This is a genomic window from Microbacterium sp. 22242, assembly GCF_052045495.1.
In the GTDB taxonomy this organism is placed as follows: Bacteria; Actinomycetota; Actinomycetes; order Actinomycetales; family Microbacteriaceae; genus Microbacterium.
This window is the reverse complement of the sequence record NZ_JBQEOZ010000020.1, coordinates 1-47,483: the sequence shown is the minus strand read 5'-3', so window position 1 is coordinate 47,483 and position 47,483 is coordinate 1. Positions and strand designations below refer to the sequence as shown.

Here is a 47,483-nt window from a genome sequence, read left to right as displayed (position 1 = left end):
GTGACGCCGCCGAATCCGTTGGTGGCGGGGCCGGTGGATACGACGAGTCCGTTGCAGGGGACGTTCTTGTTGGAGGATGGGGAGGCGCTGGTCTCGGCGATCAAGTCGGGGGACTGGGTTGCGGGCGGGTTCGCGGCGTTCAGTGCGGTGATGGACACGGTGGCGGCGGTCTCGGATCCGTTGGGGTCGTTGATCGCGGCGGGTCTGGGCTGGTTGATGGAGCATCTGCAGCCGTTGAAGGGCTGGCTGAATGATCTGACCGGGGATTCGGGTGCGGTGGCGGGGTTCGCGCAGACGTGGACGAATGTGGGGGCGCAGTTGCGGCGGTCGGCGTCGGATCTGTCGACGGTGCTGGGGGATCTGGACGCGGCGGATGGTGCGGCGGTGCGGGCGTATCTGGTGTTTCAGCGGGATGTGGTGAAGCATCTGCAGGGTGCGGCGTCGTGGGCGGATGGCATGGCGGCGGGGATGCAGATGGCGTCGACGATCGTGCAGGTGGTGCATGATCTGGTGCGGGATTCTTTGGCGCAGTTGGTGGGGTCGCTGATCTCGTATGCGGCGGAGTTGGTGTTCAGTCTGGGGTTGGCGACGCCGTTGGTGATCGAGCAGGCGTCGACGCGGGTGTCGGCGTTGGCGGCGAAGTTCTCGAAGAAGATCCCGGATCTGGTGGCGGCGATCCGCAAGCTGGGTGAGCTGGTCGAGAAGCTGAAGGCGTTGTTCAAGCGGTTCGGCGACACCGCGGACCGCCTCCTCCACGGAGGCAAGGGAGTTCCCGACCACACCGGCCTCCCGAAGCCGGGCGTGCCGGGCAAAGCGCCGGATCTCCCCGATTTCAAGGATCTCGACGCGAAGTATCGGGACCCGATCACCGGCGAGATCCCGCCGGACAAGCTCGACGCGTGGGCCAAGGAAGTTTCGGACCGATATCCGAACCTCAGTCCGGACGAGGTGAAGGGCGTGTACGACTACACGACCAACCCCGGGTACTCGGAGATGAACCCGTATCTCCGTGGTTATGGAGACACCCCGGCCGACGTCCCTGGACTGGAGACGAGGATCAACCACGCCACGGATGGCATCTCGCACCTTCCCGCACAACCCGGCGTGACATCCCGGGGCGTGACCATGAGCGACGACTTCCTCAATTCCTTCCAGGTCGGACAGCACTGGAAGGACGACGGTTTCATGAGCAGTTCGACCAACCCGTCGGTCGCCGAGAGCTTCGCGTCGAGCGCGGCGGCCGAGGGAAAGACTCCCGGTATCATCACGATCCATGGGCAGAGCCCCGTGGACGTCTCTTCCATCTCGCGGTACCAGAACGAGGCCGAGCTGCTGTTCCAGCGGGGGACCCCCTTCGAAGTCGTGAGCAAGTGGCAGGATCCGGCGGGAGTCTGGCGGATCGATCTCAGGGAGAAATGACGCTTGCCCACCGGGCGCGAAGCGTCGGCCGCCGCGGGGCGGTCGCAGAAGACGTCACGTGGAGATGCTTAGAGTTGTCACGAGCCCGTTCAGGACGGGGGAAGGAAGTTTTCGATGGATCTTGAAGGTCTTATCGCGTCGTTGGAGCGGCTTCCTGTCGTGCCAGGGCTCGTTTGGCGCGGGGCACGCGTCAGTGCAGGTTCACCCCTGACGTTGGCCGGCCCGTTGGCGGTGAGTCGCGACCTCCGCGTCGCCTCGGAGAACCTCACGACGCCCGTGGTCTACGCGATCCAGAGCGTCGCCGCCCATGATCTCGGAAGCTTCGGCGCGCATCCGGCGGAAGAGGAAGCGGTCCTGCTGCCGCCATCGACCTTGGTGCCCGCTGGCGCTCCCTACAGTGCCGGGGCGCTGACCGTGCAGCCTTTCATCGAGCTCCGGCAGGGGTTCGCCACGCCTTCGGCGCCGACGGTCGAGCAGATCACCGCCGCCGTCTCCACGGTGGGCGCGCTGCCTGCTGTGTCGATCTCCCGGCCGGGACGTTTCGTCGACGCATAGGAGGTCTCCCAAGGATTGCGTGACCCGCGCGGTCGGGGGCGAGGATAGACAGATGAGGATCTCTCCAGACGGCCCCACGCCGACCGAGCTGTGGGACGGAGTGGTTGCCCAGTTCGACCGGATCAATCCCGGGCAGAGCATCGCCAAGGTACTCCACGAGCGCAGTGTCGAGGATGCGCGTCGTGCCTTCCTCGCGCGGACCCGGGAATCGTTCCTCGCTGTCGGCCGGGAGTGGGAGCTTCTCGGCGACACCGCTGTCTTCGGCGATGAGATCGGCGTCCGCTTCGGGCCCGGCACGGTCCAGGTGATGCGAGCGGGAGAAGTGCTCGTAGCGGGTGCGCAGACTTCGGACTGGGCAGCCCTCGTGCTGGCGTTCCTGGGGGAACGACGATGGGGCGTCGCGTGGGCGGACGCGATCCGCCGCCGCGAGCCGGCGCTGCATCTGCCCATCGACCACATCGACGCCAGCGACGCGCTGGGCGAACCTATCCAGCCGCTGCAGATCGCGGGTCCGTGCCGGTGGGTGATCTTTCGCACGGATACGACGCCGCTGTGCTGGGCCATCTCGCAGCCCGTCGCGGAACTCGCGGCGTCAGCGCTGGAACTGGGGGCGCCCGCGTTGCGCGCGATGGCGGGAGCGTGGCCCGAGCCTCCGTCCGAGCTCTCACCGCCGTCGGGCGCGGTTCCTCTGGCGCGCTTTCCCGCACCCCGAGTCGGGATCGAGGGGGCGTGGTGGCTTTCGCAGACGACGCCGTTCCGAGGATTGTTCTGGCGGGGCGGTCATTCGGCGCCGAAAGCCACGACGTTCCCGCGCTTGCGGGCGGTGTCGACCGATGTGCGGGTGGCGACGGAGAACTTCACCGTGCCGTTCGTCTCCGCGTTCCTGACGGGAGCCGCGCGCGACGCCCGGTATCGTTCCCGGTTCCCGGAGAACCAGGAGTTCGCGCTGCTCCCCGACGCGCAGTTCATCGCGCAGGGCGAGCCGGTCGACGTGGGAGGGATCCGTGTCGCCGTGTTCGCGGACACAGCGGAGGAGACCCGGCCCGCGATGACGGTGCGGGAGGTGCTGGACGAGGTGCGGCGGGCGCAGAGCGCGCCGCCCATCGCGGTGTCGAAGCCGCGCTGGTTCGTCGACGGGCGAAGCGATCCGCAAGCGGGATGAGCTGGTCGAGAAACGGAAGGCGCTGGTCAAGCTTGTGAAGGGGTTCATCGATGGATCGTGAGAAGCTGACGATCTCAGCTGTGGCCGCGTATCTCGGGGCGCATCCGATGACGACGGCGAATTGGTTCGGACCGACAGGGCGGACTGAATCGTCGACGTGGATCGCCGAGGACGGGACCGGTTGGCGTGTGTGGGACACGGACGAGAAGGGCGTTGAGATGGACGACATGACTTTGCGGACGGAGTCGGAGTCTGAGGCGCTGGAAGCCTTCTTGGCACGGGCGGAATGGCATCGGCGGGCTGCCGCGAGCGCGGTCAACCCGAATCCGCCCGGGCAGGCGGCGGGCAGAGTATGAGCCCTCTGAGGTCCTGGGCGAACAAGACCGGTCGCGTCGCCGCGCCGGGCGTCGGGCTCACGCTCCGTTGACGATCGGCGTCGGGCGGGCCCGGGCGGTGCTAGGACGGAAGGTCAGCGGCCGGCGTCGGCCAGATGCCGCGCGGAGTGGCTGAGCACCTTCACCATCACGCCTTTGCGGCGCAACGTGGCGACGGTGCGCGTCTCCTCGTCGATGTCGCGACCGAGCGCGTGGATGTTGGCGACCACGAGCACGTCGCCGGCGCGCAGCGTGTCGATGAGCCGGGCGATGCGGTCCGTCCAGCTCTCCAGGATGTCGGGCGCCGGATGGCGGAAGCCCTCGATCGGCACGCCGAAGCGGGTGAGATCGTCGCGCTGCTGCACGACCGACGGCATTCCCTCGCGGGCGACGACCAGGCCGACCAGGCGGGATCCGTCCGGGCGGGCCGACCACCAGTCCCGGTTCTGCTGCAGTTCGGTGAAGCACTTCGGGCACTCCGCGGCCGCGTGCGGGAGGTGCAGCGGGCTGGTCAGCGCGGTGTCGAGAGCTCCGTCCGCCAGCGACGCATCGTCGTGATCGTGCGTTGTCGCTTCCATGCGGTCGGCCTCCTCTCGCCGCAACCATTCTGCCCTGTTCCGCCTATCAAGCGGGCACGGATCCAGGATCCGCGGATCCTGGCCGATCGCGCCGCGCCCCGGCGACCCCGCGATACGCTCGCAGCACACCCCTGAACATCGAGGAGCACCGTCATGCCCGCCGTCGCCGCCTATGCCGCGCCCAGTGAGGGCGCACCCCTCGCACCGACCACGATCGAGCGCCGCGAGCCCGGCCCGCTCGACGTCGTGATCGACATCGCCTACGCCGGCATCTGTCACTCCGACATCCACACGGTGCGCGGCGAATGGGGGCGCCAGCACTACCCGCTCGCGCCGGGGCACGAGATCGCGGGCACCGTCGCCGCTGTGGGCTCGGAGGTGACGCGGTTCGCGATCGGCGACCGCGTCGGCGTGGGGTGTCTTGTGAACTCGTGCGGCGTCTGCGCGGCGTGCGTGCGCGGCGAGGAGCAGTACTGCGCCGGCGGAGCCGTCGGCACGTACGGCGCGACCGACCGCGACGGCACGATCACCCAGGGCGGCTACTCGCGCCAGGTCGTCGTCACCGAGGCGTTCGTACTGCGGATCCCGGACGCGATCCCGCTCGATCGCGCCGCCCCGCTGCTGTGCGCGGGCATCACCACCTACTCCCCGCTGCGGCACTGGAAGGTCGGCCCCGGCACCCGCGTCGCGATCGTGGGCCTGGGCGGACTCGGGCACATGGCCGTGCAGCTCGCGCACGCGCTGGGCGCCGAGGTCACCGTGCTCTCGCAGTCGCTGCGCAAGAAGGACGAGGGGCTGCGGCTCGGCGCCGATCGGTATCTCGCAACGGCGGATCCGGAGACGTTCTCGGCGAACCGCGGCGGCTTTGACATGATCCTGAACACGGTCAGCGCGCCCATCCCGCTGGACGGGTACCTGGGCCTGCTCGACACGAACGGCACGCTCGTCTGCGTGGGCGCGCCGCCGGAGCCGATGCCGCTGCGCACCGGTGCGCTGATCGGCGGGCGGCGCTCGATCGCCGGATCCGCGATCGGCGGGATCGCGGAGACCCAGGAGATGCTCGACTTCTGCGCCGAGCACGGCATCGCCGCGGAGATCGAGCTGATCGACGCCTCGGCCATCAACGACGCCTACGAGCGCGTGCTCGCCTCGGACGTGAGGTTCCGCTTCGTGATCGACGTCGCGACGATCTGACGGTCCGTTCGCCGGTTCCTGAGCGGCCTTCGTCTCGTCGCATCGCTTCGTGCTCAGGAACCGTGCGGCGAGACGGAGGGCTCCTCACCCGGAGCCGCGCTCGGGCTCAGATCAGCCCGAGGGCACGGACCGCGTCGCGCTCCTCGACGAGCTCGGCGATCGAGCGGTTCATACGCTCGCGCGCCCAGTCGTCCGGTTCCAGGCCATCGACGATCCGCCACTCGCCGTCGACCGCGCGGACCGGGAACGAGCTGATCAGGCCCTCCGGCACGTCGTACTCGCCGTGCGAGACGACGGCGGCGCTGGTGCGGCGCTCGCCGGTGCCCAGCGCCCAGTCGCGCACGTGATCGATCGTCGCCGAGGCGGCGGACGCGACGGAGGAGGATCCGCGGACCTGGATGATCTCCGCGCCGCGCTTGGCGACCCGCGGGATGAACGTCGCATCGAGCCAGGCGCGCACGTCCCCGGTCTGCTCGGCGAGGGCCTCCGTCACGGAGCGGCCGCCGACGGTGGCGTGTGCGACGTCGGGGAACTGCGTGGCCGAGTGGTTGCCCCAGATCGTGACGCCGGCGATGTCGGCCACGGGCGCATCGAGCGCCGCCGCGAGCTGACCTCGGGCGCGGTTCTCGTCGAGCCGCGTGAGCGCGCTGAACCGCTCAGCCGGCACGCCGTCGGCCGCGGCCGCAGCGATGAGCGCGTTCGTGTTCGCGGGATTCCCGACCACGGTCACTCGTATGCCGGCTGCGGCATGTTCTGCGATCGCGGATCCCTGCGGTCCGAAGATCGACCCGTTGGCAGCGAGCAGGTCGCCGCGCTCCATGCCGGGACCGCGCGGCCGGGCGCCGACGAGCAGGGCGTGGTCGGCGCCGTCGAAGCCCACCGCGGGATCGTCGGTCACCTCGACGTACTCGAGCAGGCCGAACGCGCCGTCCTGCAGCTCGAGGGCCGCGCCTTCCGCCGCGCCGATGCCGGCCGGGATCTCCAGCAGCCGGAGCCGCACCTTCTCGTCGGGGCCGAGCATGTCGCCGGCCGCGATCCGGAACAGCAGCGCATAGCCGATCTGACCTCCCGCGCCGGTGACGGTCACCGTGGTGCTCATGTCGACTCCTTCCGGGGCATCCGTGTGCGTCGCACGGTTCGAGCCTATGCCTCGCCTCCGGCGCGCGGACCGTGGAAAACTGTGGTGATGACCTTCAATCCGGACGCGGACGTCTCAGACAACAACGTGCAGCGCCGCGGCCGCGGGCGCACCGTGGCGATCGCCGGCGGCGGAGTCGCCGGCCTCGGCGCGGTCGTGGTGCTGCTGATCAGCGCGTTCACCGGGGTCGACCTCACCGGGCTGCTCGGCGGCGGCACGGATCAGGGTCAGCCGCAGAGCACCGGATCCTCGGAAGGCGGCGTGCAGAACTGCAGCACGGGAAGCGATGCGAACAAGGACGTGGACTGCCGGGTGGCGGCCACCTCGCTCGTGCTGAACCAGTACTGGACGAAGCACGTCAAGGGCTACGTCGCGCCGCAGCAGGTCAGCGTCGACGGCGCGACCTCGACCCCCTGCGGCACCGCATCCAACGATGTCGGGCCGTTCTACTGCCCGCCGGATCAGACCGTGTACATCGATCCCACGTTCTTCGCCCTGCTGCATCAGCAGTTCGGCGCCGAGGCCGGTGACCTCGCCCAGGTGTACGTCGTCGCGCACGAGTACGGCCATCACATCCAGAACCTCGTCGGCACGATGGAGAAGTACCCGAACAACGGCACAGGGCCGGCGAGCAACGGGGTGCGCACCGAGCTCCAGGCCGATTGCTACGCCGGCGCGTTCATCGCCGACATGGCGGCGCAGAAGGACAAGAACGGCAACCCGTACATGAAGAAGCCGACGCAGGCGCAGATCGCGGATGCGCTGGACGCCGCGGCGGCGGTCGGCGACGACCACATCCAGCAGCAGTCGGGCGGCCAGACCAACCCGGAGACCTGGACCCACGGATCCAGCGACCAGCGCAAGCACTGGTTCACCAACGGCTACCAGAGCGGCCTGGGCCAGTGCGACACGTTCTCGGTGGCGACGCCCTAGGAGGCTAGGCGCGCATGGCCTGCGCGAGCGTGCGGAGCAGCGCGAGCACGCCGCCGCGGGCACGATACCGGGTCAGCCCCTCGCTCACCTCGGCCGCCGTGCGCGACGACACGAACCACGGCGGCTTCGGGAGGATCGTGAAGCGTCCGCCGTCGCGGACGACCGAGGCCGAGCGCGGGAACGGGCGGAACGGCCCGCGGGTGACGGAGCGCTCCACGTCCGCGAGCAGCAGGGCGTTGTGCACCACGCCGATGCCGCTGCCGACGTCGGCGATCGTGTTGCCGGGGAACGCGCCCCAGGTGAGGGTCGGGGTGATGAAGCCGAACGCGGTCCAGGCGTTGATCGCGATGGACCCGTAGCGCAGCGCCGTGATGGCGCGCTCGAAGCCGCCGCCGAGCAGCGCCTCGGTGGCCGGATCGATCAGCAGGTTCGCGCCGAGCGTGCCCTGCAGCCTCTCGTTCGCGTGCGCGACCGCCGCGTCCAGGAACTCCTGACCGGTGCCGGGGAACTCCTCGACGCCGAGCACGGGCGCGAAGTACTCGGTGTTCTCGAGCGCCGTCGCGTCGTCGCCGTCGCCGTCGCCGATCTCGACGAGCAGGCGATCCGCGAGCACGAGAGCGTCCGGGTAGGCCTCGGACGCCTGCGCCATCCGCTCGGCGGAGCGCGGGTACCAGACCGGGCGCTCCGGAGCGAGGGCGTAGGCGCGCCGCAGCTCGGCGAGGAACTGGTCCTTCTGCGCCCAGTCGCTCGACAGGATCACCACCTGGCCGGCGATGCAGTTGTGTCCGGCGTTCTGCAGGCGCATGGTCGCGACGTGCTCGGCCTGGAAGCGGAGGTCCTCCGCGCTCCACTCGCCGGGGACGACGATGATCGGCGAGACACCGCCGAGCTCCGCCGTGATCGGCTTGGTCAGGAGAGGGCGGTTCTCGCGCCTGCGGGTCTTCGCCTCGTCGGCCTCCGCACCTGAGCCCGTCGAAGGGCCCCACACGATCGCGTCGAAAGTGGGGGCGGATCCGGTGATGTGCACGTGCGCGAACGCATCGTGGGCGGTCAGGAACGCGCCGACCTCGGGTCCGCCGCGGACGATGCGCAGGAAGCCGGGCGCGATGAGCGGGGCGAGGGCGCGCTGGAACACCGGCACCAGCGCGTCCTGCGTGGGGTTGACCTTCAGCAACACGACGCGGTTGTGCGCCAGCAGCTCGTACAGCACGTCGAGCACCGGGATGGAGGTGATGTTGCCGGCCCCGAGCACGAGGCCGATCCCGCCGTCCGGTCCCTGCGCTTCGACGGGCTCCGGAGCCAGTCGGGCAGCGGCCCGTCTACGCTGCGCGAGCCCGACGCGCGCCCTGGCGTCGCCGGGGGTCACGCCGGGGGTGAGCCACACCTCGCCGGTGAAGCCCGAGAGCAGCAGCCTGTCGATCCCGGTCAGCGGGAACGCGTGCACCCGGGTCTGCCCGCTTCGGGTGCGGTCGATCCGCACGCCGTCGAGGGGGTTCCCGCCCTGGGCGATGCGGTCCAGCGTCTCGAGGTACGCGTCCACCGCGCCGAGAGTCGCGTACGGGCCGCTCAGCCACTCCTCGCCCCGCAGCGGATGGTCGTCGGAAAGCTGCTTCGACCGGGCGGCGGTGCGCGCCCACTCCCGTGCGCTCGCCGCGACGGTGCGGCGCACTCCGCGCAGCAGCGTCACCCGCTGCCCGACCGTGAGCGCGGACCAGGCGGCGGAGCCCTTCCGGAGCGCGGAGATCGCGGCCTCGATCGGCGCGCTGACGTCTTCGGCGAGGGTCTCAGGCATCGGCATCTCCTTCGGCGCGGTCGATTTCAGACTACGCGCTCGGGGGAACCGCCAAGGGGCCAGGCGTGCTGGTCAGATCAGCGAGAGCTCGCGGAGCTTCGCCTCGACGTCGGCGTTCGACGGCTCCACGTGATGCGAGGCGTCCGGGTAGACCACGACGGGGATGTTGGTGCGGCCGGAGATCTCCTTGGCCACGTCGGCGGCGGACGGGTCCTCGACCAGGTCGACGTAGGCGTACTCGATGCCGAGCTCGTCGAGCTGCCTCTTGGTGCGGATGCAGTCGCGGCACCAGTCGGCGCCGAACACGGTGATGGTGTCAGAAGCGGGGGTCGTCATGCTTCCAGGGTACGGCGGATTTCCGGGGCGGGATCCGTGTCCACGGCGGTCCCGTTCACCGCTCGGCAACCCGGGAGCGGCAGGATCCCTACGGGAAACGCGCAGGTAGCGCAAGGGTTCCTGTGGGAGCATGTGGGGCAAGGACGTCTAGAGGAGGGGCATGGACGACATGTCTTCGGCCGCGATAACGGTCCCCGGAGCGACGGTGATCGTGCCGACGTTCAACGAACGCGACAACATCGCCGAGCTCGTCTCCCGGGTCTCCGACGCACTGGCCGGCCGCGACATCGAGATCCTCTTCGTCGACGACAGCAGCGACGACACCCCCCAGGTGATCCGCACGATCGCGAGCGACGCGCCCGTCCCGGTGCGCGTCCTGCACCGCGACAAGCCCGAGGGCGGCCTCGGCGGTGCGGTGGTCGAGGGCATCCGCGACGCCCGCTACGACGTGTGCATCGTGATGGACGGCGACCTCCAGCACCCGCCGGAGCTGCTGCCCGAGATGATCGACCGCTATGAGGACGGCGACACCGACGTGGTCGTCGCCTCCCGCTATGTCGGCGGCGGCGACAGCCGCGGCCTGGCCGGCGCGGTCCGTGTGGGAGTCTCGCGCGGTGCGACGACCCTCACCAAGGCCATGTTCCCGATCCGGCTGTCCGGGGCCTCGGACCCGATGACCGGCTTCTTCCTCGTCGACCGGCGCGCGGTCGATCCGTCAGCGCTGCGCCCGAACGGGTTCAAGATCCTGCTCGAGATCCTGGTGCGCTCCGACGTGCGGATCTCCGAGGTGCCGATGCAGTTCGGCGAGCGGCTGCACGGCGAGTCGAAGGCGTCGTTCCGGCAGGGACTGGCCTTCCTCAAGCATCTTGCACGGCTGCGCTTCGGCAAGATGTCGCTGTTCGCGATCATCGGCGCGGTCGGCGCCCTGGCGAACCTGGTCATCATGTGGGCGCTCACGCACGTGGGCATGGAGTACATCTGGGCGGCGATCATCGCGGCCGAGGTGACCATCGTCGGGAACTTCATCCTGCAGGAGCGCTACGTCTTCAACGACATGCGCGACGAGGCCTCGACCATCGGAGTCCGCTTCGCGCAGTCGTTCACGTTCAACAACGTCGAAGCGGCGCTGCGCATCCCGATCCTCGCGCTCATGGTCGAGGGCTGGCACATCTCCAGCATCCTCGCCGCGGCGATCTCGCTGGTCGTCGCGTTCTTCGTGCGCTTCCTGTTCCACTCGCTGGTGGTCTACGCACCGCGACGCTCCGTGCGCGTCACGCGCAGTGCCGAAGAGCGCGCCCGCGGTGGTCGCCTCGAGGCGGAGGCCGCCGGAGCCGAGTGATCCGGAGCGGTCAGCCGATGTTGTTCTTCAGGCTGTCCACCGTGTCGCCGTAGTTGATCCGGATCACCGGCAGCTCGAGCTTGGGCGTTCCGAGCTGCACGTAGCCGTACTCGATCGTCCGGGCCAGCAGGAACCCGGCCTTGGTCACGCCCTCCTCCGCGGTCGCGTTGTAGTGGCCGTACGGGTAGGCGATGACCTCTTTGACGCCGAGGATCTGCGCCGACTTCTCCAGGTCGGCGGCGACCTCGTCGGCGGAGAGGTTGACCATGAGCCCCTTGCCGTTGGCGCCTGCGCGGTGCATGTCGTTGGTGTGCGAGCGCTGCAGCACGTACGGCGACGGCGACGGCGCCTGACGGGCGCTCGTGATCACGAACGAGGTGGTCAGGAGCTTGTTCTCGGTGACGACGGGGACCGCGAGCTGCAGCCAGGTCGGGTCGGCGTCGTCGTCGGTGATGATCACCGAGTGCTTGGGCAGGAAGAGCTTGCCGTCGATGAAGGCGTTCAGCTCGTCCCAGGTCGGCAGGTAGAACTTCTGCGCGGCCACGTACGCCATCTGCGCTTTGAAGTCCTCGATGTAGACGTAGTTGTTGCGCAGCCAGTTGTCCTCGCCGCCGGGCTTGGTCGTGAACTGGTGATACATCAGGATCGGGATCTTCGCGGCCGTCGCGGAGTTCTGTTCCGGCGTCGTCCACGCCGCGTGCAGGGTGCGCCGGTGGTCGGTGCAGCCGACCAGCTGCGATCCGTTCACCCGGTCGGTCTGCGTCTGGGCCTGCGCCAGCTCGGGGGTCGGATACCAGCCGGCGAACACGAACCCCGCACGCTCGGGGATCGGCAGCCCGGTGAACAGCACGCCCTCGGTCTGCAGCATCGGGGCCTGGGCGATCCCGTCGCCCTGGAACGACACCGCGCATGCCGTGGCCGGGTCGGGAGCGTTCTTCAGCAGGGCCTGCTCTGCCGTGAGCGGTGTGGGCCGCGGTGTCGGAGCCTGACTGGTCGGCACGGCCTGCGGCGCGGGTTTACCGAGCCACGCATGCACGGCGGTCGTCGTCACCACCCCCACGAGCGCGATCGCGAGCACGGCGATGATCGCCACCGTGATGCGACGGCGCCGGATCACGGCACGCGAGGGCTTTCGCGGGCGCGACGATGCGGGGGAGCCTCCGGACATGACCCCGAGTGTAGGGGATCGGCGTGACCGGCGAGTGTAGGGGATCGGCGTGACCGGCCCGGGACCGTCGACCCCTCCCGATCCCCCTCAGAGAAGCCAGCCGCGGTCCTCCGCGATGCGCGCGGCGTCGGCCCTGGTGCGCGCCTCGAGCTTCTGCATCGCCGAGGACAGGTGGTTCCTGGTCGTCCCCTCGGACAGGTGCAGGGATCGCGCCACGTCCGCGATGGTCCCGCCGCCGCGCGCCGCCGAGAGCACCTCGGCCTCGCGCGGAGTCAGCGGGGAGGGCCCAGCGGTGAGGGCGTCGGTTGCGAGGGCCGCGTCGATCACGGTCTCACCGCGCCTGACGCGACGGACGACGTCGGCCAGTTCCGAGGCCGGGGTGTCCTTGACCACATAGCCGGACACGCCGGCCGCGAGGGCCCGGGAGAGATACCCGGCCCGGCCGAAGGTCGTCACGATCACGATCCGCACCCCGGGGTGGGCGGCGTGCACCTGCGCGGCGGCGGTGAGGCCGTCGATCCCGGGCATCTCCACGTCGAGCAGCGCGATGTCGGGCCGGTGCTCGGCGACGGCAGCGAGCACCTCGTCGCCGCGGCCGACCTGGGCGATCACGACGAGATCGTCCTCCAGTCCGAGCAAGGTCGCCAGCGCCCCGCGCACGAGGGCCTGGTCGTCGGCGAGGAGGATCCGGATCCTGCCGTCCTCCGTCGTCATGCCGTGACCTCCAGGAGGAATCCGCCGTGGCGGGATCGGCCGATCCGCAGGGCGCCCCCGGCATCGGCGGCGCGCTCGGCGAGACCGTGCAGACCGGTTCCGGGGCGGCTGTCGGCGTCCGGCGTGCGGGCGGGGCCGGTGCCGTCGTCCTCGATCGTGATGCGGTCGGGCGCGAGCGTCACCCAGCAGTTCGTCGCGCCTGCGTGCCGGATCACGTTCGTGACGGCCTCGCGCAGCGCCCAGCCGAACAGCTCGCGGTTGCGCTCGGGCACCTCGTCGGTGGTCGTCGGCAGATGCGCGGCGATCCCGGCGGCCGGCAGCAGCGTGCGCAGCGAGGCGAGCTCGCTCGCGACCCGCACCTGCCGGTAACCCGACACCACGGCGCGCATGTCGCCGAGCGTGGCGCGGGCGAGGGACTGCACCTCGTGGATCTCGACCGCCGCGGCGGCCGGATCCCGGTCGGCGAGCTTCGCGGCCAGATCCGCCTTCAGCGCGATCGCGGACAGCGAGTGCCCGAGGATGTCGTGCATGTCGCGGGCGACGCGGTTGCGCTCCTCCTCGACCGCGACGACCGCGAGTTCCTCCTGGGCGCGGCGCAGCTGCGCCAGCGTCTGCAGGTTGCGCGTGAAGGCCGCCATCAGGGTGCCGATGGACAGGATGATGAGCGGCATCGTCCACGGCGGGGTGCTCGTGGGTTCCAGGGCGCCGTCCACGAGGTTGATCACGAGGGCCGTGGCCGACACCGCGACCACGGCGATCATCGCCCGTCCGCTGCCGCCCAGGCAGAGTGCGGCCGAGACCCCGACGTAGGTCCAGAGGCCGGACAGGTCGGGCCCGAGCACGAGGAGGAACGGCAGCGACAGCAGCAGGAGCCCCGCGGGCGGCGTCCAGCGCCACGGGCCCGGCAGCGCCATGGAGATCGGGAAGGAGACCGTGAACAGCGCGCCGTAGACGATCACCGCGAGGCCCCAGAACCAGGATCCGGGGGCGGGGACCTGGGTGAGGATCGGCCCCAGGATGAAGCCGACGATGAACAGCTGGCTGGTCAGCGCACCCGGATACCAGCGCCTGGCGCCGGGGGCGCCGAGGACGAGCCGCAGCCGCGTCCAGCCGGTGGTGCCCTCCAGCGGCGGCGCGTCGAGGAAGCCGCCTTCGCCGATGCCGAAGCGCCCGACGAAGCCGAACCGGCGCTCGCGCCGGGCGGGGCGTGCGGCCGGAGCCGACACGCCCTGCTCGGCGCGGGTGCTGTCCGTCACGTCAGACGCGCTTGGTGTCGCGGCGGAACATCATCACCGCGAGCCCCGTGAAGACGAGGAACCAGACGATCAGGTTCAGCGCCGACCAGCCGTCGGGGGCGACGCCGATGATCGCCGACTGGGACAGGTTGGCGATGCCCCACAGCGGGGTGAACTTGGCCGCCGTCTGCACGGCGTCCGGCATGAGCGCGAGCGGCACGAACAGGCCGCCCATGAAGCTCAGGATCGGCAGGATCGGCCCGAGGTAGCGCATCGCGTTCTGAGCCGGGAACGCGTAGCCGACGGCGAGCCCGAGGCTGGTCAGCATCAGCGAGCTGAGCCATGCGAGCAGGCCGGCGAGGATCAGGTTGCCGAGAGGCGCGGTGATCCCGAGCGCGGCGCCGACGATGAGCGTCACCAGCACGGCGATGCCGCCGAGGGCCATGCCGCAGACCACCTTGACCAGGATGTACACGACCGGGTTCAGCGGGGTGAGGCGCAGCTGGCGGCTCCAGCCCTGGGCGCGCTCGGAGGCGACCGAGACGCCGGTCATCGTGCTGGCGACCATGGCGCCGTACACGGCCATCGAGATCATGATCGGCACGGCAGCGGACATGCCGCCCTGGCTGACCGGGACGCTCGTGATCGCCGCGTTCTTGTTCGGCAGGCCGATCATGACGAGCATCGCGATCGGGAAGATCAGCGTGAACACGACGACGCTGGAGTTGCGGAACAGGCGCTTCAGCTCGACGCCGAGGAAGGTGAGGCTGAACCCGCCCATCGCGGGCACGCGGCGGGAGCTCGGGTCGATCCGGTCCAGCCGGTCGGTGATGGCGGTCATGGTCATTCCCCTTCCCTGTCGTCGCGGTCGTCGTCGCCGGTGAGGCGGAGGAACGCCTGCTCCAGGTTCTGACTGGTGATGGTGACGTCGCGCGCCGACGTGCGGGTCAGCAGGTGGCGCGCCACGGCGTCGGAGTCGTTCGCGCGGATGATGATCCGGGGGCCGCGGACCTCGACCGAGTCGACGCCCTCCAGCGCCGCGATCTCGCGCTGCGCCGAGGGATCCTGGCCGTCCCACTCCGCCTCGATCGTGCGGCCGGAGGCCATCGCCTTGATCTCGGCGGTGGTGCCGTCGGCGACGATGCGCCCCTTGCGGATCAGGACGATCCGGTCCGCGTACTGGTCGGCCTCCTCGAGGTAGTGCGTCGCGAAGAGCACCGTGCGGCCGCGCTGCGCATCGGCGTGGATCGCCTGCCAGAACGAGTGCCGCCCCTCGACGTCCATGCCGGTCGTCGGCTCGTCCAGGACGATGAGGCCCGGATCCGAAACCAGCGCCATCGCGAACCGCAGCCGCTGCTGCTGGCCGCCCGAGCACTTCTGCACCTTGCGATCGGCGATCTCGGCGATGCCGGCCCGCTCGAGCGCCGCGTCGATGCTCGTGGTGTGCGCGAACAGCGAGGCGGTGAGCTTCATCGTGTCGCGCACGCTGATGTCGCTGAGCAGGCCGCCGGTCTGCATGACGGCCGAGACGAGCCCGCGGCTGATCGCCTGGCGGGGCGTGAGGCCGAACAGCGACACCTCGCCGCTGTCGGGCTGGGAGAGGCCGAGCAGCATGTCGATCGTGGTGGTCTTGCCGGCGCCGTTCGGGCCGAGGAAGGCGACGACCTCGCCCTGCCGCACGGAGATGTCCACGCCGTCGACGGCCGTGAAGCCGCGGAAGCGCTTGGTGAGGCCCGTCGCCTCGATCGCCGCGAGCGGCGCGGCGCCGGCCCCGGTCGTGGTGACGGGCCGTGCCGTCTGTGTCTCGTTCATGTCGTCCAGTCTGCTCCGCGCGGTGATGAGCGCACGATGAACGATGTCACGGATCGGTCATGACATCCGTCATGTGGGGCCGGCTCCCTGAGGCCGGCTCCCTGGGGGCGCGCGGATCGGTCAGGCGGTGAGGGCGGCGAGGGCGCTGAGCTCGATCAGGGCGCCGGGAACCCCGAGGCCTGCCACGCGGGCGGCCGTGACCAGGGGAGGCGCGCCCTCGCGGGCCAGCTTCGGGCCGACGGCGCCGTAGGCCGCGCTCAGGTCGGCGTCCTGGTGGATCAGCACGGTCCAGCCGACCACGTCGGCGAGGGTCGCGCCGGCGGCGGCCAGCGCGGCCTCGGCGTTGTCGAGGGCTCGCGCGGACTGCACGGCGACGTCGTCGGAGACGACCGCGCCGGTCTCGTCGACGCCGTTCTGACCGCCGACGTGGATCATCGTCGAGCCGGGCGGGATCACGGCGACGTGGCTGAAGCCGGGGCTGCGCACCAGGCCGGGGACCTGAGGATAGGAGATGCTCATGCCGGGATGGTAGCCAGGGACTCCGACATTCCTTCCCGGGAGGATCCGTCGCCGCGAAAGCGCGGGTGGGGCCGGCAGATGCGGCGCGATAGACTCGAGTGGCTCAACAGGAGGTTGCCCGGTGATCCTTCACTACATCGTGTACGGAATTCTTTTCCTCGGCGGAATCGTCGTGATGGGCATCGCTCCCGGTCTGCCCGCGTGGCAGGGACCGGCGTTCGTCGCCGGAATCCTGCTCATCTGCGCCGCACTCGCGTACATGATGCGCGAGCCCGGCGGCGCCACGAAGCGCTCCCGTTCCTGGGAGTCCTGAGCCGCTGACGCGATCGCCTGCCGGCGTACTCCCTCGGGAGTAGCCGGGAGGCACCCCGCGGGCGGATCCGCCCGCCGGCTCCCGCGGATAGCATCGAGAGATGCTCGATCCGCACCCCGACGCCGTCCTCAGGGGCAGCGCGGACTGGGGCCCGACGCGCGCGCCGCGCCGGGTCCGGCTGATCGCGCCGGTCGTGCTCAGCCTGCTCGTGCAGGTGCCCGCGGCGATCTGGATCGCGGCGCACAATCCTCGCCCCGACCTGCAGTGGCGGATGCTGCTGCATCTCGCGCTCGCGCTCGCCGGTCCGCTGGTGCTGCTCGCGGCGCGCCGCTTCCCGGGGCCCACCGTCGCGGTCGTCACCGGGCTCGCGCTGCTCGACGTGCTGACCACGCCGGTCTACGGTCCGCCCTATCTCGCGCTCGCCTTCGCGATCATCGGGGCGGTCGTCCGCGGTGCCGCGGTCTGGGCCGCCATCTCCGTCGCCGTGGGCTGGACCTCGGCGATCCTGATCGGGGTGGGGATCGGCCGGATCTGGCACCCCGGCATCATCGTCGCGGCGACGGTCGGGCTGGCCGCGAGTTTCGCGATCGGCGCGCTGGTGCGCACTCGCGGTGCGCGGATGGCCGCGCTGCGCGCCGACGCCGAGCGGCGTCAGCAGAGCGCCGAGGAGCGCGAGCGCGTGCGCATCGCCCGCGAGCTGCACGACGTGCTCGGGCACGCCCTGTCGCAGATGAACGTGCAGGCCAGCGTCGGACTGCACCTGTTCGACCGCGACCCCGACCAGGCGCGCACCGCCCTGGAGAACGTGAAGAACACCTCGAAGCTGGCGCTCGAAGAGGTCCGCGGCGTGCTCGGCGTGCTGCGCGACGGCGAGGCGCCGCTGGTGCCGCAGGCCGAGCTCGCCGAGCTGCCGCGGCTCATCGCCGGGCTCACCACGCCCGGGCTGGACATCGTGCTGGACGACCGGCTCGGCGACCGCGCACCGAGCAGGGCCGCCCAGTTCGCGGCGTACCGGATCGTGCAGGAGACCCTCACCAACACGGTGCGGCACGCGCAGGCCGCACATGCCCGCATCGTGCTGGAGCGGCGGGAGGATCCGGACCCGTGGCTCGTGGTGACCGTCACCGACGACGGCCGCGGCTTCGGCGACGCCGACCCGGCCGCCTCGGGGCACGGCGGCGTCCTGGGCATGAAGGAGCGGGCGGCCCTGCTCGGCGGCCGGATCGGGTTCGGCGCCGCGGAAGGCGGCGGAGCGCGGATCGTGGCTACGCTGCCGTGGGGGAGGGCGTCGTGATCCGGGTCGCGCTCGCCGACGACCAGCTGCTCGTCCGCGCGGGATTCCGCGCGCTGCTGGACGCGGAGGACGACATCGAGGTTGTCGCCGAAGCGGCGGGAGGGCGGGAGCTGCTGGAGCGGATCCGGGAGACGCCCGTCGACGTCGTGCTCATGGACATCCGGATGCCCGAGGGCGACGGGCTGTGGGCGACCGAGCAGATCGCCGCCGATCCCGGCCTCGCCGACGTGCACGTCGTGATCGTGACGACCTTCGAGCTGGACGACTACGTGGCGCGGGCGGTGCGCGCGGGGGCCGCGGGGTTCCTGGTGAAGGACACCGAGCCGGCCGATCTGGTGCGCGCCGTACGCGTGGTCGCCGAGGGCGAGGCGCTGCTCTCGCCCGGCGTGACGAAGCGGCTGCTGCAGCGTCTCGCGGTGGGATTGCGCGACGCTCCGGACGCGGCGGTGCTGGCGGGCATCACCGACCGCGAGCGCGAGGTGCTGCGCCTGGTCGGGCTGGGCATGACCAACGACGAGATCGCGGAACGGCTCTTCCTCAGCCCGCTCACGGCGAAGACGCACGTGTCCCGCATCATGTCGAAGCTGCACGCCCGCGACCGCGTGCACCTCGTGGTGATCGCCTACGAGACCGGCCTCGTCGCCCCCGGCTGGCAGTAGCCGGGGCGTACTCCGCGGGGAGCACGGCGATTCACTCCCTGCGCGGGATTCGGATCGGATCCGGGATCGCGAAGCTGGAACCATCGGTCGACGTCCGGCCGATCCGATCGAAGGATGGTCACTCATGTTCGCAACCGTCGCGGCCGTCGCCGCGCACCCGGGCCATTGGGGCTTCGCGCCGTTCTGGCCCTTCTTCATCATCGGCCCGCTGATGTTCCTCATCATCGTCGGCCTCGTCATCGCCCTGGTCGTGCGCCGTCGTCACGGCGGCTACGGCCCGTGGGGTCCGGCCGCGTGGCACGGCGCCCCCGGTGCGCCCGGCGCCCAAGCGCCCTGGGCGGGCCAGGCGCGGAACCGCAGCGCGGAGCAGATCCTCGCCGACCGGTTCGCGAAGGGCGACATCGACGAGACCGAGTACCGCGCCCGGCTCGAGGTGCTGCGCGCCAACCGGCCGGAGGCCTGAGCCGCCGATCGGGATCCCCCGCGCTGCCGAGTGCGGGGGACCCCGGTCGTGCGACGTGCACACGCCCTTCGGCGGCTTCCGCAACAGTTGCCCGCCGCCCGGCGAGGGTGCAGGCTGTGCGAGAGGGAGGGACCGATGGCCGACCGCACCGAGTTCGACTGCGTGATCGTCGGCGGCGGCCCGGCGGGCGTCGTCGCCGGACTCCTGCTCGCGCGCGGGGGCATGGAGGTCGCCGTGCTGGAGAAGCATGCGGACTTCTTCCGCGACTTCCGCGGCGACACGATCCACCCGTCGACGCTCCGCCTGCTCGACGAGCTCGGGCTCTACGACGAGTTCGCGCAGATCTCGCATCGCAAGGTGAAGAACGTCAGCTTCCTCCGGCCGGACGGGACCGAGTTCGTCCTCGCCGACCTGACCAGGCTCAGGGTTCCGCATCCGTTCGTGACGCTCGCGCCGCAATGGGACTTCCTGGATCTGCTCGCGCGCGCCGGCGAGCAGGAGCCGACCTTCCACCTGCGGATGGGGGCGGAGGCGACCTCGCTCATCCGCGAGGGCGGGAGGATCGCCGGGGTGGTCGCGTCGACCGCCGACGGGGACGTCTCGCTGCGTGCACCGCTCGTCATCGCCGCCGACGGGCGGTGGTCCCTGGTGCGCCGGGAGGCGGGCCTCGCCGTCCGGGCACTGCGATCCACCGTCGACGCCTGGTGGTTCCGCGTCGAGACCGAGGTCGAGGTCGCGGATTCGATCGCGCCGCGTGCCGCCGACGGCACGGTGTTCATCGGCATCCCGCGGCCGGGTTACGTGCAGATCGCGCGCCTGCTCCCCAAGGGCGCGGATGCGCGGCTGCGGGCCGAGGGCGTGCAGAGCCTCCGCCGTGCGGTGGCTCTCGCCTTCCCGGAGCTTGAGCGGGATGCGCAGGCGCTGACCCTGGACGACGTGAAGCTCCTGGACATCCAGCGCAACAGCGCGCGCCGCTGGTTCGTCGACGGCCTGCTCTGCATCGGGGACGCGGTGCACGCGATGAGCCCGGTCGGCGGCGTCGGCGTCAACCTCGCGGTCCAGGACGGCGTCGCCGCCGCGCGCATCCTCGCAGAGCCGCTGCGCCGCGGCCGGGTCACCGTGCGGGACCTCCGCCGGGTGCAGCGCCGACGCCGGATCACGACCACGACCGTGCAACTCCTGCAGGGTGCTCTGCACCGCATGATCGAGCCGGTCGTGCACCGCGGAGGGACGCTGCGGCCGCCCGCTTTCGTGGCCTGGCTCTTCACCGCCTTTCCCGTGCTGACCGTGATCCCGGCACGGTTGATCGGGATGGGTGTGACGCCCGAGCACGCTCCTGACTTCGCCCGGAGGCCGAGACGGTAGCCGAGCCCGGTGGCGACTGACTCGAACGCAGGAGATGCACCGGCTGGGAGATTCCGATGCGTGGGCTGTGAGCTGGAGTCGCGTGGCCACGAGCTCTCGCGCGGCCGGCCCGCACCGGAATAGCATCACCCTCGGTCAGTGGCGACCGCCGCGGACCGAACCTGAGTCTGGAGATCCCGGATGCGTAGAAAAGTCCTCGGCGTCACCCTCGCGGTCGTAGCCACCGTCGCAGCCTCCCTCGGCGGTGCAGGAGCCGCCAACGCGGCCCCGCCTCCCAAGGCCCCGATCCCGAACTCCACGCCCGGCTGGCTCAGCCATGCGACCAAGGGCGGCGCCGCGAACGGCTCCGTGAGCGCACGCGTGTACCTGGCGCCCGCGGGCGGGATGGACGCGCTGACGGCCCTGGCCGCCTCCGTCTCCACGCCCGGATCCGCCCAGTACCGCCACTTCCTCACCGCAGCGCAGTATCACGCGACGTTCGACGCGCCGCAGGCCACCGTCGACGCGGTCACCGGCTGGCTGCAGGGCGCCGGCCTGAAGACGACGGTCGACCCGAGCCACCGCTACGTCGATGTGACGGGCGGCGTGGGCAACGCGAACAAGGCGTTCGGGGTCACGATCTCGAACTACACGCACGACGGTCTCACCGTGCAGGCGCCGGACGGTCCCGCGACCACCCCGGGCTCCCTGTCCGGATCCGTCATCGCGGTCGACGGACTCGACACCACGCCGTCGTTCGTGGATCCGAAGACGCAGAAGCCCGCGCCGCCGGACGGCGGGTTCCGCAACCCGCCGATCTGCGGCAAGACCTACGGATCCGCCACGCCGGCGAACCTCGCGGCGCCCGACGGCACCGCGCTCCCGGCGTTCGAGGGCCAGAACCTGCCGTACTCGCCGTGCGGCTACACCGGGTCCCAGCTGCGCAGCGCCTACGAGTCCGGCCTCACCGGCGGCTACGACGGCACCGGCGTGACCATCGCGATCACGGACGCGTACGCCTCGCCCACGGTCGAGGCCGACGCGAACAGGTACGCGAGCGACACGGGCGACAAGCCGTTCGCGCCGGGCCAGTTCTCGCAGAACCTGCCCAACGCCTACACGAACGTGAACAGCAACAAGTCCAACCACCAGTGCGGCATGGCCGGCTGGTACGGCGAGGAGACGCTCGACGTCGAGGCGGCGCACGCCATGGCGCCCGGCGCGAACATCCGGTACTACGGCGCCAAGAGCTGCATGGATCCGGATCTGCTCGACACGTTCACCCGGATCAACGACGAGAACGTGGCGAACGTCGTCACCAACTCGTGGGGCGGTGCCGGCGACGTCGTGAAGCCGTCGCTGTTCCTCGCCTACGAGACGGCGTTCCTGCAGGGCGCGGCCCAGGGCATCAGCTACGTCTTCTCCAGCGGCGACGACGGCGACGAGGCGGCCCGGATCGGCACCCCGCAGACCGACTACCCCGCGTCCGACCCGTTCGTCACAGCCGTCGGCGGCACGTCCACCGCGATCACCGACGCCGGCCTCACCGGCGAGACCGGCTGGCAGACCTCGAAGTACGTCCTGCAGAACGGCGCGTGGACGCAGAGCGCCGCGTTCCTGTACGGCGGAGGCGGCGGCTACTCGTCCAACATCCCGGAGCCGAAGTACCAGAAGGATGCCGGGATCGTCAGCCCGAACGGCGGGCGCGGCGTGCCGGACATCTCGATGGACGGCGACCCGACCACCGGCATGCTCGTCGGCCAGACCCAGACGTTCACCGGGTCCGCGGCGTACGACACCTACCGGATCGGCGGCACCAGCCTGGCGTCTCCGCTGTTCGCCGGCATCACGGCGCTGAAGATCCAGGCGAACGGCGGCACCGGCTTCGGACTGCTGAACCCGCTGATCTACAGCACGCAGGGCAAGGGCTTCCACGACGTGACCGGTGCGGGCATCGACAAGGGTGCGATCCGCGTCGACTACGTCAACGGCCTCGACGCCACGGACGGCTACGTCTACTCGGTGCGCACGTTCAACGGCGCCACCACGACCCAGACGGTCGGCACCGGCTGGGACACCGAGACCGGATGGGGCAGCGCCCGCTCCGGCTGGGTCCAGTAGGCCGGCAGTCATGCCATAAGGTCAGGATCCGCGAAGTCAGGTCAGGATCCGCGAAGTCAGGTCAGGATCCGCGAGCCGCTCGGTCCCCTCAGGGGCCGGGCGGCTCGCTCCGTGGGGCTTGGCGGCCCGCTCCGTGGAGCCACTCCGGTGGCCTATGCCGCTGTCAGGTCGAAGCGTGCTCGGCCGCCGAGGCGCGGAGTCCGGGCGGGATCGACGGAGGGCGGCGGGATGAACCACACCCGCGCCGCGACGCCGCCGCCGTCGATGCGGATGTCCCAGCCGTTGTCGTGGATGCGGTGGTGGCAGATCTCGCAGAGCAGGATGCCGTTGTCCGTGTCTTGTTAGTCTGACCTTTATGAGCAGTGTGGTGGGGTTGGGGCGTCCGGTGGCAGTGTACGCGCGGATCTCGGCGGACAAGACGGGTGAAGGTCTGGGGGTTGCCCGTCAGGTCGAGGACTGTATGCGTCTGGTCTCGGACCGAGGTTGGGCAGTGTTCGACACGTATGTCGACAACGACGTGTCAGCATTCACGGGTGGCAAAGCACGGCCGGAGTTCGCGCGGATGCTTGCCGACATCGAGGCGGGTCGGATCGGCGCCGTGGTGGTCTATCACCAGGACCGGCTGACACGGCGTCCGGGTGAGTTCGAGCAGTTCGTGGAGGCCTGCCAGCGCAACGGCGTCGACCAGCTCGTTACTGTCACGTCGGATATCTCGTTCGGGAATGACAACGGCATGTTGGTCGCCAGGATCACCGCGGCGGTCGCGGCAAACGAGTCCGCGCGGAAGCGGGCGCGGATCCTGCGGAAGATCGAGCAGAATGTCGCGGCGGGGAAACCGAATGGTGGGGCGACGCGCCCGTTCGGGTATGAGAACGACCGGATCACGGTCCGGGAGACCGAGGCGGCGGTTATCCGAACGGTTGCGGATCGGTTCATCCAAGGGGAGTCGCTGCGGTCGCTGGTTGCGTGGTTGAACGAGGAGGGTGTGCCGACATCGGGGAAAGCAACGTCGTGGCGGTCGCCGACGCTGCGGGGGCTGTTGCAGTCCGGTCGGATTGCCGGGCTGCGCGACCACCGAGGTGAGGTGGTCGGCGAGGCTGTGTGGGAGCCGATCATCACCCAGGAGCAGCGGGAGCGGATTCTTGCCGCGTTCGCGTCGCGGAAGCGGACAGGTCGGCGAACTCCGCAACGGTATCTGCTGACCGGGTTGCTGCGGTGTGGGAAATGCGGGGGCAAGCTGTTCTCCGCCGCGAGGCAGACCCCGCAGGGCAAGGTCGAGCGCCGGTACGTGTGTCAGTCGGGGCCGGATCACGGGGGCTGCGGGCGGCTGACAATCTCAGCGGTGCCGGTCGAGTCGTGGTTGACCGAGGCGGCGTTGTATCGGCTCGATACCCCGGAGGTGACGGCTGCATTGGAGGGCAGACACGAGGTGGACGCGCGGCACGCGGACGCCGTGGCCGTGCTGGAGGCGGCGCAGCGACGGTTGACGGATGTGGCGGAGATGTTTGCTGCGGGGGACATCACGAAGGCTGAGTACTTGGCAGCACGTCCGGTCGCGGAGGCGAAGGCTGCGGAGGCCGCGCGGATGTTGGAATCGCTGGCGACGAAGACCACTCTGGACAGCTTGGTTGGCAATGGCATTCTCCTCCGGGAGCGGTGGGACACGTACTCGCTGGATCGGCAGCATGCGATCATTCGGGCGATCCTGGCCTCGGCGACGATCGCGGCGGGGTCTCCGGGGCGCGGGAACTTCGATCCCGAGCGAGTTCAGCCGCACTGGGCGGCTTGACGGACGACGCGGTGAGGAGCCCAGGCATGAACGATCACGGCTCGGGTCAGCCGCCGGCGTCGGGGAGCCGGGTGCCAACCGTTGTGTTCTACGACATCATGCACGAGGCCGCGACCAGGGTCCGTGGCGCACTCGTTGGACTGTATGACGACGGGACGATCGACCCGGAGCAGTCGCTGCGCGCCAGTCTGGCCGTCGCGGAACAGGTTGATCGGGTTCCGCCGGATGATCGGACTGCGATCATTCACATGACGGATCGGTTGCGTGCATACTCTGCGCGGCTGGACGCCGTGAGTCGTTCTAGAGAGCGGCGAGTTGCCATCGATCTTCGATGGTGAAGCGGAGCTCGGTGACGGGCTTTCCCGTCCAATCGAACGATGAGCCGTGACCGAGCACGAGGATCGAGTCGGATTCGAGGTCCGTGAGGCGATGCCGGTCGGGATTCAGGGGCTCGGCGACGCTGAGGAACAACTGGTGGCGCGGATTGTCGAGGATGGGCTTTTCGTAGGTGTCAACACGCATGTATCGATAGGTCGCGCTTTCGCGTCGCTCCTTGACAGGGAAGATCACCGCAGCGGGCGGCGTGCGGTCGCCGTCGCGCTGGAGACGGCGAAGGTACTGCAGCGCCTCGGGTGAGCGGGCTTCGAAGCAGAAGTCGGCCCAGAACATCACAGAGATGTCTCCGCGGTGGTCGCGGTAACGGATCATGAGTCGGTTGAGGAGGTCGCCCGGGTCATCGTACTGCTTCAGAAATCGGGCAATCGCCGTCGCCGAGTTCATCGTCGCCGTCCATGTGTCCCCGTCACCGCCGCCGCCCCCTACGCGGCGTTTGGTGCTCTGCTTGTTGTTGAGCCGCTCTTCGTCCGGCAGGTGCAGGTACAGGATCTTGTCTTCAATCGAGACCGTATCGGGGTGAACCTGTTGCAAGTCGGCGTGCAGCGTCTCGATGTTGAGCCGGCAGTCGGCAGCATGATCGGTGTGGGGATAGAGGCTCAGGTAGGCGGGGACTTCGGTGCCTGATCCTCGGGTGAACGAGGAGGTCTTGCGCATCAGCACCGGGCAGCCGACGCAGATCAGGTCGCCCTTCTCGGGCGCATCCACGATCTCGCTGGGTAGGACTTCAATCCACTCCGCGCGCCCATCGTCGCGGGTGATCCGCAGCCGTGCCTTCTGATACTTCGCCGTGTTCACCACATTGCCCCCTCCGTGTCGAGATTGAGTATGACCCGTGGCCTGGGTATTTCAGTCGATTGAGCCGGTGGCTTCTCACGGACCGCGAGGTGTCAGATGAAGCGGCGTGGTGTCGAAGAGCGCGCCGACGCGGTGCATGAACGTGTCGGGGTTGAGGCGTTCCGGGACGCCCTGGGCAGCAGTCGTCCGCTGCACGCAAGCGATGAGTTCTGATCGCACCGTCCAATCGGCTGATTGGACGCTGATGACTGTCGATAGCACTCGGCAAGCGATTCCTCGCCAACGCACCTACCCTTCTGATCGAGGTCCGACGTGGTGGCGTACGAACTCGCGAAGATGCCTCGACTGGTCATCTTTCGGCACCGCGATCGGCATGGTGACGTCCCGGGCACCTGCGCACTCATCGCGCGGCCGGCGGGCGCGCGGATCTTTATTGAGTAAGCGGCGCCGCGTAGCCCGAGGCGCCGTCTCGACCAAGTGGCGCCGTTCGGGCAGAAACGACCGGCCGCAGTTCATCCACCCTCTGAGTGCATAGCCGGCGTTGCGACTCTTTTGGGACATGGTAAATACAATGTCGGAATGGACGTAAGAACCGCTCATCCCCTGACTGCTATGGGGGCGCCCTTCGATGTCAATCCTGAATATCGAGTCCGCGCGTGGACTGTACCCATCGAGCCCGGATCGGCATGGATGGTAGACGAATGGGATCTTGTGGGTGCATCGGGTGTCGAGGAAGTTCTGACCTGGGCCGGTGACATCGAAGCGGACTCGGTCGAAGTTTTTGTTCAAGTGATGGACAGCAGACGCGACGTGCACGGCGAGATTGATGAGCGGCGGCGGTTCATAAGGCTCTCAGGGCATCCAGCCGACGATGGCGGAGAAAGCGTTACGGTTCGGTTCGTTAAGAACGAGTGAGGCGCATCCCTCGCCTGGGGGATACGCCTCACCTCGGGATCACAGGCTTCTATGATCCAGGGACAAACTGAACCGTGTCTGTAAGCGCCGGCAACTCCGATTCGAGTTGTTTCTGCGCCGCGGCAAACGATGACCCGCAGGCGACGGAGATCCAAGGCGAATAGATCGTATTGACTGAGTAAGACGGGTTGTAGCCCGCAGGGGCTCGCAGAACGTAACTCAGGGACATTCGGAACGTTGCCGGGCCAGCGCTACAGCTGGTGGCCGCGTTAGTCTGCTCCCAACTGGTGTTGTAGAAGTCCTTCGTCTCGCCAGCCCACGATGCTCCGTCAGCGCGGTAGAGAACGGAACGCACATAGATCTCGTCCATGACGATACTGCAGCTGGCTGTACCAACTGTGTTGATGGTTCCGGAGTAGTGCACCGAGCCGTGCGGGTTCTGAGCATTCATCTCGCACACACCAATGACGATCGCGTTGGCCGGCGCTGCGGCGACCACTGAACCGGCCATGAGTAGTGCACCAACGCTGGCTGCTGCGAGTACCCGTCGCCAAAAAGTCCGTTTCATGAGACAACCCCCCTGTCTGAACGAGCAATTTGCCCGCCGCTACCTGGGAACGGTAGACCTGCCCCAAGGCCGGTGTCCAGAGGATTCGAAGAATTTTCTCAGGCTATTGATATCTGAGGGTGAGGTCGGTCTTCGTATGGCGTGGAAGTGGACGCTCATAGTGCCGGTGTGTGCGACAGCCTTTGGAGCCGACCGTTCAGGTTTGAACCTTGGAGACGCGCCTCGCCATCCCGCACCCGGACTCCACGTTGCCCGTTGCGGCTGCGATCCAGCGCGAGGTCAGCTCGGATCGATCTCGTCGATCGCCAGGTGCGGCTCAAACTCGTCGATAGTTCTCTCCGCTCAGCCCACCAACCGGTGTCGAAACTCGCCGATATTCGATGTCGAGACTCGCAGACAAAGTCACCACGTTGCCCCTCCGTGTCGAGATTGAGTATGACCCGTGGCCTGGGTATTTCAGTCGATTGAGCGGACGGCTTCTCACGAACCGCGAGGTATCAGATGAGGCGGCGTGGTGTCGAAGAGCGCGCCGATGCGGTGCATGAAGGTGTCAGGGTCGAGGCGTTCCGGGACACCCTGGGCAGCAGTCGTGCGCTGCACCCAGGCGATGAGTTCGGGGCTGTAGACATGGCCGGTCATGGTTCGCCTTGCCTCTGCCCGGCCACGTCGTTGGCCGTGTGGGCGGTGCGGAGTTGTTCGCGGTGTTTCAGAGCCGCGGTGACGGCGAGGTAGCGGTGCCCGGGGGTCTTGTGCCCGGAGCAGACGTACTCCCAGTCCGCATCACCCGCGTCCGACTCGAAGCCGTGATTTGGCTCGATGGTGTGCGCGGCGCGCCACGCGGCGCGGTGCTGTTTCTGCGCGGTCATGGTCGTAGAAAATGCGCGGGACTTCGTTGTCGTGTGCCCGCGCCAACCGAAGGTGCCGAGCCTGTCGGCCATGCCCGCGTACGCGTCGGGGATCAGGGTCGCGAGGCGAGCGAGCGTCGACATCACTCGCTTGTGGTGTGCCGGGATAGGCAGAAGATCGATGTTCGCCGCGGGGATCCGTGCCGGCAGCGCGGCGCTGGTGATGCCCTTGGTGACGTACTTCGCGAGGTACCCGCCGACGCGACGCGTCTGTTCCTCGTGCGTGAGAGGCTGCACGTCGACCTGGGCACCTAAGCGCAATGTCACGGTCCCGAAGGTCGCGGGAACCTCGACTCGGGCCATGGACGCGGCGGCAGCGGCGAACGTCGCAAAGGTTTCAGGATCGATGCCAGAAGCGTCGGAGCCGTTATTGGCGCGGAGGATCGCGTGATAGTGCGGAGCAAGGCGTGCTTGCATCTCCATGACCTTCACGAACGAGACTTTCACGCCCGGGGCGCGGCGGCTGACGAGGCGGCGCAGCGTGCGCGTGTACCGGTTCCACAACGCCGGGAACCACCAGGTGGTGAGTATGTGTGCCTCGTAGTCGTAGCAGTCCGCGCACAGCGGGCTCCCGACAGCCGGATCCCCGCTCGGGTGCGTCATCGAGCAACCCGTCGCCCCGCCATGAGTGCAGGTGCCCGTCACGGCCGGACGGCAGGAGCCTGCAGGGTCGTCCGCGTGATGTGCGTGGACGGCTCCGAAGGATGGTGCGGTGAGGGTGACGAACACGGCTGCCGCGTCGGTGAGGCGCTCGGGGGTGAGCCCGCCGGTGACGATGTGCCAGGTGTCGAGTGCATACAGGTCGGAGCAGGCAGGGCAGACGGTTTCGCGGCGGTTTTCGCACCGCGCATAGATCGTTGTCGTCCGCCCCGCCAGAGTGCGAGTGAGGTGGATGGGGTGGGCGCAGTATCCGGAGGATCGCACCCGCCCCCACCAGTCCTCGTATCCGGTCGAGGACGCGGCAGCGACGAGTCCGGCGAGGGTGTCCGGGTCGAGGGTTCCGAGCAGGTTCGTGTTCGCCATCGTCGTGCTCCTTCCTGCTGATTCCCGTCTCGGTCAGAACCCGGTGACGTCGCCGCCGTCAGGTGCTGCCATCGGCCAGGACGGTGCCGGGTACCGGTCGGCGAGGGCACGGATGTCCGTGTCGGTGACGTGGTAAGCGCGGGCGCGGAGCGGGCGCGCGGTGCCGTCTTCGATCTGGTAGCCGACGCCGGGCAGGGAATCGGGGATCTGGTCGCAGAGCGCTCCGGCGGCTCGGGCTCCCTGCCCGAGCACCATGTCGACCTGGGTTGCCTCGGTGAGTCGGAGCCCTATCCGTGTCGGGAAAAGCTGCCGCATCGTGAGAACATCCTTCGACGGATCCTGCGCGGCAGCAACCACGGTCACCCCGACCGCACGGCCCTGGGAGAGGATCAGGGAGAGCAGCTGGATTGTCTCCGCTGCGACCTTCCGGTCTGTCTCGTACGCGGTCAGCGAGGCGAGCTCGTCGATCACGACGACGACCTGCGGCTCCACTGTCGTGGCGACATGAGCGCGAGTGACGCCCCGGTACCGGTCGGCGCGTTCCTGCACGAGCGCGGCCGCGGCCCGGAGCAGTTCCAGCGTGGGTGTCCCGGTCGTGTGCACGAATCGGTCGAATAGGGCCGTGGCGGCCCCGAACTCCATCCCGCCCTTCGGGTCGATCACCCACAACCGCACGACCCCTGCGTGCACGGCCGGTGCGAGGCCGGCGAGGGTCGACCAGACCACGGATCCCTTGCCTGCGCCGGTCGCGCCGGCCACGAGCAGGTGCCGGCCCGCGACCCGCGCAACCCAGGGCATGCCGTCCTCGGTCACACCGATCCGCACGGCTTCGAGATCCGTTGCAGCAGGCGCAGGAAGTGGAATGGGTGTGGCGAGGTGATCGCGGGTGCGGACGGTGAGCGTGATCCAACCGGGCCCCGGGGTAGTCGCGGTGACGGTCTGGGCGCGCCACCCGTGCGCGAGCGCCTCACACAGCCGAGACCAGTCCGCGAGCGTCTGCCCTGCGATCATCTCCACAGTGAGAACGTCCCTCGACGGGTGCACGCGGATCTTCCGCAGTCGGGGAATCAGGGGCGTCCCGTCAAGCGTGGGGGCGAGGCCGTTCAGCGCGCAGACGGCTGCCCACCCGCGCCGGTAACGGGAGCGACGGTATCGGGCACGGATCCGAGCGTGCACCGTCGCGCGGAACGACGCCGGATGCAGGTACCACCAGAGAGCGAGGACCACAATGCCGACCAGCGCAGCGCTGGCCCCAGCCTCCCACCCGAAACTGATCCACGCCCAGACTGCGGCGACGATAGGGGCGGAGAACATCGGAAAAAGCACCGCCCACCAGGCGAGCCGACTTCCGAGCTTGACCGCTTCCCAGGCGATCTGAGCCAGAGCAACGATCACCTCGGAGACGGTGTCGCTGCTCGAGTTCGATGGGGTGGGAGATGTTGAGGTCGTGCGAGCCATCGGAGGGCTCCTTCCAAAGAGTCGGATTGGATACGGACGTGTCCCGGGGCGGCGGCGTCAGGGTGTTGCCGCCGCCGCCCCGGTTACACATGCGCGGTCAGTCGTTGGACTTGCCCGGGCGGATGTCCGCACCGCGGAGCGCGGTGGCCCGGTAGGCGACGCCCGAGCGGTCGCCCTGAGACCACGGGATCGCGACCAGCCCCTCCACCGTCACCGGGGCGCCGATCGCGATCCCGGCGGGCTGGCCCGGAACGGAGACAGCGAGCACTTCACCGCCGGAGGAATCCAGGGCAGCGACCTGCACCTGGAACATCGGCAGCCCCGTCTCCTTGTCGATGCGAGCAGCGCCCGTGTCACGGTCGGTGCGGGGCTCGGGCAGCCGGGTTGCGAGAAACTGAACCCCCGCTGTATTGATGTTCAAACGCATGAGAACGCCTACTTCCTGTCGTGGCTGTCCCTGCCGGCCGGTGGGGACAACGACAGACAAGCGAGCAAGAAGCGCAGCAACCAGACATCAACAGCGCAAGATCATGCAGCATCACGGCTGCAACAACAGGCACGGAAAAGGGCTGATGCTGCATGGTTCTGCTTGGACATGTTGCAGAATGAGCGGTAGCGATGCCCGTGACGAAAGCACTGCATGACCCCCCACGACAACTCCGCCCCCGCACCCGCCGACGACACCGGACGACTCCTGCGCGCGGCGATGCGTGAGAAGGGCATCAACGAGCGCACGCTCGCTACTCTCGCTAATGTCGATGAGCGCACGATCAAGTCCGTGATGAGGGGTGCGCCGTCCCGCTACACGACCAAGGCCCCGATCGCCGCGGCCCTCGGAATGACGGTTGCGGAGATCTGGCCCGATTCCCCGGTCCTCTTCGCGGCGGATGCGCCGACCGTCCGCGCCCGTGTGTTCCCCTCCCGCGCCGAAGTACCGTCCGCGTTCTGGAGCGACGTGTTCACCGCCGCGAACAAACGGATCGACATCCTCGTCTATGGCGGCACATTCTTGTTCGACTCCGTCCCCGGGTTCCTCCGCACCCTCACCGACGCCGCAGACCGGGGCGTCGCCGTGCGGTTCGTGGTCGGTGACCCCGAATCACAGGCCGTGCACGCCCGCGGCATCGAAGAGAGCCTCGGCGTCGATCTCGCCGGACGATGCCGGATGACGCTCCGGCAACTCGCCCCGCTGATGAGTGTCGAGGGCGTCGAAGTCCGCATCCACGCGACACCGTTGTACACGTCGATGTTTTTCGCCGATGACACCGTTTACGCGAACCATCACATCTACGGACTGCCCGCGGGCGACAACCCCGTCATCGAGCTGACCCGGCGCACGCACGAGAACCTGTTCGACAAGTACGCCACCACGTTCGCCCACGTCTGGAACGACGCACGCCCCGTCCAGACGTCACCCCGCTACTGAGGAGAACCCCGGCATGGCACGCACCGACCACTACAACAACCCGGACGCGCCCCAAGCGAACAGCGTCGTCCCGTCCACGACCGCCGTCATCGCCGACGAGGAGGGGCGGATCCTTCTCGTGCACAAGGTCGACAATGGGCTGTGGGCGCTGCCCGGCGGCGGGATGGAACTCGGGGAATCCATCGAGGACTGCGCCGTCCGCGAAGTGAAGGAAGAGACCGGGCTGGACGTCGAGATCACCGGGCTCATCGGCGTCTACACCAATCCCCGCCACGTCATCGAGTACACCGACGGCGAGGTCCGCCAGCAGTTCTCGCTTTGTTACACCGCCAGCGTCCTCGGCGGTACCCTCGCACACGACCACGAATCCACCGACCTGCAATGGGTACACGCCGACCAGATCCCCGACCTGAACATGCACCCCAGCATGCGGCTCCGCATCGACCACTACCTCCAGCACCGAGACCGCCCCTACCTCGGCTGAACCCGCCACCCGGCCCGGGGGCGGGCAACCGCTACCCGGCAGACGCGAGCAACGCTTCGACGCGGCGCGCCGATGCGAGCAGCCTGGGGGCCGACGCGGACACGGCACGGTGCACCGGATCCTCCGGGCCGTACCGATCCAGGATCTCCGCGACCCGCGCGTCCGCACCGATCGGCGCACCATCCACCGAAGTCGTGAGATCCGAGAACGTCACCACGTCCAGATCCCCAGCTTCAGGCGCGGCGAACAGGGACAGCGAATCGGACAGGCCGCGCTCCGCGGCCTCCTCCTCTGCGCCTGTGTGGAACGCGATCAACGACACGACATGCTCCGGAAACCCCTCGGCGCGCGCGAACAGCGCACCGTCGACGGGATGGAACCCGGACATCGCGACGGTCTCCGAATACCCCACGTCATGAAGCCACGCCGCCGCGACGATCTCTGCGCTATGCGGACAATCCAGAGCAGCGGCGACGTCAGAGGCGCGAGCAGCGACGCCCTGCACATGCGCCCACCGACGCGGCAACGACACCAGCCGCACCTCAGCGACAGCCCGAGCACACTCCACCAGATCCGACACCATCCCGGCCAGACTACGGCCACCCACCGACCATGCCAAGGCAACCCGGGCCGCGGGGCAGGCGACCGATCCCGAAACCACCGTCCACCGGATAGGGCTGCCGCCATCCGCTCCGCGGATGTTGCCGACGACCAGCAACACCGGCCCAGACAACCCAGGACACCATCGGCTCGTGACGAGAGCGAGAGGAGAAGAGGAGAAGAAGAATCTCAGCGAGCCAGAAAGGTCGGGCATCGCGCTCCGCTCCGCTACGCGCGACACCCTCCCTAGGCGAACGGACGACGAGCCGAGCCAGGAGCACCGGGGATCGGCCCCAGGCCTTGTCCAAAATTCCTTTACTTAGTCAAGAAGCCGAGCCATAAAACCGATACTTGCGCGGACGGCTGCCATCTGCTTTGGTGTATGCATGACCGGAACTCAGGGGGTTCAAATGAAAAACTCAGCGTCTACAAAGAAGATCGTGACTCGTGTGGCGGCCACTGGCTCCGGCCTGGCCTTGTGCGCCGCACTCGTGACAATTCCTCAGGCCGCCAACGCGAACGGCTATGGCGAGGCTTGGTCGGATGGATTGGGGGGACGGACCACCATCAACGTCATCGGATCATCCAACTACGTCGAATGGGTCGATGTCGGCCACGGTCACAGTGCCGAGCCGTGGCTCAACTACTGCGGCCGGCAGACGAAGTCCTGGGGCATCAGCCCCGATGGTATGAACCAGACGGCCTACTCGTACTGGGCGAGCGACTGCACTCCGGTTAGCTTCTTCGGGGCGACTGGGCACTACAAGTACTTCATGAGCGGAAGTAACGTGTGGGCGCAGGCCTATCACGACGGTGCCTGGCGTTCCGGCGTGCCTGGCGTGACGATCTGGCGGTGAAGCACCGTCTTATGAACCTCGGTGCATACGTCAAAGGGGCTTGCGTAGCGGGGGTGCTTGCAGTGGTCGTTGGTATCGCAGGGTGTGCGAGCGACGAGGCGCAGCAGAAGACTCTCAATATCGCGTCCATTGCCAAGAACACCACCGCCTTCCAAGCGGAAATTCTTCAGGACGGGAAGGTAACTCCGGCCGAGTATGAATCAGCGGTCTTGGCGTATCGGACCTGCGTGCAGGATGCCGGCGCCGAGCCTGGTGAGATATCCGAGTTTGGAAATAACGAACTTGGGTTCACTTACACGATCACCGCCGCAGGAGAGACGCAGCGCAAGGCCATCGAGGCTGAGACCGAGCAGTGCTTGAAGGACAACCTTGAAGACATCGGCAAAGTCTGGTCGTACCAGAATCTTCTATCGCCCAAAGAGCTAGATAGGCAACGCCCGGAGGTCGCGGCGTGCCTTCGATCAGTTGGGATTGATATCAATGATTCCTTCTCCATTGACGATCTGCGCAAGTATGTCAGCGAGCACGAAGAAGCCACCGACGATATCAAGCCATGCGTGGAGAAGTATCCAGGATTCTTCTCTATCAATCCCGCAGAGGTTCAGGATCATCACGACGAGAGCACGGGATAAATGCGACGGGCCCTAAGGAACTGGCTTGTCGTCAGTTTGGCCGCATGTGTACCGATAGCGCTTCTGCTTGCGGGCCTGTATGTTTCATCGGCGGTCGACAAGGAAGCGACGGGGACAGGTACGCGGCTGGTGGTAGTGCCGATCGAGCGGGCTCCATTTGTGGGAACCCGCTCGATCCCGCTTCGCTTGACCTGGGTCCAACCGAAGGGCATAGCTGCGCCGGCATGGCAGGGAATAGTGACCGCGGTCGGCTTCGGACCCGGTGCGACTCTGACGACCGGATCGAAAGTCGTTCAAATCGACGGCATTTGGCGGCTGGCTGTCCACGCGGATACGCCCATGTACGCTCCGATTGGCCCAGACAGTGAGGAGTCGGCTCAAGAGGTGGCAATGTCTCTGCTTAAGGGTCTTGGGTACCTGGATCAAGAGGTGGATTACTGGGGCTGGGATGCCACCGCGGCGATACGAGACCTAGCGAAAGATCTCGGAGTGCCCAAACCTGACGAACTAGTCTCATTAGATCCTGCATGGCTGGTGTGGCTCCCGACGGAACAGATCGTGGTTGGGGAAAGCACGCTTGGAATCGGCTATCCCGCGCCTGCACCTGGCGAAGAGTTCATCTCTCTCTCTCCGACTCTCACACGTATAAGCGTCGACACGGAGTCGAAGTCGAGCGAGTCGTCAACTCTCGATTCTGGTAGATGGTCGCTTTCGTTGGGCGATGCCACAGCAGAGATCACAGGGCTTCCGTTGGAAGATCCCACGAAGTTGGCCGCGTTTTCGTCGTCCCTCGCGTTAGAGCACCCCGAGACGACCCAGGGACAGGTGTCCAAACCGGATGGCGGCGAAGGATGGGTCGTTCCAACTGCCAGTGTTGTGATTGGCAAGGGTGGGGCCACATGCATCGTTACGAGAAAGCCCGGAGGTTCGGATCTTTCGATGTTGGTCGTCGGCGTCGTCCCAGGAGCTGGGGTGGGTACTGCGTGGGTAACGGCAGATGCTTCAGGGACGCTCCTGATTGTCACAAATCCCAGCGCGATGAAAACGAAGCCGAGATGCGTGTAACCGTCACCGATCTATCATTTCGATATTCTTCAAATGAGAATTGGTTGTTTCGTGATATCTCCGTGACAGTTCCTAGCGGGACTCTTCTTGCCGTAACCGGTCCAAGCGGGTGTGGGAAATCCACGTTCTTGGATCTTCTAGGTGGATTGAGGAAGGCGGACTCCGGTCACATAATTATGGGGGAGACCCGAGAGTCATACTCCGAAAAGAAATTTGGTGAAATATCGTGGATTCTTCAAAACACGCCCGTGCTGGGTGGGAGATCCGCGATTGATAACGTTGCGTTCGCTCTGCTTCCCTTGGGAACATCCATGGGAGACGCAAGAGCTCAGGCGCGCGCCGCTATTAAAGAGGTCGGCCTCGATCATCGCCGGAATGCCAAAATCGGTGAAATGTCTGGAGGTGAGGTCCAGCGGGTAGCTATTGCGCGGTCGATCGTTTCTGCAGCCCGCTTGGCGCTTGCCGATGAGCCTACCGGTCAACTGGATGCCAGGAATACAGCAGCGACGATCCAAGCATTGCGTGCGACAGCTGCATCTGGCAGGACGGTGATTATCGCTACCCATGATCAATGGGTCGTCGAGCAATGTGACATGGCTCTGTCGCTGCGAGCTGAGGAAAACTATGTCTAGCCGCCTGGTGTCCCTGATCGGAGAATCGGGCAGATCAGCCGCCGCGCGGCCTCTCAGGCTCCTATTGTTCTCTTTGATCTCAGGACTGATCATCTGTGTTAGTGCCTTACTTGAGTGTCAAGCCAACGCCGCTCTCGTAGAAGCGGGGGATGAAGCGATAAAGGCAGGCGCCGGCGTGGTCGTCATCGACAGCTCCTCCGGCAAGTTCAACTCCTCAAGTTGCGTTGCTGCAGGCAGAGCAAGCGGGGTACTCGCGTCAGGGGTTGTTTACTCGCTCAGGGCGACGCGTTCGACCCAAGTCCCGAGCGCGCTCTTCCAGCTAGCCACAGTCAGCCCGGGGCTATTGTCCGTCATCGACCCGAATTTTCACTTTGAGAGCGAGGGCATATACGTCCTTGGCGATCAGGTAGCGGACTCACTTGGCTACGGCATCGGAAGCAGGGTTTCTTTGGTTGGGGAACCAGTCGGCGAGGTCGGAGGGATCGAGAGGAATGCCGCACGGGCGGAGAGCCAATCGCGCTGGATTTTCCGCGCTGAAACGCACTCTGCGACCCAGACGATTGAACAATGCTGGCTTGAAGCCGACGTGGACTCGGTAAATGCGGTGCTGAAAGCCCTTCCGGCCGTCATGCATGAGATCCCAGATCTTCGCTTGCGCACGTTATCATCGAGGGACGTGTTTATCGCAGCTAAGACGGCTTTTGAAAGCCGAGCTAGCAAGTATGCCTGGGTAGTCGGTGGACTTCTAATGGCAGCTGTGACTGCCATGGGGTGGATAGGTCGGCGATCTGAGTACGCACTCTACACAATTACTGGATTTCCTGGCGACGACGTACGTTTGCTGATGTACGGCGAATATTGGATTATGGCCGGAATCGCGTTCATTTGGGGAGTGGCGGGAGCCTGGTTCATTGCCACCCTCGGTGGCATTCCTTCATTCGTCTCCGTTGCAGCGGGCCTTGTCTCGGCGCTCATGGTTGTCGCTCTAGGCGCCATAATTTGCGCGATGAGCACCCTTTTCTTTGGCGGTGGGGATGTGGCGAGAGCGCTAAAGAATCGCGACTAACTTATGTAAACAATCTCAGGAGCAACACATCGGCTGCGCGATTGATGTTTCCCACGGAGAATATGACGATCGCCACTGCGAGTGTTGCGACTACATAGCTTGTGGTGTTTCGCTTTCCCCAAGTGAAACCAAGTACTGCTGCGATGATGGCGGTCGACATCGATATTGTTTGACCGATGACCGTTGCGAAAGACATTCTGATTGCCGCTGCGGGTGTTGGGCTGACCCAGCTGTTGAAAATGAAAGCGATGGCGATGGGTAGCAGTACGGTCCCGGTCGTGATCAGAATGGTTTGCAGGATTAGGCGCTTCCTAGGAGATTTTGGTTTCTTTGACTCATTCATGTCGCTCCGGTCGTCGGTAAACACACTCTCCAGCATAGTCCGCACCCCGTCGGCGCCAAGGCCTACGCTTTCACGTGTGCTCACGATTCGCCGTCGACGACAAGATCAACGAGAGCTTCACCGAGTTCGTCGAGCGCACGGGCCGGCGGCTGGCTGAGAGGTCTCCGGACTGGGGCGCCGCGAACAATATCAAGCCTACCGAGCAGATCCCGATCCTGCTCGAATACGCGAAGACCGGAGAGCTGCGCTTCGATAGCGCAGGCTGGGCGCTCGTACCGCGTGATCAGCAGGGCTGACGGAAGCGGCGTGGTTCACGAGGCGGCGGGCCCGTCGGGCTTGACGCTGCCGACCAAAAGAAGCGGAAGGGTGTGCTGCACGGATAGGTGACAGGCTGTAGTCACGCTGCCAGTTCGGCTGGGTGTTCATGATGACCTCGGATTCGACGGGCCACTTTCTCGCCCAGCCGCGGCTCGGTCGATTGCAGGTGGCTCAGACTCAGTGCCGAATCGCCGGGCTCGGATGGCGGCGGGACTGTTGGCCGCGACGAATCTGCGGGCGCTGCTTGTGATCACGATGCGTCCGAATCGCATTCCGGGCAGTTGGGCGGCGGTCAGCAGCGTCCCGGTTTCGACGGCGCCGTGCGTGAACCGACAAGGTCTGACCCCCATGAGAGTGCAAAGTAAGAACCGCTAAAAGGGCAGACTGTCAACTTGCGCCGTTGGCGAGGTCTGTCCGGCCTCGATGGCGTTTCCACCAGTCGATGTGATGGACCTTGGTCATGGAGACAGGCAGGGCGCACATCGCGCAGCCGCCGTCGCGTTCGGCCAGCGCCAGCTTCTGCGCGCTGCTGAAGAGGCGCCTGCCGCGCCCCCAGTCGAGGATCTCGCTCTTCCCGCCGAGGACGCACGGGATGATCCCGCCGTCGGCGGCCATCCTGCGGACCGCCGCGATGCTGACCGGCTGATCGGATCCGTCGATCCGGCCAGAGCCGACTCCGGATCGCAGGTCTCCAAGCTCCACCCGGACCACGACAGCCGCGCCCGCCAGCGGCAGGGAGCGCGCGGTGCAGTCGAGCGCGTGCTGGCACACGAAGCCCAGCGCGTCGGCCCGCAGCTGCTCGACCGTGCGGCGATCGGTGTCGGGGGCATCGGGGTCGATCGTGGTCTTGCGGGCCGCGAACGCAGCGGAGACGTAGCCTTGCAGCGCCGCGCGGACCGGGGCTGCGGATGCGGTGTCGGTGACGAGTTCGAGGTGGAATGCGCCGTCGCGCTCCCACATGCGCAGCGACCGCCGGGCGCGGACCTCTTCCTCCCGGGGCTGCACCCCGGCGATCAGCTTCGCGGGGGTGCGGAAGCCCTGCTGCTTGGCAAGCGAATCCGGCCCGAGTTCCGGCCGCGACTCGTGGGCGATACCCGCCGCGACCTCGGCGTGCACGGCGCCGACCCGTCGCTTCAGCACTCCGAGCGCATCGTTCACGGCAAGCAGCTGCGCCCGCGACAGCCCTGTCGCGTCGTCCGCGTCACCCCAACGCCGCATCGAGCGCCGCGAGGGCCTCGTGCAGGGGAATCAGGTGGCTGGACATGCCCCCAGTCTACCCGAAATCCTCGCGAGTATCGAATATATCTTCGAACTGGGGACTGGTTCGCGAACTTGCTTCAGCCCTCGAGCGCGCAGCGAGCGCCTTGTGAACCGCCTGCACGAGGGGGCTGGGCGCCCTCGGACGCCCAGCCCCCTCGTGCAGCCGGTCAGTGCTTGGCGCTCGCGGCGTAGACGTGCACGCCGTCCTGCTCCGGAACGTACACGCGGGCCGGATCGCCGAGCGCGGTCACCTGGTGGAAGCCCGGCGCGGCCGCGTCGAGGGCGATGTCGGTGACGAAGCGGCCGGTCTGGCCGTCCACCACCATCACGGTCGGCGGGTACAGCTGGGGGAGCGGCGGGGGCCCTGCGGCGCCCGCCTCGGCCGCATAGAAGCGCCCGTCCGCGGCGTTGTACGAGACCTCGTCCGCTCCGCCCGCGTCGTGGCCGGAGTACTGCGCGAGGACGTGTCCGCTGACGACGTCCATGAGCACCGGTGCGCCGTTGTTGCAGCCGAGCAGGACACGCCCGTGCGGGCCGGCCGCGAGGCCTCCCGGGCTGCAGGTGACGCCGACCGGGAGGATCGCCTGGACGCGCAGCCGCGTCGGGTCGAGGCGGACGACCACGCCGTCGGGCTGGGAGTCGGTGGACCTCACGGCCTCGACGAACGTCCGCATGGTCGCGTCCCACTGCGGCTGCTCGATCGAGTCGGGCCCCGCGCCCGGAATCACGACGTGCCCGAGGACGCGATGCGTGCCGTCGGCCTGCGGGCGTGCGTCGATGAAGGTCACCCAGGGCGTCGCCGTGCCGGATGCGGACGTGGCGTCCGGGCTCGTGACGGCGATGATCTCGTCCACCGGGTCGTAGCCGATCTCGTCGGCGGTCGGGGCTCCGACCCCCACGGAGTCGGTGACGGTGAGGGAGGAGGCGGAGACGACTTTGATCGCGCCCGCGCCGTCCCCCGCCCAGACCTGGCCGAGATCGTCGGCGATGACACCGGCGGGTCCGTCCGTGAAGCCGCGCACCTGGGCGAGCAGGGTCGACGTGCCGCCGTCGATGACGTCGAGCGTCGAGTTCGCGAGGTCGCTGAGGTAGACGCGTCCGCTTGCCTGGTCCCCGAACTCGACGTCCGCGAACAGCGGACTGCCGGGGGTGGGGATCGGGATGACGCCGGCCGGCTGGTAGACGCTGCCTTCGTCGGCCCTGCCCGCCGGCTCCGCCGAGGCCGGGGCGGCCATGAGCGTGAGGGCGAGGGCGGTTGCGCCGACGCCCGCAGCCAGCGCGACGGCCGACGCCGGGCGCCTCCCCTTCGCGCGACGTTCGAGACCTGTGCTGATCATGCTGACCTCTCTCCGCCGACGCTCCGATGGGACGGCAGGGCCGACGGTACGTGGGTGCGCGTCTATCAGCAAGACTGATCTCACGATGGTGACCATCGATGTCGGTGATGTCCGGCTGCGGGATCAGCGAGCTCGGGTACCCCGCGCGACGTAGCGGTGCTCGGGGCGGCCGGTGCTGCCGTATCGCAGCTCCAGGCGCACGAGGCCGGACTGCTCCAACTGGGTGAGAGCGCGCTGAGCCGTGGTGCGGCTGATCCCGATCGCCGTCGCGATCTCCTGCGCCGACACGTCGGTGCGCCGCGCGGTCACCGCGTCGAGCACGGCCTGCAGGGTCGGCGCGAGCCGGCGCCCCTCCTCGGCGGGCGCGGCCGGTCCGGGGCGGAGCAGGTCGAAGAGGCGGTTCACGTCGTCCTGGGTCGCCGCGTCGCCGAGCGCGGCGATCCGCTCCTGCGCCTGACGGAAGGCGGTGAGCCGCTCGGCCAGCTCGGCGAAGCCGAACGGCTTCACCAGGTAGTGCAGGGCGCCGAGCTGCACCGCCCTCCGCACGGTGGCCAGATCGTTCGCGGCCGAGATCACGATGACGGCGGGCCCGGCCCCCGGGCCTGCCGAACCGTCCGGCTCGGCGAGCAGCTGCCGCACCACGTCGAGCCCGTCCCCGTCAGGGAGGTAGATGTCCATGAGCACCAGGTCGGGCCGGAGCTCCCTCGCCTGCCGCAGCGCCTCGGCCGCGGATCCGGCCTGCCCGACCACGCGGAACCCGGGCACGGCCTCGACGAAGCCGACGTGCACGCTCGCCACCCGGAAGTCGTCGTCGACGACCAGAACGGTCGACTCGTCCGCGATCATCGGGATCCTCCCCGCACCGGGGCGGCGTCCGTGGAGTCGGACCCTTCGACAGGCTCAGGGACCGGAATCGCTGCGGCCCCGGCAGAGCGCGGGATCACCACGGTGAACGCGGCGCCGCCGTCGCTCGCGACGGAGACGGTGCCGCCCAGGCGCTCCGCGGTCGTGTGCACGAGCGACAGGCCCAGCCCGCTGTGCCGCGCCAGCGAACCGCGCTTGGTGGTGTAGCCGCTCTCGAAGATGCGCGGCACGGATCCGTCCGGAACGCCGGGGCCGTTGTCGGCGACGCGCACGGTCAGCGCCGTCTGCGTCTCCACGATCGCCACCACCACGCGTCGCGGCGCGGGGGAGTCGGCGAGGGCGTCGAAGGCGTTGTCGATGAGGTTGCCCAGGATCGTGACCAGCGCCGGCAGGCGATCCGGAGCGGATCCCAGATCCGTCTCCGGCGACACCACCAGCTCGATGCCCCGCTCGTTCGCCTCGGCCGCCTTGCCGAGCAGCAGGCCGACGATCATGGGGGCGCCGATGTGCGTGCGCAGAGTGCGGTCGAGATCGGCGGAGGTGCCGCGGATCTCGTTCAGGTACTGCAGCGCCTCCTCGCCGCGGCCGAGTTCGAGCAGCCCCGCGACCGCGTGCATCCGGTTGGAGAACTCGTGCTGCTGCGCGCGGATCGACTCGGCGAAGCTGCGCTCGCCGTCGAGCTCCTGGGTGAGCCCGGTCACCTCGGTGCGGTCCTGCAGGGTGAGCACGGTGCCGTGCGGCCGGCCGGCGATCGTCACCGGCATGCGGTTGAGCACGAGCACCCCGGCGTCGGTCACCGCGATGGCATCCTTCACCTCGGTGGTGCCGGTGAGCGCATCGCGGATCGGACCGGCCTCGAGCGCCTCATCCAGCCGCTGACGGCGCGCGGTCTCCGGGAGGTGCAGCAGGCGCTGCGCCTCGTCGTTGATCACGGTGATGCGTCCGGCGGGGTCGACCGCGATCACTCCCTCGCGGATGCCGTGCAGCGTCGCCTCGCGCTCCTGCAGCAGCCGGGCGATCTCGTCGAGCTCGAGCCCGAAGGTGCGTCGCTTCAGCAGGCTCGCGAGCCCGAACGACACCAGCGCCCCGATCGCGAGCGCCAGCACGAACCAGGCGCCGTAGACGGGCAGCTGGCCGAGCAGCTCTGCGGCGACGCTCGACTCCCTGATCCCCACCGAGACCTCGCCGACAACGGTGCTCCCGTCCTCGGCGAACACCGGCACGCGCGCGTTCGCGGTGACCCCGGTCGAGCCCGTGTCGGTGGCGAGGTGGACCCTGCCGTCGCGCGCGACGACGTCCTCCGAGACCCGCTTGCCGATGAGGGAGGGATCCGGATGCGTGTGCCGCACCCGGTCCAGGTCGATCACGACGACGTAGGCCGCTCCCGTGCGGGTCATCGCCGTCCCGGCGAGCTGCTGCAGGGTGCTGTCGCACGCGCCTCCGTCCGCGACGAGGCAGGAGCGGACGTCGGGGAACTCCGCGAACGTCTGCGCGATGTCGGCGGCGCGGGCCTGGTAGTCGCTGGTGAGATTCGCGCGCGCGGTGAACGCGAACAGCACGAACCCGATCAGCAGGGAGGCGCTCAGGATCGCGACCTGAGCCAGCAGGATCAGGGTCGACAGTCTTCGGATCCGTCGTCGCATCACCTCCGGATTCTCTCACCGCATCGTGTGGGCCGGGCGCGCCCAGAATGCACAAAACCTCCTGCAACGCCCACAACCGCGGGCAATGCGCGCAAGCGCGACAGAGTGGAGCCGTCGCCGCGAGGATCGAACCTGCACGACAGGAAGACAGAGAGGTCTTGACCATGGGTGACACCCGAAACCCGCGCGAAGCCGGATCCCCTCCGGGGAACGAGGCCGCGCGCATCGACATCGTCGGGCTGACGAAGAGGTTCCTCACGCCGAACGGCGAGCCGTTCACGGCGATCCAGGACGTGAACCTGCTGATCGAGCCCGGCCAGTTCTGCGCCATCGTCGGTCCGACCGGCTGCGGCAAGTCCACGACGCTCGGCCAGGTGTCCGGGCTGGAGAAGCCGAGCGCCGGCGCCGTCATGGTGGGCGGCCAGACCGTCGAGGGCATCACGGCCGGCGTCAGCTACATGTTCCAGGCCGATTCGCTGTTCCCCTGGAAGACGGTCCTGGCGAACGTGATGATCGGCCCGGAGCTGACCGGCACCCCCAAGCGCGAGGCCATCGTGCTCGCCAGGGACTGGCTGCGCCGGGTGGGGCTGAACGGCTTCGAGGACCGCTATCCGCACCAGCTGTCCGGCGGCATGCGCAAGCGCGTCGCGATGGCGGCGGCGCTCATCAACAACCCGCGGATCCTGCTCATGGACGAGCCCTTCGGCGCACTCGACGTGCAGACCAAGGCGATCATGCAGAGCGAGCTCCTGCACCTCTGGGAGGAGCTGCGGCCCTCGGTGCTGTTCATCACGCACGACCTGGACGAGGCCGTCGCCCTGAGCGACAAGGTCGCGATCATGACCTCGAGCCCCGGATCGATCAAGGACGTGTTCGACATCGACCTGCCCCGTCCGCGCGGCAACATCCAGGACCTCCGCCACGAGCAGCACTTCATCGAGCTGCAGGGGCGGATCTGGGAGTCGCTGCGCGACGAGGTCACCCGCGCCTACAACCGATCGGTGAGTGCAGCATGAGCGAGTTCCTGACTTCTCCGCCGAAGTCCGACCCGTACCTCGGGATGGCGTACGGCAAGGACGACCCGCGCTCCTTCTTCCGCGAGTCCGAGGCCGAACTGCAGGCCAAGGGGCGCCGCGCCCGCCGCCGGCACACGATCCAGGTCTGGATCGGCCGCGTCGTCCTGCTCGTGGTGGTGCTCGGCAGCTGGCAGCTGCTCACCTCGTTCCCGGAGAAGAAGCACGCGATCGTGGATCCGTTCTTCTTCGGGCAGCCGAGTGAGATCTGGAACAGCCTCGTGCACCTGTTCACGGTGGGCACGGCGTTCGGCACCATCTGGGAGAACCTCTGGGTCACGGTCCAGGAGGCGCTGCTCGGCTTCCTGCTCGGCACCGTGCTCGGCGTGGTCTTCGGCATCCTGCTCGGCAGCAACAAGTACCTGGCCGAGGTCGGCGGGCCGTACATCAAGATCCTCAACGCCATCCCGCGCATCGTCCTCGGCTCGATCTTCATCGTCGCCTTCGGGCTCGGAATGCCCGCCAAGGTCTACCTCGCGGCGGTGCTCGTGTTCTTCGCCGTGTTCTTCAACGCCTTCCAGGGCGTGCGCGAGGTCGACCAGAACCTCATCGCGAACGTGCGGGTGCTGGGCGCGTCGCCGATGCAGATCGCGCGCCACGTCACGATCCCGTCCGCGATGACCTGGATCATCGCGAGCCTGCACACCGCGTTCGGCTTCGCGATCATCGGATCGCTGGTCGCCGAGGTGCTCGGCGCCCAGCGCGGCATCGGCCTGATCATCAGCCAGGCGCAGGGCAGCTTCGACCCGAACACGGTGTTCGCGTGCATGGTCATCATCGCGGTGTTCACGCTCGCCGCCGAGTACCTGATCTCGCTCCTCGAGGGACGCGTGCTCAAGTGGCGCCCGCCGTCCCGGTCCGAGGCGTCGTCGATCTGACCCTCTCCCTCAACCCTCACCAGGAGCGCCGACCCGTCGGCGGAACGAAAGGAAACCCTATGAACAAGCGCGGCATCGTCGCCGTCGCGGCGGCCGGAGCACTGATGCTCAGCCTCGCAGCCTGCAGCAGCAGCAGCGGCGGATCCGGATCCGGATCCAGCACCGCCTCCGCCGGAGGATCGTCCCCGGAGACCGTGAAGATCATGGTCGGCGGCATCGACAAGCAGATCTACCTGCCGTACAAGCTGGCCGACCAGCTCGGCTTCTACAAGAAGTTCGGCGTGAACGTCGAGCTCACCACCGAGCAGAACGGCGGCGTCGGCGCCGAGGACGCGATGGTCTCCGGCCAGGTGGACTTCGCCGGCGCCTGGTACAACCACACGATCGAGCTGCAGCCGAAGGGCAAGGAGGTCATCGACGTCGTCCAGCTGTCGGGCGCCCCCGGCGAGCGTCTCATGTGCACCCCCAAGTCGGGAGTGAAGAGCCCGAAGGACATCAAGGGCAAGAACATGGGCGTCACCGACCTGGGGTCTGGCACCGACAAGCTGACCCAGTTCATCGCGCACCAGGCCGGCCTCTCGCAGAGCGACTACCACACGGTCGCCGTGCACGCCGGTGCGACCGCGATCGCGGCCCTGCAGCAGGGCGCCGCGGACTGCGCGATGACCACGCAGCCGACCGTGACCGCGCTCACGAGCCAGAAGGTCGCCGACACCGTCGTCGACCTCGCCTCGACCGAGGGTGCGACCAAGGCTCTCGGCGGTGCCTGGCCGGCGGCCGGCCTGCTCGGCCGCGCCGACTGGGTGAAGGCGCACAAGGACGCCACGCAGCGCGTCGTGAACGCGCTGGTCGCGACCATGCACTGGATCGACGAGCACTCCGCCGCGGACATCGCGAACAAGCTGCCCGCCGAGTACGTGAACAACTCCACGATCACGAAGGACGAGTACGTCGCAGGGCTGACCACCGACAAGGGCCAGTTCCTGCCGGACGGCATCATGCCCAAGGGTGGCCCGAAGACGGTGCTCGACATGGAGAAGCAGCTCGGTCTGGACACCTCGAAGATCGACCTGGGCGCGACCTTCACGAACGACTACGCGCAGAAGGCCAACAAGGACGCCGGCACCAAGGTGACGACGACCCCGGCCGGATCCGACGGCTGATCCGGATCGGATCCAGCGGTCCCTGAAGCCTGTCGAAGGGACCAAGGGCCGGGCGCTCCAGGAGCGGGTTCTAACGGTGGTCGCAACACCCCGAGTTTCGGGAGGTTGCGACCACCGTGTCGTTTTCAGAGGAGCAGGATCAGCGTCGGGCTGAGTTCTTCGCGTTGTTGAGTTCGGTGGGCAGTGTCTCGCTGGCAGCGCGGGAGTTGGGCATCAACCGCAACACGGCGTTCGGCTGGGCGAGGAAGGGTGGGTTCCGCTCTGGAGGGAAGTACCCCGCCCGCCCGGATCCACGTCGTGACGAGTTCGCGCGATTGCGGGCGGAGGGCATGTCGCGACGGGACGCTGCTGCCAGGGTCGGCATCCATGAGCGGACAGCCGAGGACTGGGACCATGGGGTTCGCAAGTCGCGGAACTCGCGGTTCTACCCGGACGGGCGGCGGGTGGATTACGCGACCGGGCGGGTCACGATGGAGACCATGGAAAGTCCACCACCCCTGGTTCCGGAACAGATCGGGTCCAGGTTGTTGTCCCTGATCGAGCGGGAGAAGATCGCGGATCTGCACCGGGCTGGTCTGTCGTTGCGCGCGATCGGGCGGGAGCTGGACCGACCGGCGTCCACGATCAAACGTGAGCTCGATGCGCACACGACCGATGGTCGGTATCTGCCGCACGGTGCGCACCGGGCAGCCGCCGCGGCGCGGGCGCGGCCGAAGCCGGGGCTTCTGGTCCAGCCTGGTCGGCTGAGGGACTACGTCGCGGCCGGTCTGCGAGAACAATGGTCTCCGGAGCAGATCCGCAACCGGATCCGCGAGGACCATCCTGACGATGAGGGCATGCGAGTGAGCACGGAGACGATCTACCAAGCCATCTACGTCCAAGCGCGCGGCGGCCTGAAACGCGAAATCACCGATGCTTTGCGCACCGGGCGGACCCGCCGCAAACCGCACCGGTCGCCGGAGCACCGCACCAGCCGGTTCGTCGATCCGATGGTGATGATCAGCGACCGCCCCGCGGAGGTCGAGGACCGCGCCGTCCCCGGGCACTGGGAAGGGGACCTGATCACCGGGGAACTGAACAAATCCGCGATCGTCACGCTCGTCGAACGCACCACCCGTTACGTGATGCTCGGGCACCTCCCCGGCGGGGACCACACCGCCGAGACCGTCCGTGATGTTCTCGTGGGCCTGATCGGCACCCTGCCGGAGCACCTGCGCGGGTCGTTGACCTGGGACCAGGGCGCGGAGATGGCCGGCCACAAAGCGTTTCGGATCGCGACCGGTGTCCCGGTCTACTTCTGTGATCCCGCATCGCCCTGGCAGCGCGGGTCGAACGAGAACACCAACGGACTGCTGCGGCAGTACTTCCCCAAGAGCACGGACCTGACCGTCTACGGGCCCGAGGACCTCGAACACGTCGCCCAGAAACTCAACCGCCGCCCACGCAAAACGCTCGGCTGGAAAACTCCAGCCGAGCGTCTGCTAGAACTTGTCTAGTTCAATCGGTGTTGCGACGACCCCTTGAATCCGCC

48 protein-coding genes are annotated in these 47,483 nt (G+C 68.1%); 27 read left to right on the top strand and 21 right to left on the bottom strand.

The window, feature by feature from the left end; all coding sequences use genetic code 11:
- From ACTJJZ_RS16685 to ACTJJZ_RS16670, 4 genes are all read left to right on the top strand, one after another.
- On the top strand, window positions 1–1,419 hold a 1,419-nt coding region (locus ACTJJZ_RS16685), incomplete at its 5' end, for an ADP-ribosyltransferase (RefSeq protein ID WP_440722311.1).
- A 114-nt stretch (window positions 1,420–1,533) separates the two neighbouring features.
- The gene (locus ACTJJZ_RS16680) at window positions 1,534–1,974 is read left to right on the top strand and encodes a hypothetical protein (RefSeq protein WP_440722310.1); all 441 of its coding nucleotides are present in this window, start codon (window positions 1,534–1,536) and stop codon (window positions 1,972–1,974) included.
- Between the two features lie 19 nt (window positions 1,975–1,993).
- The gene (locus ACTJJZ_RS16675; protein ID WP_440722309.1) at window positions 1,994–3,136 is read left to right on the top strand and encodes a hypothetical protein; all 1,143 of its coding nucleotides are present in this window, start codon (window positions 1,994–1,996) and stop codon (window positions 3,134–3,136) included.
- Window positions 3,137–3,186: 50 nt separating this feature from the next.
- Window positions 3,187–3,492, top strand: a complete 306-nt coding sequence (locus ACTJJZ_RS16670; protein ID WP_440722308.1) for a hypothetical protein — start codon at window positions 3,187–3,189, stop codon at window positions 3,490–3,492.
- A gap of 113 nt (window positions 3,493–3,605) precedes the next feature.
- Here ACTJJZ_RS16670 and ACTJJZ_RS16665 read toward each other — a convergent pair whose 3' ends face one another.
- A complete protein-coding gene (locus ACTJJZ_RS16665; protein ID WP_440722307.1) occupies window positions 3,606–4,088 on the bottom strand; it encodes a recombinase family protein in 483 nt (160 codons plus the stop codon).
- 153 nt (window positions 4,089–4,241) lie between these two features.
- Between ACTJJZ_RS16665 and ACTJJZ_RS16660 the strand changes: the two genes are divergently transcribed.
- Window positions 4,242–5,282, top strand: coding sequence for an NAD(P)-dependent alcohol dehydrogenase (locus ACTJJZ_RS16660; RefSeq protein WP_440722306.1), 1,041 nt, complete (start codon window positions 4,242–4,244; stop codon window positions 5,280–5,282).
- A gap of 106 nt (window positions 5,283–5,388) precedes the next feature.
- Here the strand turns inward: ACTJJZ_RS16660 and ACTJJZ_RS16655 are convergent, their stop codons facing one another.
- On the bottom strand, window positions 5,389–6,381 hold the full coding sequence (locus ACTJJZ_RS16655) for a malate dehydrogenase (protein ID WP_440722305.1): 993 nt from the start codon (window positions 6,379–6,381) through the stop codon (window positions 5,389–5,391).
- Between the two features lie 87 nt (window positions 6,382–6,468).
- On the opposite strand from ACTJJZ_RS16655, the gene ypfJ reads away from it, so the two are divergent.
- On the top strand, window positions 6,469–7,353 hold the full coding sequence (gene ypfJ, locus ACTJJZ_RS16650; RefSeq protein ID WP_440722304.1) for a KPN_02809 family neutral zinc metallopeptidase: 885 nt from the start codon (window positions 6,469–6,471) through the stop codon (window positions 7,351–7,353).
- Between the two features lie 4 nt (window positions 7,354–7,357).
- Here ypfJ and ACTJJZ_RS16645 read toward each other — a convergent pair whose 3' ends face one another.
- Window positions 7,358–9,145 carry an aldehyde dehydrogenase family protein gene (locus tag ACTJJZ_RS16645; RefSeq protein WP_440722303.1) on the bottom strand — a complete coding sequence of 596 codons (1,788 nt, stop codon included), beginning with the start codon at window positions 9,143–9,145 and terminating at the stop codon, window positions 7,358–7,360.
- Window positions 9,146–9,217: 72 nt separating this feature from the next.
- Complete coding sequence (locus ACTJJZ_RS16640; RefSeq protein WP_440722302.1) at window positions 9,218–9,481, bottom strand: glutaredoxin domain-containing protein; 264 nt, start codon at window positions 9,479–9,481, stop codon at window positions 9,218–9,220.
- Between the two features lie 160 nt (window positions 9,482–9,641).
- Between ACTJJZ_RS16640 and ACTJJZ_RS16635 the strand changes: the two genes are divergently transcribed.
- Window positions 9,642–10,820, top strand: coding sequence for a glycosyltransferase (locus ACTJJZ_RS16635; RefSeq protein WP_440722301.1), 1,179 nt, complete (start codon window positions 9,642–9,644; stop codon window positions 10,818–10,820).
- Between the two features lie 10 nt (window positions 10,821–10,830).
- Here the strand turns inward: ACTJJZ_RS16635 and ACTJJZ_RS16630 are convergent, their stop codons facing one another.
- From ACTJJZ_RS16630 to ACTJJZ_RS16605, 6 genes are all read right to left on the bottom strand, one after another.
- The gene (locus ACTJJZ_RS16630) at window positions 10,831–11,988 is read right to left on the bottom strand and encodes a polysaccharide deacetylase family protein (RefSeq protein ID WP_440722300.1); all 1,158 of its coding nucleotides are present in this window, start codon (window positions 11,986–11,988) and stop codon (window positions 10,831–10,833) included.
- Window positions 11,989–12,075: 87 nt separating this feature from the next.
- Complete coding sequence (locus ACTJJZ_RS16625) at window positions 12,076–12,702, bottom strand: response regulator transcription factor (protein WP_440722299.1); 627 nt, start codon at window positions 12,700–12,702, stop codon at window positions 12,076–12,078.
- Window positions 12,699–13,958, bottom strand: a complete 1,260-nt coding sequence (locus tag ACTJJZ_RS16620) for a sensor histidine kinase (protein ID WP_440722298.1) — start codon at window positions 13,956–13,958, stop codon at window positions 12,699–12,701. Before ACTJJZ_RS16620 ends, ACTJJZ_RS16625 begins: the two co-directional genes overlap by 4 nt.
- A gap of 1 nt (window position 13,959) precedes the next feature.
- Window positions 13,960–14,778, bottom strand: coding sequence for an ABC transporter permease (locus tag ACTJJZ_RS16615; protein WP_440722297.1), 819 nt, complete (start codon window positions 14,776–14,778; stop codon window positions 13,960–13,962).
- A gap of 2 nt (window positions 14,779–14,780) precedes the next feature.
- Window positions 14,781–15,749 carry an ABC transporter ATP-binding protein gene (locus tag ACTJJZ_RS16610; RefSeq protein ID WP_440722296.1) on the bottom strand — a complete coding sequence of 323 codons (969 nt, stop codon included), beginning with the start codon at window positions 15,747–15,749 and terminating at the stop codon, window positions 14,781–14,783.
- A gap of 120 nt (window positions 15,750–15,869) precedes the next feature.
- Entirely contained in the window at window positions 15,870–16,268 is a 399-nt protein-coding gene (locus ACTJJZ_RS16605; RefSeq protein ID WP_440722295.1) for a RidA family protein, read from the bottom strand.
- A gap of 121 nt (window positions 16,269–16,389) precedes the next feature.
- Between ACTJJZ_RS16605 and ACTJJZ_RS16600 the strand changes: the two genes are divergently transcribed.
- The 8 genes from ACTJJZ_RS16600 to ACTJJZ_RS16565 all read left to right on the top strand — a co-directional run bounded on the left by ACTJJZ_RS16600 (window position 16,390) and on the right by ACTJJZ_RS16565 (window position 24,589).
- Window positions 16,390–16,581, top strand: coding sequence for a hypothetical protein (locus ACTJJZ_RS16600; RefSeq protein ID WP_440722294.1), 192 nt, complete (start codon window positions 16,390–16,392; stop codon window positions 16,579–16,581).
- Between the two features lie 100 nt (window positions 16,582–16,681).
- Window positions 16,682–17,875 (top strand): histidine kinase, encoded by a 1,194-nt coding sequence (locus ACTJJZ_RS16595; RefSeq protein ID WP_440722293.1) that lies wholly within the window; start codon window positions 16,682–16,684, stop codon window positions 17,873–17,875.
- Window positions 17,872–18,534, top strand: a complete 663-nt coding sequence (locus ACTJJZ_RS16590) for a response regulator transcription factor (RefSeq protein WP_440722312.1) — start codon at window positions 17,872–17,874, stop codon at window positions 18,532–18,534. Before ACTJJZ_RS16595 ends, ACTJJZ_RS16590 begins: the two co-directional genes overlap by 4 nt.
- Before the next feature lie 124 nt (window positions 18,535–18,658).
- The gene (locus ACTJJZ_RS16585; protein ID WP_440722292.1) at window positions 18,659–18,997 is read left to right on the top strand and encodes an SHOCT domain-containing protein; all 339 of its coding nucleotides are present in this window, start codon (window positions 18,659–18,661) and stop codon (window positions 18,995–18,997) included.
- A gap of 135 nt (window positions 18,998–19,132) precedes the next feature.
- Window positions 19,133–20,362: an FAD-dependent oxidoreductase gene (locus ACTJJZ_RS16580; RefSeq protein WP_440722291.1), complete on the top strand. Its 1,230-nt coding sequence runs from the start codon at window positions 19,133–19,135 to the stop codon at window positions 20,360–20,362.
- Window positions 20,363–20,542: 180 nt separating this feature from the next.
- A complete protein-coding gene (locus ACTJJZ_RS16575) occupies window positions 20,543–22,462 on the top strand; it encodes a S53 family peptidase (RefSeq protein WP_440722290.1) in 1,920 nt (639 codons plus the stop codon).
- Between the two features lie 355 nt (window positions 22,463–22,817).
- Window positions 22,818–24,251, top strand: coding sequence for a recombinase family protein (locus ACTJJZ_RS16570; RefSeq protein ID WP_440722289.1), 1,434 nt, complete (start codon window positions 22,818–22,820; stop codon window positions 24,249–24,251).
- A 26-nt stretch (window positions 24,252–24,277) separates the two neighbouring features.
- Window positions 24,278–24,589: a hypothetical protein gene (locus ACTJJZ_RS16565; RefSeq protein WP_440722288.1), complete on the top strand. Its 312-nt coding sequence runs from the start codon at window positions 24,278–24,280 to the stop codon at window positions 24,587–24,589.
- Here the strand turns inward: ACTJJZ_RS16565 and ACTJJZ_RS16560 are convergent.
- A complete protein-coding gene (locus ACTJJZ_RS16560) occupies window positions 24,552–25,442 on the bottom strand; it encodes a hypothetical protein (protein ID WP_440722287.1) in 891 nt (296 codons plus the stop codon). The genes ACTJJZ_RS16565 and ACTJJZ_RS16560 overlap by 38 nt on opposite strands.
- 579 nt (window positions 25,443–26,021) lie before the next feature.
- On the opposite strand from ACTJJZ_RS16560, the gene ACTJJZ_RS16555 reads away from it, so the two are divergent.
- On the top strand, window positions 26,022–26,357 hold the full coding sequence (locus ACTJJZ_RS16555; RefSeq protein ID WP_440722286.1) for a hypothetical protein: 336 nt from the start codon (window positions 26,022–26,024) through the stop codon (window positions 26,355–26,357).
- Between the two features lie 1,048 nt (window positions 26,358–27,405).
- Here the strand turns inward: ACTJJZ_RS16555 and ACTJJZ_RS16550 are convergent.
- The 4 genes from ACTJJZ_RS16550 to ACTJJZ_RS16535 form a co-directional block, all read right to left on the bottom strand.
- Window positions 27,406–27,564 carry a hypothetical protein gene (locus ACTJJZ_RS16550; protein ID WP_440722285.1) on the bottom strand — a complete coding sequence of 53 codons (159 nt, stop codon included), beginning with the start codon at window positions 27,562–27,564 and terminating at the stop codon, window positions 27,406–27,408.
- The gene (locus ACTJJZ_RS16545; RefSeq protein ID WP_440722284.1) at window positions 27,561–28,853 is read right to left on the bottom strand and encodes a replication initiator; all 1,293 of its coding nucleotides are present in this window, start codon (window positions 28,851–28,853) and stop codon (window positions 27,561–27,563) included. Before ACTJJZ_RS16545 ends, ACTJJZ_RS16550 begins: the two co-directional genes overlap by 4 nt.
- Before the next feature lie 33 nt (window positions 28,854–28,886).
- Window positions 28,887–29,678 carry an FtsK/SpoIIIE domain-containing protein gene (locus ACTJJZ_RS16540; RefSeq protein ID WP_440722283.1) on the bottom strand — a complete coding sequence of 264 codons (792 nt, stop codon included), beginning with the start codon at window positions 29,676–29,678 and terminating at the stop codon, window positions 28,887–28,889.
- Window positions 29,679–30,408: 730 nt separating this feature from the next.
- On the bottom strand, window positions 30,409–30,738 hold the full coding sequence (locus ACTJJZ_RS16535; protein WP_440722282.1) for a hypothetical protein: 330 nt from the start codon (window positions 30,736–30,738) through the stop codon (window positions 30,409–30,411).
- 213 nt (window positions 30,739–30,951) lie between these two features.
- Here ACTJJZ_RS16535 and ACTJJZ_RS16530 point away from each other — a divergent pair, with 213 nt between their 5' ends.
- Together ACTJJZ_RS16530 and ACTJJZ_RS16525 are read left to right on the top strand one after the other, a co-directional pair.
- Entirely contained in the window at window positions 30,952–31,737 is a 786-nt protein-coding gene (locus tag ACTJJZ_RS16530; RefSeq protein ID WP_440722281.1) for a hypothetical protein, read from the top strand.
- 13 nt (window positions 31,738–31,750) lie between these two features.
- Complete coding sequence (locus ACTJJZ_RS16525; protein ID WP_440722280.1) at window positions 31,751–32,221, top strand: NUDIX hydrolase; 471 nt, start codon at window positions 31,751–31,753, stop codon at window positions 32,219–32,221.
- A gap of 31 nt (window positions 32,222–32,252) precedes the next feature.
- Here the strand turns inward: ACTJJZ_RS16525 and ACTJJZ_RS16520 are convergent, their stop codons facing one another.
- Window positions 32,253–32,942, bottom strand: coding sequence for an HDIG domain-containing metalloprotein (locus ACTJJZ_RS16520; RefSeq protein WP_440722279.1), 690 nt, complete (start codon window positions 32,940–32,942; stop codon window positions 32,253–32,255).
- Between the two features lie 265 nt (window positions 32,943–33,207).
- Here ACTJJZ_RS16520 and ACTJJZ_RS16515 point away from each other — a divergent pair, with 265 nt between their 5' ends.
- The 4 genes from ACTJJZ_RS16515 (at window position 33,208) to ACTJJZ_RS16500 (ending at window position 37,073) form a co-directional block, all read left to right on the top strand.
- Window positions 33,208–33,678 (top strand): hypothetical protein, encoded by a 471-nt coding sequence (locus tag ACTJJZ_RS16515; protein ID WP_440722278.1) that lies wholly within the window; start codon window positions 33,208–33,210, stop codon window positions 33,676–33,678.
- Window positions 33,675–34,310, top strand: coding sequence for a hypothetical protein (locus ACTJJZ_RS16510; protein ID WP_440722277.1), 636 nt, complete (start codon window positions 33,675–33,677; stop codon window positions 34,308–34,310). The genes ACTJJZ_RS16515 and ACTJJZ_RS16510 overlap by 4 nt, the downstream gene beginning before the upstream one ends.
- 1,055 nt (window positions 34,311–35,365) lie before the next feature.
- A complete protein-coding gene (locus tag ACTJJZ_RS16505) occupies window positions 35,366–36,007 on the top strand; it encodes an ABC transporter ATP-binding protein (protein WP_440722276.1) in 642 nt (213 codons plus the stop codon).
- Window positions 36,008–36,182: 175 nt separating this feature from the next.
- Window positions 36,183–37,073 (top strand): hypothetical protein, encoded by an 891-nt coding sequence (locus ACTJJZ_RS16500; RefSeq protein WP_440722275.1) that lies wholly within the window; start codon window positions 36,183–36,185, stop codon window positions 37,071–37,073.
- 1 nt (window position 37,074) lies between these two features.
- On the opposite strand, the gene ACTJJZ_RS16495 is transcribed toward ACTJJZ_RS16500, so the two are convergent.
- Window positions 37,075–37,440 carry a hypothetical protein gene (locus tag ACTJJZ_RS16495; RefSeq protein WP_440722274.1) on the bottom strand — a complete coding sequence of 122 codons (366 nt, stop codon included), beginning with the start codon at window positions 37,438–37,440 and terminating at the stop codon, window positions 37,075–37,077.
- A 50-nt stretch (window positions 37,441–37,490) separates the two neighbouring features.
- On the opposite strand from ACTJJZ_RS16495, the gene ACTJJZ_RS16490 reads away from it, so the two are divergent.
- Window positions 37,491–37,712 carry a hypothetical protein gene (locus tag ACTJJZ_RS16490; RefSeq protein ID WP_440722313.1) on the top strand — a complete coding sequence of 74 codons (222 nt, stop codon included), beginning with the start codon at window positions 37,491–37,493 and terminating at the stop codon, window positions 37,710–37,712.
- Window positions 37,713–38,121: 409 nt separating this feature from the next.
- Here ACTJJZ_RS16490 and ACTJJZ_RS16485 read toward each other — a convergent pair whose 3' ends face one another.
- The 4 genes from ACTJJZ_RS16485 to ACTJJZ_RS16470 all read right to left on the bottom strand — a co-directional run bounded on the left by ACTJJZ_RS16485 (window position 38,122) and on the right by ACTJJZ_RS16470 (window position 42,838).
- Window positions 38,122–38,850, bottom strand: a complete 729-nt coding sequence (locus tag ACTJJZ_RS16485; protein ID WP_440722273.1) for a DUF222 domain-containing protein — start codon at window positions 38,848–38,850, stop codon at window positions 38,122–38,124.
- 311 nt (window positions 38,851–39,161) lie between these two features.
- The gene (locus ACTJJZ_RS16480) at window positions 39,162–40,331 is read right to left on the bottom strand and encodes a YncE family protein (protein WP_440722272.1); all 1,170 of its coding nucleotides are present in this window, start codon (window positions 40,329–40,331) and stop codon (window positions 39,162–39,164) included.
- A 123-nt stretch (window positions 40,332–40,454) separates the two neighbouring features.
- Entirely contained in the window at window positions 40,455–41,177 is a 723-nt protein-coding gene (locus ACTJJZ_RS16475; protein WP_440722271.1) for a response regulator, read from the bottom strand.
- On the bottom strand, window positions 41,174–42,838 hold the full coding sequence (locus ACTJJZ_RS16470; RefSeq protein ID WP_440722270.1) for an ATP-binding protein: 1,665 nt from the start codon (window positions 42,836–42,838) through the stop codon (window positions 41,174–41,176). The genes ACTJJZ_RS16475 and ACTJJZ_RS16470 overlap by 4 nt, the downstream gene beginning before the upstream one ends.
- A 164-nt stretch (window positions 42,839–43,002) precedes the next feature.
- Between ACTJJZ_RS16470 and ACTJJZ_RS16465 the strand changes: the two genes are divergently transcribed.
- From ACTJJZ_RS16465 to ACTJJZ_RS16450, 4 genes are all read left to right on the top strand, one after another.
- The gene (locus tag ACTJJZ_RS16465) at window positions 43,003–43,854 is read left to right on the top strand and encodes an ABC transporter ATP-binding protein (RefSeq protein ID WP_440722269.1); all 852 of its coding nucleotides are present in this window, start codon (window positions 43,003–43,005) and stop codon (window positions 43,852–43,854) included.
- Complete coding sequence (locus ACTJJZ_RS16460) at window positions 43,851–44,789, top strand: ABC transporter permease (RefSeq protein ID WP_440722268.1); 939 nt, start codon at window positions 43,851–43,853, stop codon at window positions 44,787–44,789. Before ACTJJZ_RS16465 ends, ACTJJZ_RS16460 begins: the two co-directional genes overlap by 4 nt.
- A gap of 59 nt (window positions 44,790–44,848) precedes the next feature.
- The gene (locus ACTJJZ_RS16455; RefSeq protein ID WP_440722267.1) at window positions 44,849–45,952 is read left to right on the top strand and encodes an ABC transporter substrate-binding protein; all 1,104 of its coding nucleotides are present in this window, start codon (window positions 44,849–44,851) and stop codon (window positions 45,950–45,952) included.
- Window positions 45,953–46,281: 329 nt separating this feature from the next.
- Window positions 46,282–47,448 (top strand): IS30 family transposase, encoded by a 1,167-nt coding sequence (locus ACTJJZ_RS16450; protein ID WP_440721084.1) that lies wholly within the window; start codon window positions 46,282–46,284, stop codon window positions 47,446–47,448.
- Window positions 47,449–47,483 lie beyond the last annotated feature (35 nt).

Excerpts from the sequence above, each read along its gene's own strand:
- ACTJJZ_RS16660 (WP_440722306.1), top strand. The coding sequence starts at position 4,242 with ATGCCCGCCGTCGCCGCCTATGCCGCGCCCAGTGAGGGCGCACCCCTC.
- ACTJJZ_RS16570 (WP_440722289.1), top strand. The coding sequence starts at position 22,818 with ATGAGCAGTGTGGTGGGGTTGGGGCGTCCGGTGGCAGTGTACGCGCGG.
- ACTJJZ_RS16640 (WP_440722302.1), bottom strand. The coding sequence starts at position 9,481 with ATGACGACCCCCGCTTCTGACACCATCACCGTGTTCGGCGCCGACTGG.
- ACTJJZ_RS16585 (WP_440722292.1), top strand. The coding sequence starts at position 18,659 with ATGTTCGCAACCGTCGCGGCCGTCGCCGCGCACCCGGGCCATTGGGGC.
- ACTJJZ_RS16665 (WP_440722307.1), bottom strand. The coding sequence starts at position 4,088 with ATGGAAGCGACAACGCACGATCACGACGATGCGTCGCTGGCGGACGGA.
- ACTJJZ_RS16605 (WP_440722295.1), bottom strand. The coding sequence starts at position 16,268 with ATGAGCATCTCCTATCCTCAGGTCCCCGGCCTGGTGCGCAGCCCCGGC.
- ACTJJZ_RS16470 (WP_440722270.1), bottom strand. The coding sequence starts at position 42,838 with ATGCGACGACGGATCCGAAGACTGTCGACCCTGATCCTGCTGGCTCAG.
- ACTJJZ_RS16630 (WP_440722300.1), bottom strand. The coding sequence starts at position 11,988 with ATGTCCGGAGGCTCCCCCGCATCGTCGCGCCCGCGAAAGCCCTCGCGT.
- ACTJJZ_RS16655 (WP_440722305.1), bottom strand. The coding sequence starts at position 6,381 with ATGAGCACCACGGTGACCGTCACCGGCGCGGGAGGTCAGATCGGCTAT.
- ACTJJZ_RS16635 (WP_440722301.1), top strand. The coding sequence starts at position 9,642 with ATGGACGACATGTCTTCGGCCGCGATAACGGTCCCCGGAGCGACGGTG.
- ACTJJZ_RS16455 (WP_440722267.1), top strand. The coding sequence starts at position 44,849 with ATGAACAAGCGCGGCATCGTCGCCGTCGCGGCGGCCGGAGCACTGATG.
- ACTJJZ_RS16460 (WP_440722268.1), top strand. The coding sequence starts at position 43,851 with ATGAGCGAGTTCCTGACTTCTCCGCCGAAGTCCGACCCGTACCTCGGG.
- ACTJJZ_RS16550 (WP_440722285.1), bottom strand. The coding sequence starts at position 27,564 with ATGACCGGCCATGTCTACAGCCCCGAACTCATCGCCTGGGTGCAGCGC.
- ACTJJZ_RS16505 (WP_440722276.1), top strand. The coding sequence starts at position 35,366 with ATGCGTGTAACCGTCACCGATCTATCATTTCGATATTCTTCAAATGAG.
- ACTJJZ_RS16475 (WP_440722271.1), bottom strand. The coding sequence starts at position 41,177 with ATGATCGCGGACGAGTCGACCGTTCTGGTCGTCGACGACGACTTCCGG.
- ACTJJZ_RS16670 (WP_440722308.1), top strand. The coding sequence starts at position 3,187 with ATGGATCGTGAGAAGCTGACGATCTCAGCTGTGGCCGCGTATCTCGGG.
- ACTJJZ_RS16450 (WP_440721084.1), top strand. The coding sequence starts at position 46,282 with ATGTCGCGACGGGACGCTGCTGCCAGGGTCGGCATCCATGAGCGGACA.
- ACTJJZ_RS16680 (WP_440722310.1), top strand. The coding sequence starts at position 1,534 with ATGGATCTTGAAGGTCTTATCGCGTCGTTGGAGCGGCTTCCTGTCGTG.
- ACTJJZ_RS16535 (WP_440722282.1), bottom strand. The coding sequence starts at position 30,738 with ATGCGTTTGAACATCAATACAGCGGGGGTTCAGTTTCTCGCAACCCGG.
- ACTJJZ_RS16580 (WP_440722291.1), top strand. The coding sequence starts at position 19,133 with ATGGCCGACCGCACCGAGTTCGACTGCGTGATCGTCGGCGGCGGCCCG.
- ACTJJZ_RS16515 (WP_440722278.1), top strand. The coding sequence starts at position 33,208 with ATGACCGGAACTCAGGGGGTTCAAATGAAAAACTCAGCGTCTACAAAG.
- ypfJ (WP_440722304.1), top strand. The coding sequence starts at position 6,469 with ATGACCTTCAATCCGGACGCGGACGTCTCAGACAACAACGTGCAGCGC.
- ACTJJZ_RS16545 (WP_440722284.1), bottom strand. The coding sequence starts at position 28,853 with ATGGCGAACACGAACCTGCTCGGAACCCTCGACCCGGACACCCTCGCC.
- ACTJJZ_RS16565 (WP_440722288.1), top strand. The coding sequence starts at position 24,278 with ATGAACGATCACGGCTCGGGTCAGCCGCCGGCGTCGGGGAGCCGGGTG.
- ACTJJZ_RS16575 (WP_440722290.1), top strand. The coding sequence starts at position 20,543 with ATGCGTAGAAAAGTCCTCGGCGTCACCCTCGCGGTCGTAGCCACCGTC.
- ACTJJZ_RS16465 (WP_440722269.1), top strand. The coding sequence starts at position 43,003 with ATGGGTGACACCCGAAACCCGCGCGAAGCCGGATCCCCTCCGGGGAAC.
- ACTJJZ_RS16525 (WP_440722280.1), top strand. The coding sequence starts at position 31,751 with ATGGCACGCACCGACCACTACAACAACCCGGACGCGCCCCAAGCGAAC.
- ACTJJZ_RS16610 (WP_440722296.1), bottom strand. The coding sequence starts at position 15,749 with ATGAACGAGACACAGACGGCACGGCCCGTCACCACGACCGGGGCCGGC.
- ACTJJZ_RS16625 (WP_440722299.1), bottom strand. The coding sequence starts at position 12,702 with ATGACGACGGAGGACGGCAGGATCCGGATCCTCCTCGCCGACGACCAG.
- ACTJJZ_RS16595 (WP_440722293.1), top strand. The coding sequence starts at position 16,682 with ATGCTCGATCCGCACCCCGACGCCGTCCTCAGGGGCAGCGCGGACTGG.
- ACTJJZ_RS16645 (WP_440722303.1), bottom strand. The coding sequence starts at position 9,145 with ATGCCTGAGACCCTCGCCGAAGACGTCAGCGCGCCGATCGAGGCCGCG.
- ACTJJZ_RS16480 (WP_440722272.1), bottom strand. The coding sequence starts at position 40,331 with ATGATCAGCACAGGTCTCGAACGTCGCGCGAAGGGGAGGCGCCCGGCG.
- ACTJJZ_RS16555 (WP_440722286.1), top strand. The coding sequence starts at position 26,022 with ATGGACGTAAGAACCGCTCATCCCCTGACTGCTATGGGGGCGCCCTTC.
- ACTJJZ_RS16530 (WP_440722281.1), top strand. The coding sequence starts at position 30,952 with ATGACCCCCCACGACAACTCCGCCCCCGCACCCGCCGACGACACCGGA.
- ACTJJZ_RS16615 (WP_440722297.1), bottom strand. The coding sequence starts at position 14,778 with ATGACCGCCATCACCGACCGGCTGGACCGGATCGACCCGAGCTCCCGC.